Source organism: Nakamurella aerolata, assembly GCF_013002705.1.
GTDB classification, from domain to species: Bacteria; Actinomycetota; Actinomycetes; order Mycobacteriales; family Nakamurellaceae; genus Nakamurella; species Nakamurella aerolata.
Map to the genome: position 1 here is coordinate 173,015 of NZ_JABEND010000005.1, position 57,671 is coordinate 230,685.

The 57,671-nt window shown below is 69.2% G+C and carries 45 protein-coding genes and 3 rRNA genes (2 of these 48 running past the window's edge); 13 read left to right on the forward strand and 35 right to left on the reverse strand.

Going from position 1 to position 57,671, the window contains the following annotated elements; all coding sequences use genetic code 11:
- The 13 genes from recN to HKD39_RS10785 form a co-directional block, all read right to left on the reverse strand.
- A protein-coding gene (recN, locus tag HKD39_RS10725; protein WP_171199861.1) for a DNA repair protein RecN crosses the window boundary here: on the reverse strand, positions 1 to 444 show its 5' end (the start). It extends 1,386 nt beyond the left edge of the window; only the first 444 of its 1,830 coding nucleotides appear in the window; its start codon is at positions 442 to 444; its stop codon lies off the left edge, out of view.
- 30 nt (positions 445 to 474) lie between these two features.
- Positions 475 to 1,326: an NAD kinase gene (locus HKD39_RS10730; protein WP_171199983.1), complete on the reverse strand. Its 852-nt coding sequence runs from the start codon at positions 1,324 to 1,326 to the stop codon at positions 475 to 477.
- A 189-nt stretch (positions 1,327 to 1,515) separates the two neighbouring features.
- On the reverse strand, positions 1,516 to 2,376 hold the full coding sequence (locus HKD39_RS10735) for a TlyA family RNA methyltransferase (RefSeq protein ID WP_171199862.1): 861 nt from the start codon (positions 2,374 to 2,376) through the stop codon (positions 1,516 to 1,518).
- Between the two features lie 41 nt (positions 2,377 to 2,417).
- Positions 2,418 to 2,720 (reverse strand): hypothetical protein, encoded by a 303-nt coding sequence (locus HKD39_RS10740; RefSeq protein ID WP_171199747.1) that lies wholly within the window; start codon positions 2,718 to 2,720, stop codon positions 2,418 to 2,420.
- Positions 2,721 to 2,881: 161 nt separating this feature from the next.
- Positions 2,882 to 4,033, reverse strand: coding sequence for an HAD-IIA family hydrolase (locus HKD39_RS10745; RefSeq protein WP_171199863.1), 1,152 nt, complete (start codon positions 4,031 to 4,033; stop codon positions 2,882 to 2,884).
- Positions 4,030 to 4,785, reverse strand: a complete 756-nt coding sequence (locus tag HKD39_RS10750) for a tetratricopeptide repeat protein (protein ID WP_212754423.1) — start codon at positions 4,783 to 4,785, stop codon at positions 4,030 to 4,032. Before HKD39_RS10750 ends, HKD39_RS10745 begins: the two co-directional genes overlap by 4 nt.
- Positions 4,786 to 6,027: 1,242 nt before the next feature.
- A 5S ribosomal RNA gene (rrf, locus tag HKD39_RS10755) occupies positions 6,028 to 6,144 on the reverse strand.
- 95 nt (positions 6,145 to 6,239) lie between these two features.
- Positions 6,240 to 9,346 (reverse strand): 23S ribosomal RNA (locus tag HKD39_RS10760).
- A 336-nt stretch (positions 9,347 to 9,682) separates the two neighbouring features.
- Positions 9,683 to 11,199, reverse strand: a 16S ribosomal RNA gene (locus HKD39_RS10765).
- The 16S, 23S and 5S rRNA genes sit together here, the layout of an rRNA operon.
- Before the next feature lie 856 nt (positions 11,200 to 12,055).
- The gene (tyrS, locus tag HKD39_RS10770; protein ID WP_171199864.1) at positions 12,056 to 13,492 is read right to left on the reverse strand and encodes a tyrosine--tRNA ligase; all 1,437 of its coding nucleotides are present in this window, start codon (positions 13,490 to 13,492) and stop codon (positions 12,056 to 12,058) included.
- A gap of 86 nt (positions 13,493 to 13,578) precedes the next feature.
- A complete protein-coding gene (locus HKD39_RS10775) occupies positions 13,579 to 14,337 on the reverse strand; it encodes a DNA-3-methyladenine glycosylase (RefSeq protein WP_343074675.1) in 759 nt (252 codons plus the stop codon).
- A 293-nt stretch (positions 14,338 to 14,630) separates the two neighbouring features.
- On the reverse strand, positions 14,631 to 15,029 hold the full coding sequence (locus tag HKD39_RS10780; RefSeq protein ID WP_212754424.1) for a type II toxin-antitoxin system VapC family toxin: 399 nt from the start codon (positions 15,027 to 15,029) through the stop codon (positions 14,631 to 14,633).
- The gene (locus HKD39_RS10785; protein WP_171199867.1) at positions 15,026 to 15,271 is read right to left on the reverse strand and encodes an antitoxin; all 246 of its coding nucleotides are present in this window, start codon (positions 15,269 to 15,271) and stop codon (positions 15,026 to 15,028) included. The genes HKD39_RS10780 and HKD39_RS10785 overlap by 4 nt, the downstream gene beginning before the upstream one ends.
- A gap of 95 nt (positions 15,272 to 15,366) precedes the next feature.
- On the opposite strand from HKD39_RS10785, the gene HKD39_RS10790 reads away from it, so the two are divergent.
- The 3 genes from HKD39_RS10790 to HKD39_RS20510 all read left to right on the forward strand — a co-directional run bounded on the left by HKD39_RS10790 (position 15,367) and on the right by HKD39_RS20510 (position 17,637).
- The gene (locus tag HKD39_RS10790) at positions 15,367 to 15,834 is read left to right on the forward strand and encodes a VOC family protein (RefSeq protein WP_171199868.1); all 468 of its coding nucleotides are present in this window, start codon (positions 15,367 to 15,369) and stop codon (positions 15,832 to 15,834) included.
- 273 nt (positions 15,835 to 16,107) lie between these two features.
- A complete protein-coding gene (locus HKD39_RS10795; protein ID WP_171199869.1) occupies positions 16,108 to 16,872 on the forward strand; it encodes a RibD family protein in 765 nt (254 codons plus the stop codon).
- A 201-nt stretch (positions 16,873 to 17,073) separates the two neighbouring features.
- Entirely contained in the window at positions 17,074 to 17,637 is a 564-nt protein-coding gene (locus HKD39_RS20510) for a DUF402 domain-containing protein (protein ID WP_171199870.1), read from the forward strand.
- On the opposite strand, the gene argH is transcribed toward HKD39_RS20510, so the two are convergent.
- From argH to pheS, 12 genes are all read right to left on the reverse strand, one after another.
- Positions 17,598 to 19,076 carry an argininosuccinate lyase gene (argH, locus tag HKD39_RS10805; protein ID WP_171199871.1) on the reverse strand — a complete coding sequence of 493 codons (1,479 nt, stop codon included), beginning with the start codon at positions 19,074 to 19,076 and terminating at the stop codon, positions 17,598 to 17,600. The two genes, HKD39_RS20510 and argH, sit on opposite strands and share 40 nt — an antisense overlap.
- Positions 19,073 to 20,284: an argininosuccinate synthase gene (locus tag HKD39_RS10810; protein WP_171199872.1), complete on the reverse strand. Its 1,212-nt coding sequence runs from the start codon at positions 20,282 to 20,284 to the stop codon at positions 19,073 to 19,075. The genes argH and HKD39_RS10810 overlap by 4 nt, the downstream gene beginning before the upstream one ends.
- A gap of 95 nt (positions 20,285 to 20,379) precedes the next feature.
- Positions 20,380 to 20,901 carry an arginine repressor gene (locus HKD39_RS10815; protein WP_171199873.1) on the reverse strand — a complete coding sequence of 174 codons (522 nt, stop codon included), beginning with the start codon at positions 20,899 to 20,901 and terminating at the stop codon, positions 20,380 to 20,382.
- An 8-nt stretch (positions 20,902 to 20,909) separates the two neighbouring features.
- On the reverse strand, positions 20,910 to 21,830 hold the full coding sequence (argF, locus tag HKD39_RS10820) for an ornithine carbamoyltransferase (protein WP_171199874.1): 921 nt from the start codon (positions 21,828 to 21,830) through the stop codon (positions 20,910 to 20,912).
- Positions 21,827 to 23,212, reverse strand: a complete 1,386-nt coding sequence (locus tag HKD39_RS10825; RefSeq protein ID WP_171199875.1) for an acetylornithine transaminase — start codon at positions 23,210 to 23,212, stop codon at positions 21,827 to 21,829. Before HKD39_RS10825 ends, argF begins: the two co-directional genes overlap by 4 nt.
- Positions 23,212 to 24,264, reverse strand: a complete 1,053-nt coding sequence (gene argB, locus HKD39_RS10830; RefSeq protein WP_171199876.1) for an acetylglutamate kinase — start codon at positions 24,262 to 24,264, stop codon at positions 23,212 to 23,214. Before argB ends, HKD39_RS10825 begins: the two co-directional genes overlap by 1 nt.
- Complete coding sequence (gene argJ, locus HKD39_RS10835; protein ID WP_171199985.1) at positions 24,261 to 25,424, reverse strand: bifunctional glutamate N-acetyltransferase/amino-acid acetyltransferase ArgJ; 1,164 nt, start codon at positions 25,422 to 25,424, stop codon at positions 24,261 to 24,263. Before argJ ends, argB begins: the two co-directional genes overlap by 4 nt.
- Before the next feature lie 14 nt (positions 25,425 to 25,438).
- Positions 25,439 to 26,599 carry an N-acetyl-gamma-glutamyl-phosphate reductase gene (argC, locus tag HKD39_RS10840; protein WP_171199877.1) on the reverse strand — a complete coding sequence of 387 codons (1,161 nt, stop codon included), beginning with the start codon at positions 26,597 to 26,599 and terminating at the stop codon, positions 25,439 to 25,441.
- A gap of 112 nt (positions 26,600 to 26,711) precedes the next feature.
- Positions 26,712 to 27,917: an alkaline phosphatase family protein gene (locus HKD39_RS10845; RefSeq protein ID WP_212754426.1), complete on the reverse strand. Its 1,206-nt coding sequence runs from the start codon at positions 27,915 to 27,917 to the stop codon at positions 26,712 to 26,714.
- Between the two features lie 5 nt (positions 27,918 to 27,922).
- Complete coding sequence (locus HKD39_RS10850; RefSeq protein WP_171199878.1) at positions 27,923 to 28,507, reverse strand: DUF5998 family protein; 585 nt, start codon at positions 28,505 to 28,507, stop codon at positions 27,923 to 27,925.
- Between the two features lie 70 nt (positions 28,508 to 28,577).
- Positions 28,578 to 31,151 (reverse strand): phenylalanine--tRNA ligase subunit beta, encoded by a 2,574-nt coding sequence (pheT, locus tag HKD39_RS10855; protein WP_171199879.1) that lies wholly within the window; start codon positions 31,149 to 31,151, stop codon positions 28,578 to 28,580.
- Positions 31,151 to 32,275, reverse strand: coding sequence for a phenylalanine--tRNA ligase subunit alpha (gene pheS / locus HKD39_RS10860; RefSeq protein ID WP_246232417.1), 1,125 nt, complete (start codon positions 32,273 to 32,275; stop codon positions 31,151 to 31,153). The genes pheT and pheS overlap by 1 nt, the downstream gene beginning before the upstream one ends.
- 590 nt (positions 32,276 to 32,865) lie before the next feature.
- On the opposite strand from pheS, the gene HKD39_RS10865 reads away from it, so the two are divergent.
- Both HKD39_RS10865 and HKD39_RS10870 read left to right on the forward strand, forming a co-directional pair.
- Positions 32,866 to 33,462 (forward strand): type II toxin-antitoxin system PemK/MazF family toxin, encoded by a 597-nt coding sequence (locus HKD39_RS10865; protein WP_171199881.1) that lies wholly within the window; start codon positions 32,866 to 32,868, stop codon positions 33,460 to 33,462.
- A 293-nt stretch (positions 33,463 to 33,755) separates the two neighbouring features.
- Positions 33,756 to 34,502, forward strand: coding sequence for a hypothetical protein (locus HKD39_RS10870; RefSeq protein WP_171199882.1), 747 nt, complete (start codon positions 33,756 to 33,758; stop codon positions 34,500 to 34,502).
- Positions 34,503 to 35,025: 523 nt separating this feature from the next.
- Here the strand turns inward: HKD39_RS10870 and HKD39_RS20515 are convergent.
- A complete protein-coding gene (locus tag HKD39_RS20515) occupies positions 35,026 to 37,071 on the reverse strand; it encodes a DUF222 domain-containing protein (RefSeq protein ID WP_171199883.1) in 2,046 nt (681 codons plus the stop codon).
- 1,119 nt (positions 37,072 to 38,190) lie between these two features.
- On the opposite strand from HKD39_RS20515, the gene HKD39_RS19600 reads away from it, so the two are divergent.
- The gene (locus tag HKD39_RS19600) at positions 38,191 to 39,915 is read left to right on the forward strand and encodes a CapA family protein (RefSeq protein ID WP_171199884.1); all 1,725 of its coding nucleotides are present in this window, start codon (positions 38,191 to 38,193) and stop codon (positions 39,913 to 39,915) included.
- Positions 39,916 to 39,956: 41 nt separating this feature from the next.
- Here the strand turns inward: HKD39_RS19600 and HKD39_RS10885 are convergent, their stop codons facing one another.
- The 8 genes from HKD39_RS10885 to mobA all read right to left on the reverse strand — a co-directional run bounded on the left by HKD39_RS10885 (position 39,957) and on the right by mobA (position 45,899).
- Positions 39,957 to 40,790, reverse strand: coding sequence for a TrmH family RNA methyltransferase (locus HKD39_RS10885; RefSeq protein ID WP_171199987.1), 834 nt, complete (start codon positions 40,788 to 40,790; stop codon positions 39,957 to 39,959).
- Positions 40,787 to 41,173: a 50S ribosomal protein L20 gene (rplT, locus tag HKD39_RS10890; RefSeq protein ID WP_171199885.1), complete on the reverse strand. Its 387-nt coding sequence runs from the start codon at positions 41,171 to 41,173 to the stop codon at positions 40,787 to 40,789. The genes HKD39_RS10885 and rplT overlap by 4 nt, the downstream gene beginning before the upstream one ends.
- A 103-nt stretch (positions 41,174 to 41,276) precedes the next feature.
- Entirely contained in the window at positions 41,277 to 41,471 is a 195-nt protein-coding gene (gene rpmI, locus HKD39_RS10895; protein ID WP_171199886.1) for a 50S ribosomal protein L35, read from the reverse strand.
- Between the two features lie 48 nt (positions 41,472 to 41,519).
- Positions 41,520 to 42,140: a translation initiation factor IF-3 gene (gene infC / locus HKD39_RS10900; RefSeq protein ID WP_171199887.1), complete on the reverse strand. Its 621-nt coding sequence runs from the start codon at positions 42,138 to 42,140 to the stop codon at positions 41,520 to 41,522.
- A 433-nt stretch (positions 42,141 to 42,573) separates the two neighbouring features.
- Positions 42,574 to 43,248, reverse strand: a complete 675-nt coding sequence (locus tag HKD39_RS10905; protein WP_171199888.1) for a PH domain-containing protein — start codon at positions 43,246 to 43,248, stop codon at positions 42,574 to 42,576.
- A gap of 35 nt (positions 43,249 to 43,283) precedes the next feature.
- Positions 43,284 to 44,069 (reverse strand): SDR family NAD(P)-dependent oxidoreductase, encoded by a 786-nt coding sequence (locus tag HKD39_RS10910; protein ID WP_171199889.1) that lies wholly within the window; start codon positions 44,067 to 44,069, stop codon positions 43,284 to 43,286.
- 113 nt (positions 44,070 to 44,182) lie between these two features.
- The gene (gene rpe, locus HKD39_RS10915; RefSeq protein ID WP_171199988.1) at positions 44,183 to 44,884 is read right to left on the reverse strand and encodes a ribulose-phosphate 3-epimerase; all 702 of its coding nucleotides are present in this window, start codon (positions 44,882 to 44,884) and stop codon (positions 44,183 to 44,185) included.
- A gap of 175 nt (positions 44,885 to 45,059) precedes the next feature.
- Positions 45,060 to 45,899 carry a molybdenum cofactor guanylyltransferase gene (gene mobA / locus HKD39_RS10920; RefSeq protein WP_171199890.1) on the reverse strand — a complete coding sequence of 280 codons (840 nt, stop codon included), beginning with the start codon at positions 45,897 to 45,899 and terminating at the stop codon, positions 45,060 to 45,062.
- A 168-nt stretch (positions 45,900 to 46,067) separates the two neighbouring features.
- Here mobA and fdhD point away from each other — a divergent pair, with 168 nt between their 5' ends.
- The 7 genes from fdhD to nrfD all read left to right on the forward strand — a co-directional run bounded on the left by fdhD (position 46,068) and on the right by nrfD (position 56,623).
- A complete protein-coding gene (fdhD, locus tag HKD39_RS10925) occupies positions 46,068 to 46,931 on the forward strand; it encodes a formate dehydrogenase accessory sulfurtransferase FdhD (RefSeq protein WP_212754427.1) in 864 nt (287 codons plus the stop codon).
- Positions 46,932 to 47,095: 164 nt separating this feature from the next.
- On the forward strand, positions 47,096 to 48,463 hold the full coding sequence (locus tag HKD39_RS10930; protein ID WP_171199892.1) for a PucR family transcriptional regulator: 1,368 nt from the start codon (positions 47,096 to 47,098) through the stop codon (positions 48,461 to 48,463).
- Positions 48,460 to 49,137 (forward strand): CBS domain-containing protein, encoded by a 678-nt coding sequence (locus HKD39_RS10935; RefSeq protein WP_171199893.1) that lies wholly within the window; start codon positions 48,460 to 48,462, stop codon positions 49,135 to 49,137. The genes HKD39_RS10930 and HKD39_RS10935 overlap by 4 nt, the downstream gene beginning before the upstream one ends.
- Before the next feature lie 180 nt (positions 49,138 to 49,317).
- A complete protein-coding gene (locus HKD39_RS10940; protein ID WP_171199894.1) occupies positions 49,318 to 50,859 on the forward strand; it encodes an OFA family MFS transporter in 1,542 nt (513 codons plus the stop codon).
- Positions 50,860 to 51,028: 169 nt separating this feature from the next.
- Positions 51,029 to 54,394 (forward strand): formate dehydrogenase, encoded by a 3,366-nt coding sequence (fdh, locus tag HKD39_RS10950; protein ID WP_281361882.1) that lies wholly within the window; start codon positions 51,029 to 51,031, stop codon positions 54,392 to 54,394.
- 64 nt (positions 54,395 to 54,458) lie between these two features.
- Entirely contained in the window at positions 54,459 to 55,523 is a 1,065-nt protein-coding gene (locus HKD39_RS10955; protein WP_171199897.1) for a 4Fe-4S dicluster domain-containing protein, read from the forward strand.
- Positions 55,520 to 56,623, forward strand: coding sequence for an NrfD/PsrC family molybdoenzyme membrane anchor subunit (nrfD, locus tag HKD39_RS10960; protein WP_171199898.1), 1,104 nt, complete (start codon positions 55,520 to 55,522; stop codon positions 56,621 to 56,623). Before HKD39_RS10955 ends, nrfD begins: the two co-directional genes overlap by 4 nt.
- A gap of 85 nt (positions 56,624 to 56,708) precedes the next feature.
- On the opposite strand, the gene selD is transcribed toward nrfD, so the two are convergent.
- Positions 56,709 to 57,671, reverse strand: partial view of a selenide, water dikinase SelD gene (gene selD / locus HKD39_RS10965; protein ID WP_171199899.1) — the 3' portion only. It continues 69 nt past the right edge of the window; only the last 963 of its 1,032 coding nucleotides appear in the window; the start codon falls outside the window, past its right edge — the gene reads right to left on this strand; the stop codon is at positions 56,709 to 56,711.

Below are 57,671 nucleotides of genomic sequence, written 5' to 3' on the forward strand. Positions count from 1 at the left end.
GCGCTGCACCGACGGGCTGAGTAGTGAGATCGCTTCCTGCTGGCCATGAATCGCCAGCAACTGCTGGCTGATCGAGGCCAGCGCGCCCAGCGGCACCGAGCGACCGCCGAGGTGCGCGCGGGAGCGGCCCTCGGCGGAGACCGTGCGCACGCAGATGGCCGACCCGTCGTCGTCCACGTCGCCGCCGACCGACTCGACGGCCTCGGTGATGGCGCGTTCGGCAGCGGGTGAGGTTGCTTCCCAGCGGGCTTCCACCACGGCGCGGTCGGCGCCGACCCGAACCCTTGCAGCGTCGGCGCGGCCACCGGCGACCAGGCCGAGAGCGGTCACCACCATGGTCTTGCCGGCGCCGGTCTCGCCGGTGACGACGGTGAATCCGGGATGCGGGTTCAGGCCGGCGTCGGCGATCACACCCAACCCGGAGATCCGCAGTTCGCTGAGCACCAACCAACCGTAGCGGGCGCGGCGACGGCGCTAGTGGCGCTGGTCGCGCCAGCCGTGCACCGGCAACGAGAACTTGCGCACCAGCCGATCGGTGAACGGCCCATCGCCGATCCGCACCAGATCCACCGCCTCGGCGCCGCGCCTGGCGTGCACCCGCGATCCCGGTGGCAGCCCGTAGGTCCGGCGGCCGTCGCAGGCCAGCACCCCGTCGTGACCGTCAGGGTCGAGGTGCACCGTCACCACCGAATCCGGACCGACCACCGCGGACCGCGCGAACAGCGCGTGCGCATTCAGCGGCACCACCAGCAGGGCCTGCACGTCCGGCCAGATGATCGGGCCGCCGGCGCTGAATGCATAGGCCGTCGAACCGGTCGGGGTGGACACCAGCACGCCGTCGGCGCCGTAGGCGGACAGCCCGCGGCCGTCCACCTCGACAACCACGTCGAGTACCCGCTCGCGGATGGCCTTCTCCACGGTCATTTCGTTCAGCGCCCAGCAGCGGTACAGCACGGTGCCGGCGACCTCCACCTCGACGTCGACCGTCATCCGCTGCTCGATGCGGTAGTCCCGGTCGACGATGGCGTCGAGCACGCTGTCCATGTGGTCGGCATCGGCCTCGGCGAGGAAGCCGACCCGCCCCAGGTTGACGCCGAGCACCGGCGCCGCGGTGGGACGCGCCTGTTCCGCGGCGCGCAGCAGGGTGCCGTCACCGCCCAGCGCAAGCACCAGCTCCACCGGCGCACCGTCGGTCGGTGGCAGGCCGATTTCCTGGGCCTCGTCGGGCAGGCCGACCAGCTCGACGCCGCCGGCGGCCAGCCGCTTGCGAGTGTCGGCGGCGATCTGGCCGATGTCCGGCCGCCCGGTGTGGGCGACCAGCAGCACGCGCCTCGACCCGTGTTCTCCCTGGTCGCCGTGCCGAGGCGGCGCGGCCGGGTCAGCGCTGCGCTGGGCCCGGTCGGGCGATTCCGGATGGTTGACGTTCACCGTTCTCCTGACGTTTCGGGCTCGCCGCCCACGCGGGACGCGGATGGTTCCGGCGGGCTGGCGCGGTCATGCCTTCCGCCCGCGACGCTACCGGGGCCCGGCCTCGACCGCGGCGTCGATCAGCTTCGTCCAGCTCGCCAGGTCGGTGTCGATGCCGCTCGCCGGATCCGGCTCGGCGGCGTCGGTCCGGGCCGGTCGGCGTTGCAGGCGGACAAAGTATTCGACGTTGCCGCTGGGTCCTGGCAACGGCGACGGCGCGACCGCGCGCAGCGTCCACCCGCTCTCGGCGGCCGCCTTCACCACGTCGACGACGGCGCCGGCGCGCAGCCGGCGGTCGCGCACCACTCCGCCGGCGCCGAGCCGCTGCCTACCGACCTCGAACTGGGGTTTGACCATCAGCAGCATGGTGCCGTCGGCCGTCGTGCAGGCGCTGAGCGCTGGCAGCACCAGCCGCAGCGAGATGAACGACAGGTCGGCAACGGTGAGCTGGGCAGGGCCGCCGATGGCGCCCGGGGTGAGGTCGCGCACGTTCAGGCCCTCGTAGTTGCGCACCCGCGGGTCGGCGGCCAGCCGGGGCAGCAGTTGGTCGTGCCCGACGTCGACGGCGACAACGGTCTCCGCGCCGCGGCGCAGCAGCACATCGGTGAACCCGCCGGTGCAGGCACCGGCGTCCAGGCAGCGACGGCCGCTGATCTCGACGTCAGGGAATGCCTGCAGCGCGCCGAGCAGCTTGTGGGCCGCACGGGACGCCCAGTCGTCCCCGTCGGTGCCGGCGCTCGGGTCCGGCCGGACGACGAGATCTGCTCCCGGCGGCGTCGGGGTGGCGGGCTTGCGCGCGGGTCGGCCGTCGATCAGTACCCGGTCGGCCTTGATGAGCTCGGCGGCGTGTGCCCTCGACCGCGCCAGCCCGCGGCCGACCAGCTCGACGTCCAACCGCGCCCCGGTCATCCGACGCCCGTCATGCTGCATGTCGCCGGCTGCGGATTCGGTCAGCGTCGCTGGTCACCGGCGTCGGCTGTGCCGGCCAGTGCCGCGGACAGCGCCCGGTGCACCCGCTCGAAGACGCCGATCTGCTCGGCCGGGGCGAGCTGGTCAAGCTCGTCAAGGTCGGCGGCAGCGGCCTGCAGCGGATCCCCGCCGGCGCCCGGCGTGCCGGCCGAGCCTGGGGTTGCCCTGGCCTGATGCGCGGCCCGATCGCTGGACCGGCCGGGTTCGCGCGAGTCGTTGGGCTCGCCGGATTCGCTCGGTGCACTGGCATGGCTGGATGCACCGACATCACGGCCTGGCTGCATGGTTTGTCCTCCGCCGCTGAGACTGCTGACCGCTGACTGCTGGTCGCGCTGGCTTCCCATTGAACTCCAGCGCGAGGAATCCAACGGGATCGAGCAGACGGCCCGAGCGGGACGCCAAGCGATTGCCGGCGGCCGCCGCGGAGCCGTGGCTCAACGGTACGTCAGCCGGAAGCCGGAAACCCGAGCCCGGCCAGCGCTCTGCGCGCCGCCTCGTCGCCGGGACGGATGGCGGGGACGGGCTCGCCTTCCGCGCGGCTCCACACCGCTGCGGCCAACGCGGCGAAGGCGGCCAGCTGCTCACTGGTCTGCTCGCCCGCCTGTTGCCCGGCCTGATCGCCGGCTTGCTCGCCTTCCCGCTTGCCGGGCCGCTGGTCGGCCTGATCGCCGGCTTGCTTGCCGGACCGCTGGTCGCCGGTGGCCGGCGCGGACGAACCGTGCAGCTCCAGCTGGTCGCCGCTGCCGGTCACGGTCCAGCCGGTCGCCCCGTCGATTGCCGGGGTGTCCAGCCTGACCACCTGCTGCGGGTCGGTGAGCCCTGCCAGGTTTTTGGCGAGCCACTGCGGCCGGCGGGAGGGCGGCGCGGCCAGCACGTCCGCTGCGGTATTCACACCGGTGAGCACCATCAACGTCGGCAGCCCTGCGGTGACGCCGGCCTCGATGTCGGTGTCCAGTCGGTCGCCCACCACCAGCGGACGTTCGGCACTGGTGCGCTGCACCGCCGCGTCGAGCAACGCCCGGCCCGGCTTCCCGGCGACCCACGGGCGCAGCCCGGTGGCGGCCTGCAGGGCAGCGACCATCGCGCCGTTGCCCGGCAGCAGCCCGCGATCGGTGGGCAGCGTGACGTCGGTGTTGCACGCCACCCAGTCGGCGCCGGCCCGCAGTGCAAGGCAGGCTTCCGCCAGCTGCGGCCAGCCGGTCTCTGGCGAGTGCCCCTGCACCACGGCGACGGGTTGGTCGGTGAACAGGGCGACCGGCGAGAGTCCAACGGCGGCAACGGCTTCGGCCAGATAGTCCGCTCCGACGACCAGCACTTTGGCGCCCGCTGGATGGCTGGCGGCGAGCAGGTCGGCCGCCGCCTGCGGCGAGGTGAACACCTCATCGGCGGCGGCCGGTACACCCATGTCGGTGAGCGCCTCGGCGACCACCTGCGGGGGCCGGGAGGCGTTGTTGGTGACGAACACCGCCCGCATGCCGTCGGCCTTGGCCGCCTCCAACGCGGTGGGCACGCCGGGGATCACGGTGTGCCCGAGGTAGACGGTGCCGTCCAGGTCGAGCAGCGCGACGTCGAACTGTCGGGACAGCGGTGCCGTCACCGAGAATCCTCGCTGCCGCCGGAACTGTCCGTAGGGGTGCTGTCGGCGCCGGCGGTGGTGGCGCTGTCGGCGCCGGCGCTGGCGGCGCGGCCGCTATCGGTGCCGGCGGTGCCGTGCTCGGCCTGGCGGAGGTGCTGCTGATCAGCATCCGCTGCGGCCGCGTCGTCTGCGGCGCTGTCGTGTGCGGCCGTGTCGTCCGCGGCGGCGGTCGGCGCGGCCAGCTCGGCGATCCGGTCCGCGGCGTCGGTGTCCTCCTCGGCGTCGGCGTCGTAGGCGCGGACGAACCAGGTCAGCGCCTCATCCCGACGCCCGGCGGCCTGCAGCAGGTCGCCGTAGGCGTACAGCAGCCGCGGGTCGGCGTCCGGCTGGGTCACGCCGGCCTGTTCCAAGGCGACCAGCGCCGCGTCGATCTGACCGAGATCGGCCCTGGCGCCGGCGAGGACGACGGTGAGCTCGATGCGTCCGTCGTCGTCGAGCTGTTCGGCCTCGGCGGAACGGCCGAGCTCGAGCGCCCGATCTGGTTGCCCGAGCGCGCGCTCGCTGTCGGCCATCACGGCAAGGTGACCGGGTCCGCCGCCCATCCGCCGGGCTGCCCGCAGCTCGGAGATGGCCTCCTGCCATTGCCCGGCCCGGTAGGCGACCAGCCCGACGGTCTCCCTGACCACCGCGATGCGGCCGCCCTTGGAGCGGGCCGCCCTGGCATGGCGCCAGGCCAGCTCCGGTTCTTCTTCGGCCAGCGCGCTCGCCGCCACCAGATGTCCGGCGACAAACTCGGCGCCGTCCTTGCTCAGGCCGCGCAGATCACGGCGGACGTCGTCGGGAAGCTCGCTCGGCTCGGCCCATTCGGGCAGCTCCGGCCAGGTCGCGTCGATGTCTTCTTCCCGAATTCGGGAGCCGCGCTCGGGCCCGCGATGCTCACCGCGTCGCTCCGGACCCCATCCGGCCCGCCGGTCGCTGGCCCAGCCGCTGCGCCGATCCGAGCGGTCATCGGCGCCGCCGGCCCTGCGGTCGAACCTGCCGCCGCTCGGGCGGTCGAACCGTCGCCCGTCCCGGCCACCGTCGCGGCGATCGGGCCCGTCGGTGCGCGGACGGCCACCGCCACCGAACCCTGCGGAGCGGCCCTGGGTAGCAGGACGGCCCTGCCCGAACGGCCGGTCGCGTGCCTCGGAGCGGCCCGGCCTGTCACCGCCCTCGGGGCGGCGGTCGCTCCTGCCGACATTGCCGCCGGCCTCGCGTCGATCTCCCGGGCCGGCACCCCGCCGATCACCCGGGCCACGCCGTTCGCCCGCGCCGCGACGATCGCCGGCGCCGCGAGCATCGCTGGAGCCGCGCCGATCGCTGAATGCGGAGCGATCTCCCGAGCCCCGGGGCTGGTAGCCACCGCCGCCGGCCGACCGTCCGCGACGCTGGTCGGAATCGCCCCAACTGGGGCGACGGCCGCTGGTACCCCGTCCACCGGCCGCACCACCGTTCCTCGGGTCACGGCGATCGGTGCGGTCGCCGTCCCGGCGTGCCCGGTCGCTCTCGGGACGCCCGTAGCCGGCGCCGGACCTCCCGGCACGGCCGCGCCCGGCGTCGGAGCGGCGGAAACCATCGCCTTCCCGCCTGGCCCTGTCGGTTGCGTCGCCGTCACGCCTGGTCCTGTCGGATACGCCGCCATCCCGGCCGGCCCTGTCGGATGCGTCGCCGTCTTGTCGGCCGCGTCGCTCGGGCCGCGGGAGCCGTTCGCCGCCCCCGGACGGGTCGCCAGCCGCCGCATCGCGAGAAGGCTGGCGTCCACGCGCTGGCTGGCCATCTCTGCTGTCGTCTGCCACGACCACTCCTTCGTCCGGCCCGCCGGCCACGGCGGGTGCGCTTGGCGCTGCACTGCATGCCACCTTCGCAGGTGGCCGCGGCATCCGCTGTTCAGCTACGTCACCCAAGACTGTACAACTGTCCGGAAACGCCAAAAGGGGGAGAACTCGAGTCGAGTTCTCCCCCTTTTGGGAATGATTGTCCGGCGGCGACCTACTCTCCCACACCGTGTCCAGTGCAGTACCATCGGCGCTGAAGGGCTTAGCTTCCGGGTTCGGAATGGGACCGGGCGTTTCCCCTTCGCTATGACCGCCGAAACTCTATGGAATTGTCGGACGATCAGCTCCGCCTAAGTTGGCGGGCGATCGCAGCCCGTAACTCCAGAACTGCACAGTGGACGCGTAGCATTTTTGTGGTAAGTCCTCGGCCTATTAGTACCGGTCAGCTGCACACGTTGCCGTGCTTCCACTTCCGGCCTATCAACCCGGTGGTCTTGCCGGGGGCCTTACTCCATTAAGGATGGGAGTCCTCATCTTGAAACGAGCTTCCCGCTTAGATGCTTTCAGCGGTTATCCCTTCCGAACGTAGCTAACCAGCCGTGCTCCTGGTGGAACAACTGGCACACCAGAGGTTCGTCCGTCCCGGTCCTCTCGTACTAGGGACAGCCTTTCTCAAGACTCCTGCGCGCGCGGCGGATAGGGACCGAACTGTCTCACGACGTTCTAAACCCAGCTCGCGTGCCGCTTTAATGGGCGAACAGCCCAACCCTTGGGACCTACTCCGGCCCCAGGATGCGACGAGCCGACATCGAGGTGCCAAACCATGCCGTCGATATGGACTCTTGGGCAAGATCAGCCTGTTATCCCCGGGGTACCTTTTATCCGTTGAGCGACACCCCTTCCACAAGGTGGTGCCGGATCACTAGTTCCGACTTTCGTCCCTGCTCGATCCGTCGATCTCGCAGTCAAGCTCCCTTTTGCACTTACACTCGAAACCTGATTGCCAACCAGGCTGAGGGAACCTTTGAGCGCCTCCGTTACTCTTTAGGAGGCAACCGCCCCAGTTAAACTACCCACCAGGCACTGTCCCTGATCCGGATTACGGACCTAGGTTAGATATCCAGTACGACCAGAGTGGTATTTCAACGTTGACTCCACACTCACTGGCGTGAATGCTTCAAAGTCTCCCACCTATCCTACACAAGTCGAACCGAACACCAATACCAAGCTATAGTAAAGGTCCCGGGGTCTTTCCGTCCTGCCGCGCGTAACGAGCATCTTTACTCGTAGTGCAATTTCGCCGAGCCTATGGTTGAGACAGTCGAGAAGTCGTTACGCCATTCGTGCAGGTCGGAACTTACCCGACAAGGAATTTCGCTACCTTAGGATGGTTATAGTTACCACCGCCGTTTACTGGGGCTTAAATTCTCAGCTTCGCTCCCGAAGGAACTAACCGGTCCTCTTAACCTTCCAGCACCGGGCAGGCGTCAGTCCATATACGTCGTCTTGCGACTTAGCATGGACCTGTGTTTTTAGTAAACAGTCGCTTCTCGCTGGTCTCTGCGGCCGAAACGTGCTAGCCCGCGAGGGGCTTCACACACCTCGGCCCCCCTTCTCCCGAAGTTACGGGGGTATTTTGCCGAGTTCCTTAACCATAGTTCGCTCGATCACCTTGGTATTCTCTACCTGACCACCTGTGTCGGTTTAGGGTACGGGCCGCTAGGAGCTCGCTAGAGGCTTTTCTCGACAGCATAGGATCACTCTGCTTCGCCTCAATCGGCTATGCGTCAGGTCTCAGATCAACATTGGAGCGGATTTGCCTACTCCAACTACCTACACCCTTACACCAGTATTACCACTGACTGGCGGAGCTACCTTCCTGCGTCACCCCATCGCTTGACTACTACCGGCTCGGGTCGCGCGCTCCCCAGCGCTTCTCCCGAAGGAGAATGCTGGTTCGGGCGCTTAGCATTACCGGGCTCGTCATGGGCGCTCTTTCGCGGGTACGGGAATATCAACCCGTTGTCCATCGACTACGCCTGTCGGCCTCGCCTTAGGTCCCGACTCACCCTGGGCGGATTAACCTGGCCCAGGAACCCTTGGTCATTCGGTGGAGGAGGTTCTCACTCCTCATTCGCTACTCATGCCTGCATTCTCACTCGTGTGGCGTCCACGGCTGGGTTACCCCGCCGCTTCGCTCGCCACACGACGCTCCCCTACCCATCCGTGCGACTGGACCGCATAAGCGGCCGATCACATGCACGAATGTCACGGTTTCGGCGGTGTGCTTGAGCCCCGCTACATTGTCGGCGCGGAACCACTTGACCAGTGAGCTATTACGCACTCTTTAAAGGGTGGCTGCTTCTAAGCCAACCTCCTGGCTGTCTGTGCGACTCCACATCCTTTTCCACTTAGCACACGCTTAGGGGCCTTAACCGGTGATCTGGGCTGTTTCCCTTTCGACTATGAAGCTTAGCCCCCACAGTCTCACTGCCGCGCTCTCACTTACTGGCATTCGGAGTTTGGTTGATTTCGGTAAGCTTGTGGGCCCCCTAGACCATCCAGTGCTCTACCTCCGGTAAGAAACACGCGACGCTGCACCTAAATGCATTTCGGGGAGAACCAGCTATCACGAAGTTTGATTGGCCTTTCACCCCTACCCACAGCTCATCCCCTCCATTTTCAACTGAAGTGGGTTCGGACCTCCACGACGTCTTACCGTCGCTTCATCCTGGCCATGGGTAGATCACTTCGCTTCGGGTCTAGAGCATGCGACTGAATCGCCCTATTCGGACTCGCTTTCGCTACGGCTTCCCCACACGGGTTAACCTTGCCACATACCACTAACTCGCAGGCTCATTCTTCAAAAGGCACGCCGTCACAATCACAAGGATCGCTCCGACGGCTTGTAAGCACATGGTTTCAGGTACTATTTCACTCCCCTCCCGGGGTACTTTTCACCTTTCCCTCACGGTACTTGTCCGCTATCGGTCACCAAGTAGTATTTAGGCTTAGCGGGTGGTCCCGCCGGATTCACAGCGAATTTCACGGGCTCGCTGCTACTTGGGATATCAATCGGGAGGATTCGTGTTTTCGTCTACGGGGGTGTCACCCTCTGTGCCGGATTTTTCCAATGTCCTTCGACTAACACGAGTCTTTCTTACTCCCTGACTGTTCGGCAGAACAGTCAGATTGATCCCACGACCCCGAACGCGCAACGCCTGCCGGCTATCACGCGCGCTCGGTTTAGCCTCTTCCGCTTTCGCTCGCCACTACTAACGGAATCGCGTTTGCTTTCTCTTCCTGTGGGTACTGAGATGTTTCACTTCCCCACGTTCCCTCCGCACACCCTATGTGTTCAGGTGTGGGTGACAGGACATGACTCCTGCCGGGTTTCCCCATTCGGTAATCCTCGGATCTCAGCTCGGTTGGCAGCTCCCCGAGGCTTTTCGCAGCCTCCTACGACCTTCTTCGGCTCTTGGTGCCTAGGCATCCACCATGTGCTCTTAATAACTTGACCACAAAGATGCTCGCGTCCACTGTGCAGTTCTCAAGGTACGGGCGTATCCGAAACCACTCGCCACCGCGGCACCGGCGTCTCGCCGGCCGTTCGGTGGGGTTTCGGCCCGATGAAGAAGCGTCTCGCTCCCTCAGGACCCAACAGCGTACCTACGGCTCTTGCACGCACCTCGTCCGTTCCAGACGGCGAACCGGCTGTACTGAACACGAAGCTTGTGACAAGAACCGAACTAGTCAGTGTTCCACCCATGAGCTCCCGCCGCGAGACGATCGCTCGCGAAACGGGTATGGACCGCTCGGTGCACCAAGTGCTACCGGTCGGCCAAGTGCTCCTTAGAAAGGAGGTGATCCAGCCGCACCTTCCGGTACGGCTACCTTGTTACGACTTAGTCCCAATCGCCAATCCCACCTTCGACGGCTCCCTCCACAAGGGTTGGGCCACCGGCTTCGGGTGTTACCGACTTTCGTGACTTGACGGGCGGTGTGTACAAGGCCCGGGAACGTATTCACCGCAGCGTTGCTGATCTGCGATTACTAGCGACTCCGACTTCATGGGGTCGGGTTGCAGACCCCAATCCGAACTGAGACCGGCTTTTTGGGATTCGCTCCACCTTACGGTATTGCAGCCCTTTGTACCGGCCATTGTAGCATGCTTGAAGCCCAAGACATAAGGGGCATGATGATTTGACGTCATCCCCACCTTCCTCCGAGTTGACCCCGGCAGTCTCTTATGAGTCCCCACCATTACGTGCTGGCAACATAAGACGAGGGTTGCGCTCGTTGCGGGACTTAACCCAACATCTCACGACACGAGCTGACGACAACCATGCACCACCTGTGTACAGACCTTGCGGGGGAACCATCTCTGGAACTTTCCTGTACATGTCAAGCCTTGGTAAGGTTCTTCGCGTTGCATCGAATTAATCAGCATGCTCCGCCGCTTGTGCGGGCCCCCGTCAATTCCTTTGAGTTTTAGCCTTGCGGCCGTACTCCCCAGGCGGGGCGCTTAATGCGTTAGCTGCGGCACGGAGACCGTGGAAGGGTCCCCACACCTAGCGCCCAACGTTTACGGCGTGGACTACCAGGGTATCTAATCCTGTTCGCTCCCCACGCTTTCGCTCCTCAGCGTCAGTATCGGCCCAGAGTCCCGCCTTCGCCACCGGTGTTCCTCCTGATATCTGCGCATTTCACCGCTACACCAGGAATTCCAGACTCCCCTACCGAACTCTAGTCTGCCCGTATCGAATGCAGGCCCGAGGTTAAGCCTCGGGTTTTCACATTCGACGCGACAGACCGCCTACGAGCTCTTTACGCCCAATAATTCCGGACAACGCTTGCACCCTACGTATTACCGCGGCTGCTGGCACGTAGTTGGCCGGTGCTTCTTCTGCTCCTACCGTCACTTGCGCTTCGTCAGAGCTGAAAGAGGTTTACAACCCGAAGGCCGTCATCCCTCACGCGGCGTCGCTGCATCAGGCTTTCGCCCATTGTGCAATATTCCCCACTGCTGCCTCCCGTAGGAGTCTGGGCCGTGTCTCAGTCCCAGTGTGGCCGGTCGCCCTCTCAGGCCGGCTACCCGTCGTTGCCTTGGTAGGCCATTACCCCACCAACAAGCTGATAGGCCGCGGGCCCATCCCTAGCCGAAAAACTTTCGACCTTCAAAGATGCCTTCGAAGGTGATATCCGGTATTAGACCCGGTTTCCCGGGCTTATCCCAGAGCTAGGGGCAGGTTGCCCACGTGTTACTCACCCGTTCGCCACTCGAGTACCCCCGAAGGGGCCTTTCCGTTCGACTTGCATGTGTTAAGCACGCCGCCAGCGTTCGTCCTGAGCCAGGATCAAACTCTCCATTGAATGTCATATAACCGTGCCCGGTCTCCCGAGCCGATCAACACAATGAAGATCGGTGCTGCTGCACCTGATCACTGGTCCACTTGCGAGCTGGACTGCTCGTTTTTGTGTACCAAAGGAATCCCGCCTGGCTGTCCGGACTACGGCGTGTCGCCGAGCCGTCTGCCAGGCCGGGGGTAAATAATTGGCACTGACTTTCGGTACGCTGTTGAGTTCTCAAGGAGCGGACGCGCACCCATACTTGGCCTCTCGGCCGTTTTGGGGGCAACCCGATCAACGTTACCCGGTGCGGGGCGCGGTGTCAAACCGCCCGTCCCGGGGCCCTGTGACCGGAGGATCTCCGGTGGCGCCTTCGTTGGACACCCAGGAACCCCGCTCTCCTGCCACTGGACGCGGCTGTTGAGCGTGGTACCTGCTCAGGGGGTTTGCTCGCGGGCGGTTTGGGTGCCGGTTGCTCTGCTGCTGTCGCAGCTGGCCTCCTGGCTCTCCCTGCCGGTCTCCCCGCGGGCATCGACTAAGTTACGGGCAGATGAAGCGCTACGCAAATCCGCAGGTCATCGGCCATGCCCTCGTCGTTTGTGCTGGTCAGACTGCTGGGTATAACGGGGTGTCGGCGCGAGTCATTCCCGGATCTCGCTGTGACCCCGCTCACACCTCGGGAGATTCTTGCGTCTGCGACGCACCCGGAATGCGGTTTCTCCATCGATCCCGCTGGTCAGCCTGATGATCGACGGCCAAGCCGGCTAACAACCGGCTTTCCGCCGGGAACAGCCGTTCGTCCAACGAGACCCGTCCAACAACGGCCCGCCAGCGAGCCGCCAGCGAAACCGCCCGTCACCAGGCGCTGGCCGCCCGCGGATCAGGCGTCATGTTCGATCTCAACGCCGGCCACCGCGCGCTTCCCGCGGCGCAGCACCGCATAGCGACCGTGCAGCAGCTCCCTCGCATCGGGGACGGCGTCGGCATCGGCAAGGCGGTGGTTGTTCAGGTAGGCGCCACCCTCGGCAACGGTGCGTCGCGCCTCGGACAGCGACTTGACCAGGCCGGCACCCTGCAGCAGGTGCGCAACGGAGGCGTCCGGCGCCGCCGTCGTCAGCCCGACCTCGGTGAGCGCCGCTCGCAGCGTTGCTTCGTCGAGGTCGGCGAACTCGGCGCGACCGAACAGGGCCGCTGCTGCCTTGTTGGCGGCGTCGACAGCATCGGCGCCGTGCACCAGCGTGGTGACGTCATCGGCCAGCACGTGTTGTGCCCTGCGGGCCTGCGGCTGGTCCAGGGTCGCCTGCTCCAGCTCGGCGATCTCGTCCGGCGTGCGATCGGTGAACACCCGCAGCAACTGCCCGACCTGGCTGTCGTCAACGGTCAGCCAGTACTGATGGAAGGCGTAGGGACTGGTCAGCTCCGCGGACAGCCAGATGGCGTTGCCCTCGGTCTTGCCGATCTTCCGGCCGGCCGCATCGGTGATCAGCGGCGTGGCCAGCAAGTGCACGCTGACGCCCTCGGCGCGGTGAATGAGGTCGGCTCCGGCGGTGAGGTTGCCCCACTGATCCTGCCCGCCGGTCTGCAGCGTGCAGCCGTACTCGCGGTACAGATGCAGAAAGTCCAGCGCCTGCAGCAACTGGTAGCTGAACTCGGTGTAGTTGATCCCGCTGTCGCTGGACATCCGCGCCGCCACCGCTTCCTTGCGGAGCATGGTGTTGACCCTGAAGTACTTGCCGATGTCCCGCAGGAAGTCGATGGCGGACAGCGGGGCCGTCCAGTCGAGGTTGTTGACCATCCGTGCCGGGTTCTCACCCGCGAAGTCGAGGAACGGGCGCACCTGCTGCTGGATGCCCGTCACCCACTCCGCGGTCTGCTCCTTGGTCTTCAAGGTCCGCTCGGCGTCGGGTTTCGGATCGCCGATCAACCCCGTCGAGCCGCCGACGAGGCAGATCACGTGATGGCCGGCGCGCTGCAGCTTGCGCAGCAGGATCAACTGCACCAGGTGCCCGAAGTGCAGGCTCGGCGCGGTCGGGTCGAATCCGGCGTACACGGTGACCGGGCCGGCGGCGAGGTGTTCGGCAAGGGCCTGCTCGTCGGTGCTCAGTGCGATCAGTCCGCGCCAGCGCAGCTCGTCCAGCACCCCGGATCCGTTGGGAGCGTTGCCTTTTGGAGCGTTGCCTTCTGGAGCGTTGCTTTCTGGAGCTCCGGCCGGCTGCGCACCGGCGGGCTCGGCCGAGGTCGCGGTCGCGGTCGGTTCGCCAGTGGGCGCGTCAGCGGGAGCGGCTGCGGTGGCGGTGTCGGTCAACTCCGTGCTCATGACGACGATTCTCCCATCGCACGCTGCTCGGGTTTGTTGGGCGCGCTCGGTCTTGGATGTTGCGCAGGAGTTGGGTGCCTGCGACGTCACGCCCGCGGGTGTTGCGGCCCGGCGGCCGGCGCCCGGGGCGACCTTCGGTACGGCGTCACGCTCGGCTCGTCCGGAATCCAGAACCGCAGCGGCAGGTCGGCGGCCTTGCTGATGCCCACCCGCGGACCGACCGCGATCTCCGCAGCAGGCTCGCCGGAGAGCAGCCGCACCGGGCTGGCCGGGGCGAACAGGTCGGCTCCGCTGTCGGCGCCGGTCACCCCGAGCACGGCGGCCAGGTTGGCCGGGCCGCGGGCCAGCGCCCACGGCTTGGTGCCGACCGGACGACGCTGTGCCGCCAGCTCAGCGCCGGCCACCACCGCACCGGCGCGCAGCAGCACCGCAGAGGCAGACTCGTCCGGGCCGGTGACGAGGTTGGCGCACCAGTGCATGCCGTAGGAGAAGTACACATACAGATGCCCGGGCGGTCCGTACATCACGGCACTGCGCGGCGTGCGCCGAAACGCGTGCGAGGCGGGGTCGTCCGGCCCGAGATAGGCCTCCACCTCGGTGAGCCGGATCGCAATCCGCCGCTCCCCCGATCCGGCGGTTATCAGCGCACCGAGTAGCCGCGGCGCCGCCACATCGGCGCGCTCGGCCAGCAGGTCGCGCTGCAGCGGCTCCGACGCTCGGACCACTGGCTGATCCTTGCGCTGATCCTTGGGCTGATCCGTCGTGTGGTCGCGGGTCTGATCCGGGTGCTGCTCCAGGTTCTGATGAGGGACGGCGCCCTGGCTCGGCTCTGCTCGACGGGGCACGGCCGCAGGATAGCTGCGGCGGGGCGGCACAACCCATGACCACCCCCCAACCGGCACTGCTCGGCATCGGCCAGGCGCCGCGGCAGGCTGTTCGGGATTCACCCGCTCGGTACGACGCCGCGCTGTCGCGCCGGCTCGTCGAAGCCCCGACGACGTCGAGGGTGGCGCCGCGCTGGGCGTCGAGGAAGTGGCGAGAGCGGCGGCCTCCGTGGTCGGCGCATTCCTTACTTGACGGTCCTTGACGGTCATGACCGGGTGAGCCTCATCGCTCGGCAGCCGCCAACTCCGGCATCTCAGGCGATGCGATCCAGGTCGAGAAATCGGTCGAAGCCGCGGTCGAAGGTGAAGATCCTGTGAACGTCGTTGGTTCGCATGGAAGCCACGTGCAGGGCAGCGCGGGCTCCCACCCGCCGGCCTTCCACCATCATGTTCTTGGCAGCACGGACCTCCGTCATTCCGATCGGGAACACCTCATCGACCAAGCCTTCAAGGGTGGCAAACGCGGGCTGGACCGCGTCCGGTCGATCGATGGCGCCGTAACGGTGCAGAATCTCCTGAAACACCTCGGCATCGGTGGCCAGGGGCGTATCGGCAAGCACGAGTTCGTCAAGAACGATCTGGCTGCGTTGCCGGTTGGGATGCGCTCCGCCGATGAGGTACACCACGATGTTGGCGTCGAGAAAGACTGTCACGCCTGGTATCCGCGTTCAGTTTCGGCCAGCAGCTGATCGATGTCCCCGGTGGGGAAGTCGTGTACCAACACTGACCGCAGGACCGCAAGTTTGCGGGCGCTGCTGGCCTTCGGTTGTTGGCGGCGTGCCTCTCGGAGCGCCCGGCGAACCCAATGCGACACAGTTTCGCCGTCCCGCCTGGCAGCGGACTCCAGATCGGCGTATTCAGCATCGTCCATCACTACCTGCAGCCGCTTACTCATCCACTGAGTATGCCATCAGCGTGCCTTGATCAGCTCCTCCCAGCTGACGGGACGGGCTGAGCAGGCTGTCGGTGGTGCTGCTCATGATGATGGGCATGACGATTCGTGAGGTGCAGGTGACCATCGACGCACTCGATCCACGCGCGCTCTCCAGCTTCTGGCAGCAGGCGCTGGGGTACGCGTTCCCGCCGCCGCCCGGCGTCGAGCTGGCGGCGGGAGCCGACCCGCTCGCCGCCTGGGACGTGTTCCTCGAGCAGGCGGGTGTTCCGCCGGAACAGCGCAACAGCTCGAGCGCAATCGTCGATCCCACCGGCAAGGGTCCGCGGGTGTTCTTCCAGCAAGTGCCGGAGAGCAAGCAGGTCAAGAACCGCCTGCATCTGGATGTGCGGGCCGCGCCGGGCCTGGCCGGCGACGAGCGGATGGCCGCCCTGGAGGTTGAGGCGGATCGGCTGGTCGCGCTGGGTGCCAGCCGGATCCAGCGGTTCGAACCGGACCCGGCGCGGCTGAGCACCGGCTGGATCGTGATGGCAGATCCAGAAGGCAACGAGTTCTGCCTTGACTGAGCCTGGAGTAGGCCTTGGTCCGCGCCGCAGCTGCCGCCGGCTGCCGGGAATCCGAAAGCCCGTGTCGGGCTCGCCAGCGTCGGGGCACCAACGTGGTGCACCAGCGTGAGTGCACCAGCGTGAGTGCACGAGCATCGGGGCACCGGTGTCGGACCGGCCTGCTATCCCTGCGGGATGACCAACTCTGACGCGGCCAGTCCCGGCTCGACTTCCGGCTCGACTCACCACTCGGCGCCAGATACCGCACCGACAGGCGGCCGTCCAACCGTCATCATGTCGCTCGGAGCCAGCGCCGACGGCAAGATCACGCTGCATCGAGACCGGATCCTGCTCAGGCCCGAGCACCGCCGAGTCTGGGCGTCACTGTCGCAGGACGATGCCGGGCCGCCGGTGGAGCAGCGGCTCGATGTGCAGGCAACGCTGGAGGGCTCGGGCTCGCTGGTGGATCACGACGCCGGGCCGCTCACCGGGCTGCCGGCGCCGACCGCCGATCCCGCCGAACTCCACACCCACCACCTGCCCCCGTCCGTGGTGGACGACCCGGCGCGCCGGTACTGGTTCGCCGCCGTCAACGGCCGCGGCCGGGTTCGCTGGCAGCAGGAGAACCCGCCCGGCTGGGCCGTCCTCGTGTTGGTCTGCCGGAGCACACCGCTCGACTACCTGCAGTGGCTGCGGCAACGTTCGATCTGTTATCTGGTTGCCGGCGCGGAACAGGTGGACCTCCCGTCGGCCCTGGACGCGCTCGGTGACGAACTGGGGATCACCCGGCTGGCGTCGACCGCGGGCGGATCGCTGAACGCCGCGCTGTTGCGAGCCGGGCTGATCGACGAGGTGGAGTTGACGCTGTTCCCTGCGCTCGTCGGCGGCGCCGACACGCCAACCATTCTCGACGGAACGCCGCTGGGCCCGGAGCAGCTGCCGACCCGGCTTGAGCTGTTGGCGTCCGAGGTGATGCCGCGCGGCACCGTGCGGCTGAGATATCGCGTCTCGGCATCGGCATCAGCATCGGCATCGGCATCGGCATCGGCCGGTGACTGAGGCGGTCGGTGGCCGAGCCGGCCGATCCTCAGCGTGTCCGGTCCTCAGCGTGGCCGGTGCCGGGAGCGGACAGTGCGGCAGCGCCCAGCGTGGCGGTCCTGACGGTCGCTGATGTCTGAGCCGACGCGACGCTCACCGCCGCCCGGCCCGGAGCAGCCCGGGCCGGCTGGCGGCACCCAAAGCGCGCCGACACCGGTGCGGGTGCGGTCGCGCAAGTGGGACGGCACGCCGCACCGCGACAACTGGACGTGGCAGCTTGGTTCCGACGAATACGGGCGGTGGCTGTGGATGCCGGACAACACCCCGGTGCTGACCAGCCGCGAAACTTATCCTGAAACCTTTTCTGCGGTAGCGGGTTTGCGCTTCTTCCCGCACGACGCCGCCGGCGCGCCCCGCACCGACTGGTCGGCGTTCATGGTGCCGGCGCATGCCGCCCGCCAGCGGCCGCAGCAGCTGTACTGCGACGTCACCTGTGCGCTGTCCGCCGGTCAGGGCCTGATCGAGTTCATCGACCTCGATCTTGACGTCGAGCAGCTCGGGACGGGGCCGGTCCGGGTGCTGGACGACGACGAGTTCGAGACGCGCCGCCGCGCGATGCGATACCCGGAGCCGGTGGCACAGCGCGCCCGCACCACCGCCGCCGAGTTGGTCCGGCTGATGCGGCGTCCGGCGGAACCGTTCGCCGGGCGGTGGCGGAGCTGGTTACGGCTGGCAGCCGCCGGCGACTATCCGGAGCTGCCGGCGCCCGCGACGGTTCCGGCCTGATCCCGCTCGGCCCACTGCCGGTCGGCCGCGACCCGGTCCCGCAGCTGGGCCAGCTGCTCGGCAACCCTGACCGGGGCGGTGCCACCGAGCCCGTCCCTGGCCGCCAGCGACCCGGCGACCGTCAGTACCGACCGCACCTGCGGCGTCAGCGCAGGGTGTATGCCGGCGAACTCCGTATCGGTCAGCTGATCCAGCTCTCGGTCGGTGGACTCGGCCAGCGCTACGCACTCCCCGGCCGCCTCGTGCGCGACCCGGAACGGCACCTCCGCCTTCACCAGGAACTCGGCGATGTCTGTGGCCAGCGAGAAGCCTTGCGAGGCAGTGGCTTCCAGCCGCGGCAGGTTCCAGGTCAGGGTGGCGGTCAGTCCGGTGATGGCCGGCAGCATCAGCTCCAGCTGGGTGACGGAGTCGATCAGCGGCTCCTTGTCCTCCTGCAGATCCCGGTTGTAGGCCAGCGGCATCCCCTTCAACGTTGCCAGCAGCCCGGTGAGGTTGCCGATCAACCGGCCGGCCTTGCCGCGCACCAACTCTGCGATGTCCGGGTTCTTCTTCTGCGGCATGATCGACGAGCCGGTCGAGTAGCCGTCGTGCAGCCTCAGATAGCCGAACTCGGCGGTGGCGAACACGATGATCTCCTCGGCCCAGCGGGACAGATCGACCGCCAGCATGGAGAACGCAAAAGCCAGCTCGGCCGCGAAGTCTCGGGAAGCCGTTGCGTCGATGGAGTTTTCGGCGGGCCGGGACAGCCCGAGCTGCGTGGCCACCAGCGCCGGGTCGAGCCCGAGCGTTGAACCGGCCAGTGCGCCCGACCCGTACGGCGAGACGTCGTGCCTTGCGTCCCAGTCCCTGATCCGGTCGACATCGCGCCCCAGCGCCTGGACGTGGGCGGCGAGCAGATGCGCCAGCAGCACCGGTTGGGCATGCTGGAAGTGCGTGCGGCCGGCCATCGGTGCGGCTCCGGCAGTCGTCGCCTGCTCGAGCAGTGCCGCCTGCAGATCCGTGACGGCGAAGGCGATCCGGCGGGCCGCGTCCCGCAGATAGAGCCGGTACAGCGTGGCCACCTGGTCGTTGCGGGAGCGTCCGGCACGGAGCTTGCCGCCCAGCTCCGGCCCCGCGAGGTCCAACAGGCCACGTTCCAGCGCGGTGTGCACATCCTCGTCCGAAGGCAGCGGAACGAAACTGCCGTCGGCAACAGCCGCGGCGAGCCGGTCTAGCGCCGACGTCATCCCGGCCAGTTCGTCATCATTGAGCAGTCCGGCGGCGTGCAGCGCGACGGCGTGCGCGCGGGAGCCGGCAATGTCGTAGGGCGCCAACACCCAATCGAACTGCGTGCTCCGGCTGATCGCTTCCAGCGCCGGCGCCGGCCCCGAGGCAAATCGCCCGCCCCACAACTGGACCGGCGGTTGCCCGGGCTGATCCTGGGCGCCAGGGGTTGTCACGACTTGTCGCCGGACAGCCGCTGGTCCCTGGCCGCCGCTGTCTTGATGTTCAGACCCCACAGCCGGACGAAACCCTTGGCCAGCGACTGGTCGAAGGTGCTCTCGGCGTCGTAGGTGGCCAGGTGGTAGTCGTAGAGCGAGGCGTCGCTGCGCCGCCCGGTCGGCACCGCACGGCCACCGTGCAGCACCATCCGGATCTCGCCGGAGACGTAGCGCTGGGTGTCGGCGATGAACGCGTCGAGGCTCTGCTTGAGCGGCGAGTACCAGAGCCCGTCGTACACCAACTCCGACCAGCGGGCCCCGACCTGACGCTTGAACCTGGCCTGTTCCCGCTCCAGGGTGACGTTCTCCAGCTCGCGATGTGCGGTGATCAATGCCATCGCCCCAGGCGCCTCGTAGACCTCACGGGACTTGATGCCGACCACCCGGTCCTCCACCATGTCGATCCGGCCGATGCCCTGCGCGCCGGCCCGCCGGTTCAACTCCTCGATGGCCTGCAACACACTCACCTGCTTGCCGTCGATGGCGACCGGCACCCCGGCCTCGAAGCGAATGGTCACCTCGTCCGGATCCCTTGGCGTGTCGGGGTTCTGGGTGTAGCTGTAGAGGTCTTCGATCGGCGCGTTCCAGATGTCCTCGAGGAAGCCGGTCTCCACCGCGCGGCCCCAGACGTTCTGGTCGATCGAGTAGGGGTTGCTCCGGGTGGTCTCGATCGGCAGCTCCTTCTCTTCGGCGAAGATGATCGCCTTGTCCCGGCTCATCCCGGAATCCCTCACGGGCGCAAGGATTTTCAGATCGGGGGCCAGCGCACCGATGGACACCTCGAAGCGGACCTGGTCGTTGCCCAGACCGGTACAGCCGTGGGCGACCGTGTCGGCACCGAACTCCCTGGCCGCCTGCACCAGGTGCTTGGCGATCACCGGCCGGGACAGCGAACTGACCAGCGGGTAGGTGTCCATGTACAGCGCGTTCGCCTGCAGGGCAGGCAGGCAGTACTCGTCGGCGAACTCGTCGCGCATGTCGGCGACGACGGCCTCGACCGCGCCGCAGGCCAGCGCCCGCTGCCTGATGATCTCCATGTCTTCGCCGCCCTGTCCGACATCGCCTGCCACACAGATGATCTCGGCTCCGGTGGCGTGGGCGAGCCAGCCGATGGCCACCGAGGTGTCCAGTCCGCCGGAATAGGCCAGCACAATCCGCTGGGTCATGGTGATCGCTTCTCCTGAAGTCTGTTCGGGTTTCGGGTTCTGCTGCTGATCGGTCGGGTGCTGATCGGTTGGGTGCGGCGGTTTGGGGGGCGGTGTCAGCCGTCGGACAGCTGTTGCAGGAAGGCTCCCACGTCCTGGCCGGACAGCCCCTCGCGGGCCACCACCAGCACGGTGTCGTCGCCGGCGATGGTGCCGGCCACATCGGGCAGCGCCGCCCGATCGAGCGCTGATGCCAAGAACTGCGCGGCGCCGGGCGGGGTACGCAGCACCGCGAGGTTGCCAGACGCCACCCACGAGATCAGCAGCTCTTCAAGGAGTCTGCTGACTTTCGCGGTGCCGCCGGCCGGCCGGACCTCACCGTCTTGGGGTATCCGGTACACCGGGGCTCCGCCGTCGACACCACGGAGCTTGACCGCACCAAGTTCCTCCAGGTCACGGGAAAGGGTGCCCTGGGTGACGACGATGCCGGCGTCCTGCAGCAGCTGCAGCAACTGGCTCTGGGACTGCACCGGGTGGCTGTTGATCAACGCCTCGATGCGCGCCTGTCGCGCCGTCTTGGTCGGGATGGTGTTGCCCCCCGCCGAGCCGGCTGAGCCGCCGATCGTTGCTCTGTTCATGCTCGCCGTCACCGGTGCGCCAGCAGATGGGTGAGCAGCGCCTTCTGCGCGTGCAGTCGGTTCTCGGCCTCGTCCCAGACGGCCGAGGCGGGTCCGTCGATCACTTCGTCGGTGATCTCCCAGCCACGGTGCGCCGGAAGACAGTGCAGGACAATGGCTTCCGGGTCGGCTCGGCCGAGCAGCTCGGTGTTGATCTGATAGGGCCGGAACGGCCCGACTCGATCCAGCCCGTCATTCTCCTGGCCCATCGACGTCCACGCGTCGGTCACCAGGACGTCGGCACCGTCGACGGCGGCCTGCGGATCGCTGATCTGCTCGACCGACCCGCCGGTCTCGGCCGCCCTGGTCTTGGCGTCGACCAACACCTGCGGGTCCGGCTCGAAGCTCGTCGGTGCGCTGACCCTGACGTGCATCCCGGCGTTGGCGCCGCCGAGCAACAACGAGTGGGCCATGTTGTTGGCCCCGTCGCCGAGGTAGGTGACGGTGAGGCCGGCCAGCTTGCCGCGGCGCTGCCGGACGGTCTGCAGATCGGCCAGCACCTGGCACGGGTGGAACTCGTCGGTGAGGGCGTTGACCACCGGCACGGCGGAAACGCTGGCCAGCGCATCGATCCGGCGCTGCGCGAACGTTCGGATGGCGACGGCGTCGACATACCGGGACAACACCCTCGAGGTGTCTTCGATGGTCTCCTCCCTGCCGAGCTGGCTGGTGCGCCCGTCGATGATCACCGGTTGACCGCCGAGCTGCGCAATTCCCACCTCGAACGACAGCCGGGTCCTGGTGGAGTTCTTCTCGAAGACAACGGCGATCGCCTTGCCCTGCAGCGATTTCTCGGCATGCCGGTCGGCCGCGTAGCGGTCGGCGAGGTCCAACACCGCCAGCAGCTCGTCCGGCTGCAGATCGTCGTCGCGCAGAAAGTGTTTGCTCATGCTGGGTTGTCCTCGGAGGTGGTGGCGTGGGTCTGCCGGGCCGGCGGCCGGCCCGGTTCGGCCGCGGTGAGCAGGCCGGGTAGCGCCGCCAGGAAGTCGTCGGCCTGCGCGCTGGTCAGGATCAGCGGGGGCGCCAGCCTGATCACGTTCGGGGCGGGTGCGTTGAGCAGGAAGCCGGCGCGTTGGGCGGCCGAGACCACGGCGGCCGCAACGGGTTCGGTCAGCATGATGCCGAGCAGCAAACCGCTGCCGCGGACGCCGGCGAGCAGCGGATGGTTCAGCTCTTCGATGCCCTGGGCCAGCCGCTTGCCGACCGACTGCACCCCGTCGAGCAGTCGCTGGTCTGCGATGGTGGTCAGCACGGCGAGCGCCGCGGCCGCACAGACCGGGTTGCCGGCGAAGGTGGACCCGTGCAGACCCGGCGTCAGCAGAGCGGCGGCGGCACCGAATCCGATCACGGCACCGATCGGCATCCCGCCACCGAGTCCTTTGGCCAGGGTCACCAGGTCCGGAACGATTCCGTGCTGTTGAAAGGCGAACCAGTGGCCGGTGCGCCCGACACCGGTCTGGATCTCGTCAAGAATCAGCAGCGCGCCGGCGTCGGCGGTGATCGCCCTTGCCCTGGCCAGATAGTCGTCCGGCGGAACGTTGACGCCGGCTTCGCCCTGGATCGGTTCGACGACGAACGCGGCGACCTGGTCGGGATCGGCGGCGACCGCTGCCTGCAGAGCGTCGGCGTCGCCGTAGTCGACGAACTCGACGCCCGGCACCATGGGCGCGAACGGTTGTTGCTTGCTCGGCTGCCCGGTGAGCGCCAGCGCGCCCATGGTGCGGCCATGGAAACCGTTGTGGGTACTGATGATCCGGCTGCGTCCGGTCAGCCGGGCGATCTTGAACGCCGCCTCGTTGGCCTCGGTACCCGAGTTGACGAACAGCACCCGCCCGTCGTGTTCGGCAGCGCCGGAGATGTCGAGCAGGCGCTCCGCCAGGTCCAGCAGCACCGGGTGTGCATACAGGTTCGAGGTATGCCCGATGGTGGCGATCTGCCGGCTGACCGCCTGCACCACCGCGGGATGGGCGTGGCCCAGCGCGTTCACCGCAATGCCGCCGAGCAAGTCGAGATACTCCCGCCCGTCCGCGTCGGTGACGACGGCGCCTTCCCCTGACACCAGCTCCAGCTGCGGCGTCGCATAGTTGCTCATCAGGCTCGCCTGCCAGCGCTGCGCGCCGGCGGCACTGGCCGCGCCGGCGGCACTGGCCGCGCCGGCGGCACTGGCCGCGCCGGCGGCACTGGCCGCGCCGGCGGCACTGGCCGCGCCGGCGGCATTGGCCGCGCCGGCGGTGGCGGGAACGACGGACTCTGCCGTCGGCTGCTGGCTCATCAGGTTGCCTCCTGTTCTGCTGCCAGATGGTTTTCGGAAGCGGGGTGCTGCTCGGGTGCGAACGGCGCGGACCTCGGTGCGCCGGACGGCTGGGCGGAAAGCGGCGGCGCGCCGGGCGGCGGGTCGGGCAGCACCATGGTCCCGACGCCGGTGCTGGTGACGATCTCCAGCAGCACCGAGTGCGCCACCCTGCCGTCGATGACGTGCGCGGCGGCAACGCCATCGTCCACCGCCCGCAGCGCGCCCTCCATCTTCGGCACCATGCCCGATTCCAAGCGCGGCAACAACTCTCGCAGCCGAGCTGCCGAGATGGTGGAGAGCAGCGAGGAACGGTCCGGCCAGTCGGCGTACAGGCCCTCGACGTCGGTGAGCATCACCAGCTTCGCGGCGTCCAACGCCACTGCCAGCGCCGCGGCCGCGGTGTCGGCATTGACGTTGTGCACCACACCGTCTGCGTCGGGCGCAACGGTCGCGATCACCGGGATGCGGCCGGCGTCAAGCAGATCGGTGACGGCCGCGGTGTTGACGTCGACCACATCGCCGACCAGGCCGATATCGTGCTGCGCCCCGTTCACGGCCACGGTACGGCGGGCCGCGGTGAACAAGCCGGCGTCCTCACCGGACATCCCGACGGCGTACGGGCCGTGAGCGTTGATCAGCCCGACCAGCTCGCGGCCCACCTGTCCGAGCAGCACCATCCGCACCACATCAAGGGTTTCGGCTGTGGTCACCCGGAAGCCGCCCTTGAACTCCCCGGCGATGCCGAGCCGCGACAGCATCGCCGATATCTGCGGGCCGCCGCCGTGCACCACCACCGGCCGCACCCCGATGGCGCGCAGGTACACCATGTCGGCGGCGAACGCGGCTTTGAGCGCATCGTCGGTCATGGCGTTGCCGCCGTACTTGATCACCATCGTCCTACCGGCGAACCGCTGCAGCCACGGCAGGCTGTCAATCAACACCTCGGCCCGTTTGGCAACGGCCGCAAGGTCTTCCGGCTGCCGGCCGGTGGTGCCGAAGGACGGAGCAGAGGCAGTGCGGGTGTCGGTCATGTCGAGTACGCCGAGTTCTCGTGCACGTAGGCGTGGGACAGGTCGTTGGTGTGGATGGTGACGGTGTCGACGCCGGCATGCAGGTCGATCACCACATGTACCTGCCGGCCGGTGAGGTCGACGCCGGCGCGGTCGGCCGCGGCCTGTCCGCCCCGGCATACCCAGACACCGTTGATCGCGACGTCGAGAAGGTCGGGACCGAAGGCCGCGTCGGTGGTGCCGACGGCGGCGAGAATCCTTCCCCAGTTCGGGTCCTCGCCGAAGAAGGCGGTCTTCACCAGGTTGTTGCGAGCCACCGCCCTGCCCACCTGGGTTGCATCGTTCTCGTCGGCGGCGCCGATCACCTCGATGGCGATCTCCTTGGTGGCGCCTTCGGCGTCGGCCAGCAGTTGGGCGGCCAGGTCGGCACAGGCCCGGCGCAGCGCCGCGGCCAGCACCGCCGGCGCCGGCCGGGTTCCGCTGGCCCCCGAGGCCAGCAGCAGCACGGTGTCGTTGGTGCTCATGGCACCGTCGGAGTCAAGCCGGTCGAAGGTGACGGCGGTGGCAGCGCGCAGCGCCGTGTCGAGTTCGCTCGGTTCGGCCACCGCGTCGGTGGTGAGCACCACCAACATGGTGGCCAGCCCCGGGGCCAGCATCCCCGCACCCTTGGCCATCCCACCAACGACGAAGCCGTCGGCCTGCACCACAACGGTTTTCGCCCTGGTATCCGTCGTCATGATGGCAGCGGCGGCCTGCCGGCCGGCGGCAGCACCGGCGGCCAGAGCCGCGGCGGCACTGTCGATGCCGGGCAGCAGCTTGTCCATCGGCAGGCGCTCGCCGATCAGGCCGGTGGAGCACACCGCCACCTGCTGCGGAGCGCACCCGAGATCGGCAGCCAGCCGCTCGGCCGAGGCCACGGTGTCGGCGTAGCCCTCGGGTCCGGTGCAGGCGTTGGCAGCGCCGGAGTTCAGCAGCACCGCCAACAGCCGGCCGCTCGGAGCGCCGAGTACCTGCCTGGTCCAGCGCACCGGGGCGGCCTGCACCCGGTTGCCGGTGAAGACGGCCGCCGCGGCGTCGGACGGCCCGTCGTTGACCACGACGGCAACATCGGCGGCGCCGCTCGATTTCAGCCCGGCGCTCACCCCGGCCGCGCGGAAGCCTTGCGGCGCAGTGACTCCCACCAGTTCCGATACGGTCACGGCGCCACCCCAACGGTCGGCAACCCGGTGGTCTCCGGCAGGCCGAGCGCGAGGTTCATGCATTGCACGGCCCCGCCGGCGGTGCCCTTGGTGAGGTTGTCGATCGCGGCGATCACGATGAGCCGGCCGGTCGGGCCGGCAGCCGGATCGACCGCCACCTGCAGCAGGCAGGTGTTGGCGCCAAGGGTGGCTGCCGTGGTCGGCCATTGGCCCTCCGGCAGCACAGCGACGAAAGGCTCCGCGGCATAAGCTTTCTGGTAGATCTCCCTGGCCCGCTCCGTCGCATCGGCGGGAGCCGCAGCCGGGTCAAAGGTGGGCGCACCAGCAGCGGCGGAATCTCCAGTGGCCGGGACGGTGAGCGGCGCCGACACAGTGGCCAGAATCCCGCGCGGCATCGGCGCGAGCATCGGCGTGAACGACACGGTTACCTGATCGGCGGCGCCATCCGGTGTCCTTGGGCTCTCGCCACTACCCGGGTGTGCGCCGGCGTTCCGCGCCAGCGTCAAGTTCTGCACCATCTCGGGCGTGTGCCGGTGCCCGCCGCCGACGCCGTAGACCGACAACGAACCCATCACCTCGGAACCGAGCAGGTGCGGCTTGCTGCTCTTGCCGGCGCCGGAGGTACCCGACGCGGCGACCACAACGATGTCGGGTTGCACCAGTCCGGCGGCCAGCGCCGGCGCCATGGCCAGCGTTGCGGCGGTGGGATAGCAGCCGGGGACGGCCACCCTGCTGGTGCCCGCGAGCTGTTCCCTGGCTCCCGGCAGTTCCGGCAGCCCGTAGGGCCAGCTGCCCGGATGCTCACCTCCGTAGAAGCGTTGCCAGGCAGCAGCATCGGTGAGCCGGTGGTCGGCGCCGCAGTCGACGATCACGGCGTCCGGCGAGAGCTCGGTGATCTCGGCGGCCAGCGGCCCGGACGCACCGTGCGGCAGCGCCAGGAAGACCACATCATGTCCGGCCAGGGTGGCCGCGTCGGTGCGGCCGAGCTCACGGTCGGCCAGCGGCAGCAGCTGCGGCTGATGGTCACCGAGCAGCTCCCCCGCACGGGAGTGCGCGGTGACCGCACCGATCGTCACCTCAGGGTGCCCGAGCAACAGCCGCAGCAGCTCGCCGCCGGCGTACCCGGTGGCACCAGCCACCGCTACCGAGAAGGTCATGGGACCAGGTTAGCGAATTATTCGCGGTGTTGCATAATCATTAGTCCGAGCTTGTCGCCGGCGCGGCGCGCGCGTCAAACCTGGTCGTTGGCGCTCAACCCGGCCGAGCCCGTCAGGTCGGGAGCACCACCAGCGGGACGTACTGCTCGCCCTCGGTCAGCGAACCGTGATAGCCGACCAGCCCGAGTTCGTCCGGCGTCATGGTGTCGGAATCGACCAGCGTGAACTCGCCGCGGCCGGCGACCAGCACGTCACCGATGCGCGGTTGCACGCTTGCGCTGACCTGTCCGAACCAGCCCTCGGCGATGGCCTGCTCGCGGGTGCGCACCCAAGCTCGCTCGTGTGCCAGGTCGGCCAAGCGGTCGGCGACGGCGCCGGCCGCGCCGGGTTCGGTGTACACCTGCAGCAGCCTGGGTTCGCCGCCGACGTGCCGCACCCCTGATCGCAGCTCGGGGCGGTCGGCAAGGTCGACCCGGTCGTGCGCGGCGGCGTCCACCATCCCGTGATCGGCGGTGACCAGCAGCAGGCAGCCGGCCGGCAGCGATCTGGCCAGCCGGTGCAGTTCGGCATCGGTGCGCTGCAGAGCGCGTCGCCAGTCGCTGCTGCGCCAGCCGTGCCGGTGCCCGGCGGCGTCGACCGCGCCCCAGTACAGATACACCAGGCGCGGGCCGTCCGGGTCTTTCAGCAGCGACACCGCCAGATCGACGCGCGGGGCAAGTCGCTTGTGGCCGAAGAACTCCGTCCCCCGGTGGGCCGCCTCGGTGAGGCCGGAGCCGGCGAACTCCGGGTTGCCGATGGCGGCCGACCGCAGCGCGGTCCGGTCCAGACCGGCGAGCGCAGGGTCGGCGAGCAGCTCGAAAACCGTTGGCAGCGCCTGCCACTGTCGCGGAGGTTCGTCGAAGTCCCAGCGCAGCTGATTCACCACGGTGTCGGTGGCCGGGTTGAGCACCGAGTAGCCGGCGATGCCGTGCCGGCCGGGCGACTGGCCGGTGCCGAAGCTGGCCATCGAGGTGGCCGTGGTGGTAGGGCAACCGGCGGTCAACTCAAGAGTCGGCGCGGCGGCGAGAAACGGTGCGGCGCGGGAGGATTCGGCCAACTGTCTGCTGCCCAGACCGTCGACGAGGACGACGCAGACCCGTCGGGCCGCCGGCAGCGGCACCGCCGGTAGATCCGGCAGCCGATGCCCGAGCGCAGCTGCCGCTCCCGGCAACACCGCGCCCAGCCACTGGTTGTCGTACCCGCTCAGCACCGGGTCGGCGGTCCCCGAACCAGGGCAACCTTGTCCCCCGCGAGCGGATGGTGCGGCGACGGGATCCACCTGGCTCAGCGCGCGGCAACCGCCGCGGACAGTTCCCTGGCGAACGCGATGGCGTCGGAGACCGCGTCGGCACCTTCGGCATCGGCCGAGATGCGCAGCGGCAGATCGTCTCCCATCAGCGCGCCGGTGTAGCCGTGGTCGGCGTCGCAGTTCGGATCGCCACAACTGGCTTGCTCTAGGTCGAGCCGCTGCACCCCGCCCCAATTGATCAGCAGGTTGATCTCCCGACCGAACTTCCCGGCCCGGTAGCGCTGTGGGTTGGCGACCACGTGCGTCACCCCGACGGCCCTGATCGCCTCCAGCGCAACGGATTCGGTGGTGGCGACGGCATGTGGAACCTCACCGTGCTCGTCGTCGCCGCCGTGATCGTCGGCGTGCACAAACACCAGCCGGGAGCTGGTCAGCACCAGTGCAGTCAGGTGCCGGCGCACGGTATCGAGGTCGAACGTGGTTTCGGCGTGGACGAAGAAGCTGCGCACCGGTTCGCCGCCGACCGCGAGGTCGAGAGTGTCGGCCACCAGCTCCGGGTAGTAACCGGCGTCGGTGATCCTGCGCAGCAACGCATTCGGTAGTTCGGTTCGTGCGGCCATCAGCACCCTCCGCTGGTTCGGTTGACAAGGCAGGACGGCACGCCGGGTGCCGACGTGCGGTGTGCGCCGCTCACGCGCGCACGCTCGTTGCGTGACGTCGCGCCGCCTCGGCAGCGGCGGCGTCGCGGACCTCGTTGGCCTCCGCGGCGGTCAGGGTGCGGTCGGTGGCGCGGACCACCAGCGCGAACGCCAGCGAATGATGCCCGGCCTGCACCTGGTCACCGGTGAAGAGGTCGAACAGGCGGACCGACTCGAGCAAGGGTCCGGCACCGGCGCGGAGCGCGGCGGCGACCTCGCCGGCCGGCACCCCGTCCGGCACCGTCAACGCCAGGTCAACCCGCACCGGCGGGAACGCCGACACCACCGGCGGGGACGGCGGTTCCGGCTCCGGAATGGTGTCGAGGGTTAGCTCAAGCGCTACCGAACGGGCCGGCAGGCCAAGGCTTTCCAGCACCCGGGGGTGCAGTTCGCCGGCGATGCCCACCGGCCAGTTCCCGATCCGCAGCTCCGCGGCCCGGCCGGGGTGGAACGGCGCGCGCTGCACCGGAACCGGCGTCAGCTGGGTGCCGCTGACCCGCCCGATGCGCTTGCCGAGCTCGATGACATCGGCCCAGTCGGCCGGTCGGCCACGGCCCCACCAGCCGGAGCGATCCCACTCGCCGGTGAGCACGGCCGCGACCCGGCGTGGCTGGTCCGGCAGCGCGGCATCCAGCACCGCGAGCTGACCGTCCGTCGGACGTCGGTCGGCGGGCAGCTCCGGCATGGTCGGGGCGCCGAACTTCGGCAGGAAAACCTGGCCGATCTCGAACAGCGAGACGTCGCGGTTACCGCGAGAAAGGTTGCGCCCCATCGCGTCCAGCAGGCCGGGCAGCAACGTGGTGCGCAGGTAGGGGCGCTGCGCGTCGAGCGGGTTGGCCACCGTGACCCGGCGCCGGCGGATGTCGTCGGCGGGGACCTCGAGCCGATCCAGATCGGCGTCACCGAAGAACGGGAAGGTGAGAGTCTCCACCAGACCGGCGGCCGCGAGATCGTCCGACACCGCACGCAGTCGGCGCTGCCGCCCGGTGTAGCCGCGCCCGGCCGGGGCCTGCGGCAGCACCGGCTCGATGGTGTCGTACGACTCCAACCTGGCGATCTCCTCCACCAGGTCGGCCGGGCGGGTCAGATCGGGTCGCCAGCTGGGCGGGAGGACGGTGAGAGTTGTTGTGCCCTGGGGAATCTCGCGGGTCGCTTGGTCGGCGGCGGTGACGACGCAGCCGACCTCGCGCAGCCGCCGGACGACGGTATCGAGTGAGTACGGCCGGCCCGCCAGCCGTTCAGCCTCAGCAACCGCAAACGCGATCGGTTGCGGCCCAACGGTTTCCGTGCTGGAGCGCACGTCGGTGCGTCCGGTGACGGTGCCACCGCCGTACGCGATGATCAGTTCGGCGGCACGATCGGCTGCGGCACCGGCGACCTCAGGGTCGACGGAGCGCTCGAACCGCTTGGAGGCCTCGCTGGTCAGCCGCAGTCGGCGCGAGGTCCGGGAGATCGACGGCGCGTCGAAGCTGGCGGCCTCGATCAGCACCTCGGTGGTTGAGCCGGAAATCTCGGTGGCCTCTCCGCCCATCACACCGGCCAGCCCGATCGGCCCGGAGTCGTCGGTGATCAGCAGATCGTCCGGCTGCAGGGCACGCTCAGCGCCGTCCAGGGTTCGAACGGTGCGGTCGGATCCCGCTGGGCGCACCACGATCGGACCGCTCAGGGTGGCGGCGTCATAGGCGTGCAGCGGGTTGCCGAGCTCCAACATCACCAGGTTGGTGACGTCCACCGCCAACGAGATGGAGCGGATGCCGGCGCTGGTGAGCCGCCGCCGGATCCACCACGGCGACGCGGCGTTCGGGTCGGTACCCGATACCGACAGCGCGACGAAACGCGCGCACCCGTCGGGGGCATCGATGCGCACCGGGTAGCCGCCGGCGGGGCTGCTTACCCCGGTGTCCCGGCCCGCCGGATCTCGGTAAGGCCGCTCGAAACCGGCAGCCAGTTCGCGGCCGAGCCCCCGCAGCGACATCGCGTATCCGCGGTCGGTCTCGATCGACACGTCGATCACCGGATCACCGACGCCTATCAGCGGCGCGGCATCAGCACCAGGTGAGGGCAGCGGCGATCCGTCCGCGGGCGGCTCGGACACGTTGCCCAACACCAGGATTCCGCTGTGGTCGGTGCCGATGCCAACCTCGTCGGCGGCGCAGATCATGCCGTCGGAGATGCGGCCGTAGGTTTTGCGGGAGGCGATCTCGAAGCCTCCTGGCAACACCGTGCCGGGCGGAGTGACCACCACCAGATCGTCAACGACGAAGTTGGTTGCGCCACAAATGATTCCGCGCGGACCGTCGGATCCGTCCGGCCCGTTACCCGGGCCGATATCGACGGTGACGAATCGGATCGGCTTCTTGAACTCGGTGAGCTCTTCGATCTGCAGCACGCGTCCGACCAGTAGCGGCCCGGCGATGGGATCCGGTTCGCCACCTGGGATATCGATGCCGTCAACCTCGAAGCCGAGCGAAACCAGTTTGTCGGCAACCAGTTCGGCCTGGGCCGCGGGGGTGGGGGCGGCCGGCAGGTCGACGTACTCGGCGAGCCAGGACAGTGCGACGCGCATCAGCCGGCCCGCCTTGCCGGGTCGTCGAAACCGACCGTGAAGCGGACGTCACCGTCGACCAGATCGCGCATGTCGCCGACGCCGCGGGAGAACATCAGCGTGCGTTCGATGCCCATGCCGAAGGCGAATCCTGACCACTCGGTGGGGTCGATGCCGCCGGCGATCAGCACATTGGGGTCGACCATGCCGCAGCCGCCCCACTCCACCCAGCCTGGCCCGCCCTTCTTGCCGGGGAACCACACGTCCACCTCGGCGGACGGCTCGGTGAACGGGAAGAAGTGTGGCCGGAACCTGGTGCGCGCCTCGGCTCCGAACATCGCCCTGGCGAAGTGGTCGAGGGTGCCGCGCAGATGCGCCATCGACAGGTGCCGGTCGATGGCCAGGCCCTCGAACTGATGGAACACCGGGGTGTGGGTGGAGTCCATCTCGTCGGTGCGGAAGGCGCGGCCGGGACACAGCACGTAGATCGGCGGGGTGCGGGTGAGCATGGAGCGCAGCTGCACCGGGGAGGTGTGGGTGCGCAGCACCATGCCGGTGCCGCCCGGGCGGTCCTCCGGTTTACGGCCGTCGCCGACATCGCCGATGTAGAAGGTGTCGGCCTCGGCGCGGGCTGGGTGGTCTGGCGGGAAGTTCAGGCCGTCGAAGTTGAGCCATTCGGCCTCCAGCTCGGGGCCCTCGGCGATCTCCCAACCCATCGCGACGAACACGTCACAGACCCGGTCGGTGAGCGCGGTGATCGGGCTCCTGGCGCCACGCGGATGGCGATCCCCCGGCAGCGTGACGTCGACCGTTTCGGCGGCCAGCACCTGCTGCTCGTGTTGCTGTTCCAGCTCGGCACGCCGCGCGGCGAGCGCCTTCGTGACCCGACCGCGGGCCGCGCCGACCAGCTTGCCCGCCGTGGCCTTCTGCGACTTGTCGAGAGCACCGATGGCGCGGTTGGCCAGCGCCAGCGGTGACTTGTCGCCGACGAAACGCTGCTGGGTGGTCTTGAGCTCGTCGAGGTCGGTGGCGGCGGCGAGCGCGGCGAGGGCGGCGTCCGTAGCGGCCGTCACCGCCTGCTCGTCGGTCGGATCGACCGGTGTGCCGGCCACGTCGGCTTCGGTGGCGCTGTTGGGAGCTGGCAACGGGGTTCTCTCTGGATCGGGCCGGACGGGGACGCGCACGTGGCGAACCAGGCAACATCGTCGTCCCGGCTCACCCCCGCGGACGCGGGGAAAGTCGGGCGACGGTGCCGCCGGGCACATCCCCGCGGACGCGGGGCGCTCGTCGGCGACAGTCTAGTTGTCCGGACACCGACACCAACCTGGATATCCACCGTGCCGATATCGCACTCGCCCACCTTCTATGGGCGATCCGGATAAGCATGCCGCCGGGCTCACCCCGCGGACGCGGGGCCACCGCCGCGGACGCGGGGTGAGTCGGACGACGGTGCCGCCGGGCTCACCCCCGCGGACGCGGGGCCACCGCCGCGGACGCGGGGCGAGTCGGACGACGGTGCCGCCGGGCTCACCCCCGCGGGCCCGGGGCGGCCGATGGAGGAGCCTGAGGCGGGGAACCCGCGCGCGCCGGCGGCAGTCCGGTGGATTACCAGCGGCCATTCGGAAGCACCGTTTCATCAGGTGCTGCAGCAGTGCCGGGAACACCGTCGTCACCCCGCAGAATCGAGCCACTGGTGCATCAGGTGATGAATCCACCTGCGACTACCCTCTTGCCGGTGAGCAGAGCGAACAACTGGCTGTCGATGGCCGGCAAGGTCTTCTCCCTGATCAAGGACACCGTCAACAAACGCGGGCGGGCCGGCGGCGACCCCGGCGACCGGCGGCCTCCGCAGCGACCCGGACCGCGCAGGTCCCCCGCGCCGAGCGGCGGCAACGTCGACGAGCGACTCTCGCCCGGACGCGAGGGCAACGAGCGCACGGTCGAAGTGGATGCGAGCCAGATCAGCGCGGTGCGGATGACATACCAGCCCAACCCTGATGGCAATCCGGACCCGGGCGAGGTGGTCTGGACCTGGGTGCCGTTCGAGGAGAACGACGGTCGGGGCAAAGACCGTCCGGTGCTGATCGTCGCCGCCGAGGCAGCCGGGACCGTGCTGGGTGTGCAGCTGACCAGCAAGCGGCACGAGGAGTATCTGCCGGTCGGCACCGGCGGCTGGGACGACGAGCGTCGCCAGTCGTACGCCGACCCGACCAGGGTGATCCGCATCTATGCGTCGGGAATGCGCCGCGAGGGTACGGCGCTGGCGCAGGACCGATTCGTGGTGGTCGCCGCCGAGCTGCAGCGGCGCTACGGCTGGTCGAACGCCGGGTAGACCCGAGGGTGATGACGCGGGCGGTGCGCCGGGTGGCGCGCGGCTCGCCATGGTAACTCATGGGCTTGGCATGGGGACTGGTGCCGATGGCAGCGGCCGGGCCGGATAGGCACCATCGGGGAACCGGGTAGGTCGCCGCGGCGTCGGTTTCGGTGAGTGTTGGCAGCGGCCGACACTGATACGCGCGTCAACGGTTTCTTGATGGGAGGACGAGAGTGTCGCAGCCTCATCCTCCCCAGCCAGCGTCACCGCCACCTGGCGCGCAGGCGGCACGGCAGCGTGACCGGCTTCGGGTGCTGGCGATTGCGGTCGGCGTGCTGACGGCGGCGGTGGTAGCGATCTGCGCTGCCACCGGCGTGATGTCGTCGGGGACGGCTCCGGCGAACGATCCCAACAGTCTCGGTCTGATCGCCGGCCAGGACGAGCAGACTTCGTCCGGCAAAGTCAGCGGTAACTCAGGTTCGGGTGGCGCGGCCGCGGGCGGCGCCGCTTCGGGCGGACCGGCCGACGGGTCCCCGGGTGGGGAGCGGCCCGAGCAGCCTGAGGCGGGCACGTCCAGCGGTAGCGGGGCCGGATCGGGCGCGACCGGAGCTGGGGGGACGGGATCGGGCGCGACCGGGCCTGGGGGGACGGGATCGCGTGGGGCTGGATCGGATAGCGGCGCGGCTGGGGCTGCTGGCCAGGAGAGCGCCGAGCAGACCACACCTGAGTCGGGTGGCTCCGACGGTGCACCGTCACAGCCTTCGTCGCCAACGACCAAGGAGCAACAGGCTCCGCCGACTCCGGTAGCCAGCCTCAAGCCGCATCCGTTCCCGGCGCTGGCGAATCTGATCGGACGAGCTGCGCCGGGTCTGCAGGCCGAGCAGCTGAACACACTGGCGTACGCCAAGGGCGACATGGTGCCGGTGGTGTGCCAGCAGAAGGGGCCGCCCGCGTACGGCACCGACATCTGGGATCGCACGGCCGACGGCCTCTGGGTGTCGGACGCCTACGTGCAAACCGGTGCGCCAGGGTTCGCGCCGGGCGTCCCCCGCTGCTGACCGGCTGGGCGGTTCCACTGCACTGCCAGTCGGCCGTGTCCCCCGCTGCAGGCCGGCCCGACGTTCCCATTGCAAGCCGGGCGGTTCCACTGCCGGCCAGCCGGCCGTGTCCCCCGCTGCAGGCCGGCCCGACGTTCCCATTGCAAGCCGGGCGGTTCCACTGCCGGCCAGCCGGCCGTGTCCCCCGCTGCTGACCAGCCCGGCGTTCCCGCTGCAGGCCAGGCGGTTCCACTGCCGGCCAGCCGGCCGTGTCCCCCGCTGCTGACCAGCCCGGCGTTCCCGCTGCAGGCCAGGCGGTTCCACTGCCGGCCAGCCGGCCGTGTCCCCCGCAGCTGACCAGCCCGGCGTTCCCGCTGCGAGCCGGGTGGTTCCACTGCCGGCCAGCCGGTCGTGTCTCCCGCTGCTGACCGGCCCGGCGGTTCCGCTGCGATGGCTGGCCGGTCGAGCGTTCTCCGCTGCTGACCGGCCGACCCTTTCCACCGCCAGCGGGCGCCGTAGGGGTCGGGCAGTCACCGCGGGGTGTTCAGAACGGCGGGAGGTCATCGTTCTGGTCAGGCACGCCTGGCTCGGCTTGATCCGATGGCGGCGCAAGAGATTCAGCGGGGCCAGTGGTGGCGGGATCCTGGTCACTGCTGTCCCGCGTTCCGCCCGGTTGCTCCCCGGCCGGTTGTTCGCCTGTCTCTTGTTCGGACGCGACCGGTTCGTTCGGCGTACCGCGTGTCGCCGACTGGTCCGCGGTCTGACTGAGTGCCGCCGCCGACGGGCCACCCGGATCCGACGCAGGATCTGTTGGTTGCCACCAGGTTTCGGGTTCTCGGGTGTGGGTGCGGCCCAGGGGTGAGGTCCAGTGGTAGGTGCCGTCGGCGGTGCGGGTGAGGGTCCAGCCGCCGCCGTCTTTGGCGCGGTGGTGGTGTTTGCACAGCAGGTTCAGGTTGTCCGCGCTGGTGGTTCCGCCGGCCTGGTACGGGACGCGGTGGTCGATCTCGGTGCGGGCGGCGGGTTGCCGGCAGCCCGGTGCGACGCAGGTGCGGTCCCGGGTGCGGATCTGTTCGGCGAGCCATTCCGGCGGCACGTACCCCGCGATCCGGGTGGCATCCAGCAACGACCCGTCCAACGGATCGCACACCAACCGCTGCACAAGCAGGTCACAGCCGGGATCGGACCTACTGCCCGTCGCGCTGCCCGTCGGCTGGTGTGGACTTCGGTCGCTGCCGCCGGGAGCGGCGGGTGTGCTGTCTGCTCCCCGGGGAGTGTCTGGTCGTCGACTCGTCCCACTCGACACACCCGGACTTCGGCCGGGCTGACCGGAGGCGCCTGGTCTTCGGCCGGCCTGACCGGAAGGGTCGGATCGGCCGGCTCGACCGTCACCGCCGGGCCGTCGAGCGCTTCCATTGTTGTTGCCCTGGTTCACTTCTCGCCCACCAGTGCCTGCGCTGGTCGGTGTGCTGGTGTGGGTGCGGGCGAGGATGGTTCGGGCTTGGGTGGCGGTGATCGGCCCGTACCCGTCCAACTCGCACACCTCGGCACCGCCGGTCAGCACGGTGTACGGCATCGTCACCTGCAACCGCACCCTCGACCGCTGCCTCGCGGTCAGCTGGGCACCGCCGGGCAGGCCCTGCTCGACCACGTGGTGGAACAGGTCGACCAGACAGTCCGCGCGGCGGGCATCGATGCCGCGGGGGTCGTCGGGGGTTTTCGCGGTGTCGGCCATCACGGTCAACACCCGCCACACCACCTCCACCTCTTGCGCAGGGCCGTAGTACACCAGCTGCGCCATCCCATCCTCACCCGGCACACACGACACACCCCGCTGCGCGACGGCCTTCTCATGGGATTCCCGGGCGTGGTCGGGGTTCAACCCGAGCAACACCCGCCGGACCTGACGGCGGAACAACGCCATCGGCCTCCCCACGGCGGAGGGATAGATCCGCTCCTCCAACCGATGCGCGGTGGCCTCGTCGAGGTGTTCGACTTGTTCGGCCAAATACCGGACTTTCGGTAGATCAATCTCCCCGGCGTTCCACGCCGCCCAGGTGACCGGAATTTTCCGCAGCTGCTCGGCGATCGTGATCTGGGTGGCCGCGACACACTCAGAAATCGTCAACGCACCGGCCACCTCGGTGTCCAGGAACTCCCGCACCCCCACATAGCTCCGGGCCAACTCGCCAAGGTCGGCAGCGTTCAGCGCCTGCAAATGCCGAATCACCCGCTCCCGAGCCACCACCGAATCCAGCAACACATTCCCATGCAACACCACCCCTGCAACACCACCAGCATCAGCGGCACCGTTCGCCGAGTCCGTGTCAGCGCTACGCGCGGCAGCATCAGGGCCACCACCGTCGGCGTCCCCCGAATCACCGCCGCTGCTGCGGGTGCCGGTGCCGGCGCTGGCGGATGAAGCGCTCTCGACACTGCGCGTGGCAGCGCGGGAGTTACCGACGCCGGCGTTCCCCGAGTCGATATCGCCCTTGTTGGCATCTTCCTTGTTGACCTCGCCCACGGCGCCGCGGGCACGAGTAGACGGAGCGGCATCAGTGGCGCCAGTGGCGCCGGCGGAGGGCGCGGGCACAGCGGGCGACCCACCCCGAGCGGCCAGCAAAGCCGCTGTCGGCGGGCGGCATTCCAGATGCGCCACCAAACCCGAACCCGGCTGCAGCACCCCTAACGCCGTACGCCACCGCTGGAACTGCGCGTGCGAAACCCCCGCAGCGCCAACCTGGACCGGCTTCCGGTTGAGCATCAACATCACCCCCTCGTGACACACCCAGACTACCTGTTATAGTACGCATGTTCGATACGCCGATCGGATGAATTCCGCTACCGTGGGGTTGTCATCGCGACAACTGACCAACCGCCGCCCGCCGTGCCTCACTGGAGCGCGGCTTGACCAACAGCTGCGCGTCCGGCGAGCACGCCCCGACCTCGCGAGGCGTCTTGGCAGCGACCGCCCGACGCTCCCTTGCTGGTCGCGCCCTCGAGCCACGCAGCGCGCGGGCGTGGGTCGGAGGTCGGGCGCTCCCCCCACCGGCGCGGTGCAACGAGACAGGCAAAGCCCAGCGCGTGCCAAGTCAGGAGACCCAGCGACCCAGCCGGCGACCGCCGTCGCCGCGGCACGCGCCCTCCTCCCGCAGCCCGCACAGTCGCCGGCCGCGTCCTACCGGGCAGCGCGCCCGCCAGCACCAAGGCCGCCCTCCGCCAGGCGGGATCGCGGCCGATCGGACGCCGTGCTTGTCGAGCCGGCCACCCCACCGACCGCGGCGATTGCGCTGATCGGGTGACCCTGCGGCCCGCTGGGCAACCTGCGACCAGGCGGGACGTCCTTCTGATAGAGCCTGAGGGGCAATTCCGCGGCAACAGCCGCGACGCCGGGCTCGGCGCGGGTACCGGGAAGTGGGGAAGGTCACCGTTACGGTTGACCGAGCGTGGGGCAGCAGTCGGGGAGCGTCTGCCACGGCGCGGTAAGCCGTGGCAGACAGGACGGCTCGACGTCGGCGGCCACCGGAACGGCACCGGCAGCGAAGCACGAGCGCGGTACAAGGTCGCAAGCGGCAGCCGCGGCGACGGCGGCCCAACCGCAACCGGGCGTCGGGCACGACAGAGCCAGACGCAACGACACATCAGGCAACACCAAGCCAGTCGCAACACAGCCAGCAGCACACCGGGTACCACCGCGGGGGAAGTGAGAGTCGTGACCGGACGACATCGGCAGCGCAACGCTGGCCGCTGGGTTCCCGACTACGGGGCAGCACCGTCGGCGGCTCCGCGCCGGCCGATCCCCCGTACCTGGCGGGTGGTTCTGCTGGCTGCGCTGACGACGGTGCTCGTCGTCGGCGCCGCTGTCGTCGCGAGCGGGATGTTCCGCAGCAAACAATCCGAATCTCCCAACCTGGCCGCGAACCTGCCGGCAACGCTGTCGACCAGCACGGCGGCCGGCCCGAACGCGACGTCCGGCGTCACGGCCCCGCCACTCGACGAGGGTCCGATGACGACCGCCTCGGCTTCGGCGGCGCCCAAGTCGCCGGCGACGGTCGACTCGGCCCGATACCGCCAGCCGACCCCTGCCGACGTCGAGGCCACACCAGCCACCCCAGCCGCCCCGGCACCAGGGCAAACCGGCAACACCGACGCGAACCCGACTGCAGCCAACAGCGCCCCATCGAAAGCCAAAGCCCCATCGAGAAGCCAATCGAAGGCCCCAGCAGCCAAGGGCCCGGCATCCAAGACCGCCGCAAACAAGGGCGCCAACAACGCCTCAGCAAGCAAGGCCGCTGCCAGCAAGGCCGCAGCGAACAAGGCTGCTGCCAGCAAAGCCGCAGCGAACAAAGCGGCAGACAAGGCAGCGAACAAGGCACCGACCAAGGCGGCCGACCAGGCAGCGAATCCGCCGCTGAAGCGATCCCAAGCCCCGGCACCGTCCATCCAGTTGGCGTTCACCGGCGACATGCTGACGCACGACCGCATCATCAAGCAGGCCGCCAGCGACGCCCGCGCAGCCCGGCGCCCCGGATACGCGTTCGACCGGATGCTGAGCAGCGTTGCACCGGTGGTGTCGTCGGCCGACTTCGCGGTCTGCCACCAGGAGACGGTGATCGCCGGCCCGAGCAACGAGCGGGTTGGCGGCTATCCGTCGTTCCGTGCGCCGTACGAGTTGGCCGCCGCCGAGAAGGCAGCCGGTTGGGATGCCTGCTCCACCGCGTCCAACCACACCACCGACCACGGCCAGTCCGGCGTCAACGAAACCCTCGATGCGTTGGACGCCAACGGTATCCAGCACACCGGCAGCTACCGCAGCGCCGAAGAGGAAGCCACCCAGACGGTCTACGACGTGAACGGTGTACTTGTCGGGCATCTGTCGATGACGTACGGCAACAACAGCGGCGCCTCGCCGAACCCGTGGTCCGTCGACAAGATCAACGTCGAATGGGCGAAAGAGCAAGCGGCACAGATGAAGTCGCGCGGAGTCGACATCGTCGTGGCGTCGGTGCACGACGGCGTCGAGCAGCAGCAGGAGCCCTCGCCCGAGCAGCGCACCACCGACGCAGCGCTGCTCAGCTCGCCGGACATTGACCTGGTGATCGGCGCGCATGCCCATGTGGTGCAACCGATCTCGCAGGTGGCCGACGGCCGGTACATCGTCTACGGGCTCGGCAACTTCCTGGCGATCCAGTCGTCGTCGTCCACCGCCTCCGATGCCGAGGCCGGCATCAACCGGGACGGCATCGTGGTGCTTCCGACCTTCACCAAGGGCAACGACGGACGCTACCGAGTGACGCAGATGGGTTACGTGCCAACGTTTGTGACGCTCGACGGCTATCGGGTCGAACTCGCGCCGGAGCGCAGCCGAGAGCGCGTCAGCCAGATCGTGAACTCCGGCGGTGCCAAGGTGCAGGATCTCACCGACAGCTTCCGCTGATCACCCCGGCGCGGCCAGCCGAGCACCGGAAACAAGCAAGCTCAGCCGCGTCCGCGGTGCTGTGCGGTGGCGCTGGCGTACAGGCAGATCGCCGCTGCCGTCGCCAGATTCAACGACTCGGCGCGGCCGTAGATCGGGATCCGGACGGTGATGTCGGCACTGGCCAACAAGGCCTCGTCCAGCCCGTGTGCTTCCGAACCGAACAACCACGCGGTGGGCAGATCGAGCAGGCCCTGGGCCTCGGCCCGCGGCAGCTCCAGCTCGGCCGTGCCGCTGGTCGCCACGGTGGAAAGCCCTGCCGCGGCAAGCATGTGCGGCAGCAGCATCGGATCGTCGACCACCCCGATCGGCAGGTGAAACAGGCTGCCGGTGGTGGCCCGCACCACTTTGGGGTTGAACACGTCAACAGCATCGCCGGCGAGGAGCACGGCGTCGGCCCCTGCCGCGTCGGCCAGCCGGATCACCGTCCCGGCATTGCCCGGATCGGACGGCTCGACCAATACCGCAACCAGCCGCGGGGATCGGGCCAACGCTGCCGCGGGATCGGTGTCGAGCAAGGCGCATCGGGCGACCAGGCCCTGCGGAGCCTTGGTGTCGGACAGCGCGGCCGCCGCTCGTTCGGTGATCTCGGTGACCGTCACGCCGACGGCAAAAGCCTCGCGTACCAACCCGGTGACGCGGGCACCGGCCGCGGCGCCGGAGGTGACGTACAGCTCGCGGACCAGGCCACCGCGCTCCCGCTCGACCCCGAGCGCCTCGGACACCGCCTGGGCGCCCTCGGCGAGAAACTCACCTGCCTGAAAACGACGAGATCGCCGCAGCAGCCGATGTGCCGCGGCGATCCGCGTCGATTTCTCGGTGAGCGGGCCGGTCAGGCCGCGTCCCCGGAGCTGGTGCTCGCGGCCGGAACGGCAGCGCGAGCGACCTCGACCAGCGCCGCGAACGCGGCCTGGTCGCTGACGGCCAGCTCGGCCAGGTTCTTGCGGTCGACCTCGACACCGGCGGCCTTCAGGCCCTGCATGAACCGGTTGTAGGTCATGCCGTTGGCGCGGGCGGCGGCGTTGATGCGGGTGATCCAGAGCTGGCGGAAATCATTCTTCCGCTTGCGCCGATCGGCGTAGGCGTAGTTGAGCGAGTGCAGCACCTGCTCCTTGGCCTTGCGGTACAGCCGCGACCGCTGGCCGCGGTAACCGCTGGCGTGCTCGAGGATGGTGCGGCGCTTCTTCTGGGCGTTGACTGCCCGCTTCACGCGTGCCATGAGTGTGTTACCTATCTATTCTTCCGGGCCGGTGGTCCGGTTCTGCCTGTGGGTCTCGCTGCAGAGCTGGCTGCAGGTCGGGTGGAGATGCTGGTCGAGCGGCTCAGATGCCGAGCATCCGCTTCACGCGGGGGACATCGGCCTTGGCCAGCACGTGCATGCCGTCGGACCGGCGGGTGCGGCGGGTCGGCTTGTTCTCCAGGTTGTGTCGCTTGGCCGACCCGGCGTGGACGATCTTGCCGGTCCCGGTGACCCGGATCCGCTTCTTGGTGCCGGAGTGGGTCTTCTGCTTGGGCATGGTGTTCCTGTCTATCTCGGTGCTGCTGAGCGTGGTACTCGGGGGTGGTTACTCGGCCCCAGCGGTCTCTTCGGTGGCTGGTGCGTCCGCCGCGTCGGCGGCGTCTGCGGTGGCCTTGGTGTTCTTCTTCTGGGCCTGCTTGGTCTGCTGCCGGTGCGGCGCCAGCACCATCACCATGTTGCGGCCGTCCTGCTTGGGCGAGCTCTCGACGACGCCAAGATCGGCGACGTCGTCGGCGAGCCGCTGCAGCAGCCGGAAGCCGAGCTCCGGCCGGGACTGCTCACGGCCACGGAACATGATGGTGACCTTGACCTTGTCGCCGGCCTTCAAGAAGCGCACGACGTGACCCTTCTTGGTCTCGTAGTCGTGCGCATCGATCTTCGGGCGCAGCTTCATTTCTTTGATGACGGTGAGGACCTGGTTGCGCCTGGCCTCGCGCGCCTTCTGGGCGTTCTCGTACTTGAACTTGCCGTAGTCCATGATCTTGCAGACCGGTGGACGGGCGGTCGGCGCGACCTCGACCAGGTCGAGATCGGAAGCCTGGGCGATACGCAGCGCCTCGGCGGACGAGACGATGCCGATCTGCTCCCCCTGGGCGCCGACGAGACGAACTTCGGGTACCCGGATCCTGTCGTTGATGCGTGGTTCGACGCTGATTGAATCCTCCAAGTTGCATCTGGGACTGCTGACTTCATGGCACTGACTTCGGTGGCCCGGTGACGCGTGGCCTGCGGCTACCCGGCGCACCCGGCGCCGATCTCCGGCGTCCGGGGCGCAAGCGCGAGCGGACACAAGAAAAGGGCCCCGCGGCACACAGCGCGCGAAGCCCGAACGACCGGCCACCAGTACCGACAGCCTGACGCTGCCGTGCACTGTTCCAGCCGTTGCTCACGGCCGGAGACCGGAACCCGGCCGCCCGAGGTGGGGCAATCGCGGGTGGGAGTTCGGAACTCCACTTGCTGTTCCGGCTTGCTCTCGCCTGCGAGCGCAAGCCGGACTGGTCGCACCACCATTCTAACGGCTGCGCGAGGTGCTGCCGACCATGGGCCAAGGCGCCGGCACCGCCGGGTACCGAGCGCCCACCGGAGCGTCGGCCGGCCGGTCAGCGGGAACGCTTGCGGCGCCCGCCGCCGCGCTGCAGATCGATCAGCTCGAGCCGGCCGAGCGGGCGCTGCTGCTCCTGCTGACGCAGCTGCTCGTCCCAGCGCCGCTCCGCCTGCTCGCTGAGCCTTGGGGCATCGGTGGCGTACCGATCGGCCAGGGCCCGCAACTGCCGCAGAGCCGTGACGGCCCGCTCCCGATCCATCGCCTGGATGGCGACGATCGGATAGGTCTCGTCGTCCGGCATCTGCACCACCGGCCACTGCGCGCCCTCGGGGAACGAGATGCGTTGCACCCACTTCCACGGCACCCGCCGGTGCCCGACCATGTTCCGGATGGACAGGCCCTCGCTGTCCACCCGCAGCCGCGGCCGGGCCGCGGCAATCATGATGGTGGCGCCGAGGATCACCCCGACGCCGATCACCCCACCCTGATCGTACCCGCGGAATGCGACGCCGTCGTTGGTGCCGTGCAGCCCGATGCCGACCGCCAGGGCCGTGCCGACGATGATCACGGTTGCGATCAGCGCATAGATGACGATGCGGCGCGGCCGGGCCTGCAGCAGTACCTCGCCCGGCTGCTGCTTGCCGGCTGCGGCGGGCTCCTGCCCGGCAGCGGCGGGGTCCTGGCCGGCAGCGGCGGGCTGCTCGGACGACGACGTGGGCGGCGTAGACATGGTGCTTCCATCATGCCTGCTGGGTTGCCGACCGGTCAGGCCGCACCGGTGATGCCGCCGTCCACCCGCAGCACCGCGCCGTTGAGATACCCGGCCCGTGGGCTGGCGACGAAGGTGACGACGTCGGCCACCTCCTCCGCCCTGCCGAACCGGCCAACCGGGTTGGGCGCGTACTCGCTCGCCAGCACTGCTTCGACGTCCGACCACTGGGTGCCGGGCGGGTACCTGTCCATGAACATCTGCCGCAACGACGGCGTGAGAATGACACCAGGGCTGACGCAGTTCGCGGTGACGCCGCTGCCCGCCAGATGTTGCGCCAGGCTCACCGTCAGGTTGACGACGGCGGCCTTGGCCGCCGAATACTCGACCATGTTCGGCAGCGGCGTGATGCTGGCTCGCGAACCGATGGTGATCACCCGTCCCCAGCCTCGCCGCCGCAGCCCCGGCAGCAGCGCGGAGATCAACGCGGCGGTGGCGATCACGTTGCCGTCAAGGGCTTCTCGCCAGTCGGCGGCAGTGGCGTCTTCCCATCGGTGCTCGGCGAAGGGCCCGGCGTTGGCGACGACGATGTCGACACCAGCGGACTCGGCGGCACTCACGATCTGCGGCAGCCGGCCGGGCTCGGTGACGTCGCCGATGACGACCTCGGCCTGACCGCCGGTCGCTGTGATCTCGGCTGCCACGTCGGCGGCGACCGACTCCCGGCGGCCGTGCACCACCACCCGGCACCCCTCGGCGGCCAGCGCGCCGGCAATTGCCGCCCCGATCCCTGCGCTGCTGCCGGTGATCAGCGCGGTGTGTCCGTGCAGCTGGAGATCCATGCCGCAACGCTATGGGCCGGCACCGACAGCGTCGACGGCCTGCGTCGACCTCCCATGGGTCCCGGTGCCAACGACGCGGTTCCAGGTGCGGTCCAGCGCGGCCGGCCGCGGACTCAGTCGCCGGCGCCCCTGCCGAATCGCTCCGGGTCGCCACGCCGGGCGGCGGCGCGCAGCCGGGCGATGGCCTCGGCGGGGTCGGCGGCGCTGTACACGGCCGACCCGGCAACGAAGCAGTCGGCACCCGCTTCGGCGGCGGCGGTGATGGTGTCGTCGGCGACGCCGCCGTCCACCTCCAGCACCAGGTTGAGGTGCCCGGTGTCGACCATCCGGCGCGCCCTGCGCACCTTCTCCAGCATGTCCGGCATGAAGGTCTGGCCGCCGAAGCCGGGTTCCACCGTCATCACCAACAAGGTGTCGTAGCTCCGCAGCACCTCGACCCAATCGTCGAGTTCGGTGGCCGGTTTCAGGCTCAGCCCCGCCTTGGCGCCCGCCGCCCGCAGGTCCATGGCGACGCTGATCGGATCCCGGACGGCCTCGGCGTGGACGGTGACGTTGTACGCGCCGGCCTCGGCGTAACCGACGGCCCAGCGGTCCGGGTCGTCGATCATCAGGTGGCAGTCCAGCTTGGCGTCGGTGATCTTGCGCATCGACTCGACCACCGGCAGCCCGATGGTCAGGTTCGGCACGAAGTGGTAATCCATCACGTCGACGTGCAGCCAGTCGGCCTGTTGGTCGGTGACGTCGGGGGCGGTGACCCGCTCGATGTCACGCTGCAGGTTCGCAAAGTCGGCGGACAGCAGGCTGGGTGCGATCAGCGGCTCCACGGTGAGTCAGAGTAGCGCTGAGTCAGGGCGGCGACGGACGAGCCAGCCGCCGTTCGCGCACCTTCCGGCACGTCGCACACCCCAGGACGGCAACAGGGTGTGCGATGTGCCGAAAGATGTGCGAACGAGCCCCACCAACCTTGGCGAGCCAGGGGAAGCCGGCGGGTCAGCCGGCCGGCGACGGCAGGTCGATGTTCCAGCGGCGGGCGTCGTCGGGGGTGTCGACGTCGGCGACGGCAGCGGCGGGCAGCGGCACCTCACGAGGCCGCAGCGGTCGCAGCAGCGCCCGCAGGCTCTGCCCGGCCAGCGGATCCGGGCCGTGGGCATCCGGTACGGAAGCGTTGCGGCGCAACAGGTCCACCGCATCGTCCAGCGCCGAACGGCGGTAAAGGCCGCACAGCCATTGGCGTCGTCCCGCTGGGTCAACGGCAACCCAGCCGTCGGTCGCCGCAGCGTCGGCGGCGCCGATGCCGGCGGGGTCGCGCGATCGGCCAGGAGGGGAGCCGCCGCCGCGGGTTGCCGCCAGCAGCGCCGGCACCGCGGTTTCCACACCGGGCAGGTCGGCGGCCAGCAGCAGCACCCAGGACGTGCCCGCGGCGAAATCGCCGCCGTCGCCGTCGCGGTCGCCGCCGTCGCTGGCGCGCAGGTCGGTCAACCCGGCCGCGACCGCGGCGGCCGGCCCGGAGTGCGGCGGGTCCTCCCTGGTCCAGCGCAGGCCGGTGGCCGATGGCGGCGCGTTGCCGGGCTGGCTGTCCGCGTCGGCCTGGTTGTCCGCGCCGGCAGGGTCGGCAGGGTCGGCAGCAGCCGGCCCGACCACCACCACCGGCCGGGCACCGGCGGCCGTCGCCGCGTCCACCGCGCGCCGCAGCAGGGTGCGCCCGCGAAAGTGCAGCGCCGGCTTGTCCGCACCACCGAGCCGCGACCCGCGTCCGCCGGCCAGCACCACGGCCGCCAGGGTGCCGGGACCGCCGGCCAAGGGCGCATCGGCCGCTGAACGTGGGGGCATCTACTGAGTATCGTCGCCAGGCAGATGCCCGGGGCGACGGTGCCTGGGGCTCAGGTACCCGAGCCCCAAGTACCCGAGTCCCTGGTAGCCGAGCCCCAGTACCGAGGCAGTCGTCAGCCCATCCGGAGAGGCGCACGTGGCACACCGACAAGACATCCGAGCGGCCCGGTGAGCGGCCGGGCGTCGACCCGGCAGCCCGTCGTAAAGCTCCGGCGCGGGCCGGACGGCACCAGCGCGAACCGACGGCCCGACACCATCGCCGGCGAAGAACCGCTGGAGATCAGGGTCAACGGCGAGCAGTTCGTCGTCACCATGCGCACCCCTGGCAACGATTTCGAGCTGGCCGCCGGATTTCTGCTGGGTGAGGGCGTTGTCGCCGGGCGGGACGACATCGCCCAGATCGGCTACGGCCCCGGCGTTGACGAGCACGGCCGCGCCACCTACAACATTGTCGACGTGCAGCTGGCCGCCGGCATCGCGCCGCCGGCCGCCGAGGAGGCCCGCAGGGTGTACACCTCGTCGTCGTGCGGGGTGTGCGGCACCAGCTCGATCGAGTTGGTGCACAAGAACAGCCGCTTCTCCCCCGCCGAGCCGGCACCGGACGGCGCCGGCGCCGACCGGATCACTCTGGAGCGGCTGCTGGCGCTGCCCGAAGAGTTGCGGCAGCAGCAGCGGCTGTTCGCCAGCACCGGCGGGGTGCACGCGGCCGGCATCTTCCCGCTCGCAGACGCGGCCGCGCCGTTGGTGGTGCGGGAGGACGTCGGCAGGCACAACGCCGTCGACAAGGCGATCGGCCGGGCGCTGTTGAACAACCAGATCCCGTTGCGGCACACCGTGTTACAGGTGTCCGGCCGGGCCTCGTTCGAGTTGGTCCAGAAGGCGGCGATGGTCGGTATCCCGATGCTGGCAGCGGTCAGCGCGCCGTCGTCACTGGCGATCGACCTCGCCAAGGAATCCGGCATGACGCTCGCCGGCTTCTCCCGGACCGATTCGGTGGTGCTCTACACCGGCGCGGAGCGGGTGCAGTGGTGAGCCGGGGCCAACAGCCGGCCGAACCGGCGGACACCGTCGCGGTGGGCCGGGACATGGTTGGATCGGCTGTGCTGAACCCGTTGGGACTCAGCATCACCACCACAGCCGTACTCCTTCGGAACCTGGACGGACGTATCGAGATTGCATAAGAAGTTGCTGCCACGATGAGCGCTGCCGGCGAATCGACCTCACTGCTGGGTTGGGCGCAGACCCAGGTGTCCAGGCTGGCCGACGAGGCCTGCAGCACCATTGCCGATCGGATTCGCATCTATCGCGACGGCGAGGTGATCAGCGCCGGCGAGCTGCGCGAGGCCATCGAGGACAACCTGCGGTTTCTGATCGCGGCGATGGCGAACCCCGAGCAGCGACCCGATCTGGCCACCCCGCGTGACACCGCGCGGCGCCGCGCCAAGCAGGGTGTTCCGCTGCCAGAGGTGCTGCACGCCTATCGGATCAGCTTCGGAACTCTCTGGCAGGCGCTGCTGGAACACGGCCGGCACGGCAGCCCCGCTGTTGTGCAGGAGCTGCTGGGCCTGAGTGAGTCCAGCTGGCAGATCGCCGACGAGCACGCCACCGTCGTCACCGACACCTACCGGAACACAACGGCCGAATTGCTGCTGTCCCAACAACAACGCCGCTCGGCACTGGTGGAGGCCCTGCTCACCGGACACCCGGGTCCGGACGGCGGCCGCTGGGAAGCCGGTGCGCTGCTCGGGCTTCCCGCCGACGCCGACCTGCTGGTGGTCGCGGCGGACACCCGCGGGCTGGCCGAGGAGAGCTTGCCGCTGGTGGAGCGCAGGTTGGCCGACCACGGCATCGTCTCCGCCTGGCGCCTGACGCCGGCGCAGCAACTCGGGGTGATCTCGGCGCGGCCGGACCAACTCGACGCCGTGCTCAAGGTGCTGCGTGAGATCGCCACCGCCCGCACCGGGGTGAGCCCGGCCTACCGGTCGCTGGGCGACACCCCGCGAGCGTTGCATCTGGCGCAGGCCGCGATCGCCGGGCTGCCGATCGAACCGCCGCGGGTACGGATGTTCAGCGACGATCCGCTTGCCGCGCTGATGGTGTCGGAGCCGGCCGAGGCGAAACGCCTGGTGCAGCAGGTGCTCGGGCCCGTGCTCGGCCTGCCCGCCGACGACCGAGATGTGTTGCTGGACACCCTGACTGCGTACTTCGGGCACGGCAGTTCAGCCGAACGCGCTGCCGAGGTGCTCTACTGCCACCCCAACACGGTCCGGTACCGGCTCCGGCGGATCCAGGAGCTGACCGGACGTTCGCTGTCGGACGCCCGCGGCATCACCGACCTGGTCAGCGCCAGCTACGCGCTGCGGTTGCAGCCGCGGGCTGACCGTCAGGGGCAGCAGCAGGACGACGCCGGTGCAGGCAAGCCCGGTGCAGGCAAGCCCGGTGCAGCCAAGAGCGGGCCGGCCAAGAGCAGGAGCGGCGCCAGGACCAGCGGCCGCGGCGGTGCTTCCGGCCAGGGCCTGCCGGAGCAACGTCAGCAGAGCAGCCAGGCCGGCACCGGACCATGAGCAGCCCGGCCCGTTCCACCGCCGGTGGTGCCGGGAGCACTGCCGCCGGTGGTGCCGGGAGCACTGCAGCCGGTGGTGCCGGGAACGCTGCCACTGGACACCGGACGGTCGCCGACGCAATGATCCGCCGCCCCAAGGTGTTTGGGCCGGAGGTGACGGTCGCCGAGCTCGCGGGATTCTTCGCCGACGATCATGTTCACCTCGCCCTGATCGTCGACGCCGGCAGCGGCCGCCTGCTCAGCACGGTGACCCGGGACGACCTGCCGCAGCAGGCCGGTACCAGCGCCGGTGCTGGCACCGGTGCAGATGCCGACGCCGATGCCGATGCCGGAGCCGGAGCCGGAGGCGGAGCCGGGGCCGGAGCCGGGCTAGATGCCGGAGCCGGAAGCGCTGCCGCGGTAGATGCCGGAGCCGGAAGCGCTGCCGCAAACCACGATCGGCGTCCGGCCGCCCCGTTCGGCAGCCTGACCGGCCGCAGCGTCCACCCCGACGTGCCGCTCGCGGCGGCGGCGCAGCGGCTGTCCACCGCCGGCCGACGGCGGCTGGCCGTGGTGGACGGCGACGGGCTGCTGGTCGGGTTGCTGTGCCTGAAGCGCAGCGGCCGCGGATTCTGCTCGGACGCCGACGTGTTGGCGCGCAGCCTCGACCCGGACAGCGGATGTTCCGGTAGCTAACCGCCGGTGTGCGGACCGACAAAACTTCGTCACCGCTGCCCCGGAACGGACCCGACAGCACTGCTGGCGCTCGGCGTCCATCAGCGACCGGCCGCCGTCACCGCGCGCGGCCCCGGGCGCGGCTAGGTTCTGCGGGATGAGCACTCACCCCGGCAGCGTCGGCCAGCGTCGGTCAACGCGATGACGACGATTCTTGACCGCAAGAACACCATTGCCTCGCACACCTACAACCGGCGGTTGATCCCGCCGGCCGCGTTGGCCGTGCACCTGTGCATCGGACAGGTGTATGCCACCAGCGTCTACAAGCTGCAGCTGGTGGAACGGTTCCAGGCTTCCGACACCGCTATCGGCATCATCTTCTCGCTGGCGATCCTGATGCTCGGCCTTTCCGCGATGGCGCTGGGCACCTGGGTGGAGCGGGTCGGCCCGCGCAAGACCATGTTCACCTCCGCGTGCTTCTGGAGCGCAGGCTTCCTGATCGGCGCGCTCGGCATCGCGACCGGCCAGTTGTGGTTGGTGTACCTGGGATACGGCGTGATCGGCGGTATCGGCCTGGGAATCGGCTACATCTCGCCGGTATCCACCCTGATGAAGTGGTTCCCGGATCGACCTGGCCTTGCCACCGGGCTGGCCATCATGGGTTTCGGCGGCGGCGCACTGATCGCCACCCCGCTGTCCCGGCACCTGCTCAGCGCGTACGGCTACGTGGCGTCCGAGGTACCGACAGCGGCCAACACCCGCGCGCTGACGCTGCTGTTCGTCACGTTCGGCATCGGCTACTTCGTGGTGATGATGCTCGGCGTGATCCTGATCCGGCTGCCGGCTCCGGACTGGACCCCGCCAGGGTGGGATCCGTCGAAAGCCAAGGCAAAACCGTTGATCAGCACCGGAAACGTGTCGGCGGCATCCGCGATCCGCACCCCGCAGTTCTACCTGCTGTGGGTGGTGTTGTTCTGCAACGTGACGGCCGGCATCGGCATCCTGGAGAACGCCGCCCCGATGATCCAGGACTTCTTCCGCGACGAACCCGGCGGCGCCTCTGCGGTCGCGGTGGCCGCGGCCGGCGGCTTCGTCGGGGTGCTGTCGCTGTTCAACATGGCAGGACGGTTCGCCTGGTCGAGCGTCAGCGACTTCATCGGCCGCAAACCCACCTACGTGATCTTCCTCGGCGCCGGCATCGTGCTGTACCTGCTGTTGGCCTTCACCGGCAACACCTCGGAAGCGGTATTCGTGTTGTGCGCCTGCGTGATCGTCAGTTTCTACGGCGGCGGCTTCGCCACGGTTCCCGCGTACCTGCGCGACCTGTTCGGCTTCTATCAGGTGGGCGCGATTCACGGCCGGCTGCTCACCGCGTGGTCGGCGGCCGGGGTGGTCGGACCGCTGATCGTCAACGGGTTCTTGGACAGGGCTGGCACCCCGGGGACGCTGACCGCGTCTGCCTACCGACCCGCCCTCATCACCATGGTGGTGTTGCTGGCCGTCGGACTGGTGGCCAACCTGCTGATCAAGCCGGTGGCAGCCAAGTACCAGGAGGACCCGGAGGTGGTGAAGGCCAAGCGCGAGGCCGATCTGCAGGCCGGCCGGGAAGCCGACGCCGCACTCAGCGCCGGCCGCGGTGGCCGCACCTCGGCGCTCGCCATGCTCGCCTGGGCGGTGGTGGCCGTTGGGCTGATCTACGGCTTGTGGGAGACGGTCAGTGCCGCGATCAAGCTGTTCAGCTGAGCCGGACGGCCGGGAAGCGTTGCACGGCAACCCTTTCGCCGTCTCGATGGGCACTCCCAGCCCGGCCGGCGATGACACCCGGGGAGCAACCGCGCAAGCCGGACGACTCGGCCGGCGCGGGGTACGGCGTGCCGGTCGCGAAGCCAGCGCAGATGGCTAGACTGCGGTAATGGCGCGCAGGAGCTTCCTCCAGTGGCCGGTGCTGCGACAGTTCCGCTCCGGCGACGTGCTGGGCCGCGGTCCGGCGGTCACCAGCCCGCACACCCGCGCGCTCGAACCCCGCACCGCGACGGCCGACCGGGTGGTACAGAGCATCTGCCCGTACTGCGCCGTCGGCTGCGGGCAGAAGGTGTACGTCTCCGGCGAGAAGGTCGTCCAGATCGAGGGCGACGCCGACTCGCCGATCTCGCGTGGACGGTTGTGCCCCAAGGGTTCCGCCAGCGAACAGCTGGTGAATGCACCCGGCCGGCAGTACCAGGTGCGGTACCGGCCGCCACACGGCACGCAGTGGCAGTCGCTGGACAGGGACACCGCCATCGACATGATCGCCGACCGGTTCTTGGAGACCCGCAGGCGCACTTGGCAGGACACGGACGAGAGCGGCAGCCCGCTGCGTCGGACCTGGGGGGTCGCGTCGCTGGGCGGCGCCACCCTCGACAACGAAGAGAACTACCTGATCAAGAAGCTCTTCACCGCTGCCGGTGCGGTACAGATCGAGAACCAGGCGCGTATTTGACACTCCGCGACGGTTCCCGGTCTGGGGGCCTCGTACGGACGCGGCGGCGCTACGCAATCGTTGCAGGACATGGCCAATGCCGACTGCATCGTGCTGCAGGGCGGGAACATGGCAGAATGCCATCCCGTCGGTTTCCAGTGGGTCTCGGAAGCCAAAGCCCGTGGCGCCGTGGTGATTCACGTCGACCCGCGGTTCACCAGGACCTCGGCGGTGGCGGACAAGCACATCCCGATCCGCGCCGGCTCCGACGTGGTGCTGCTCGGCGCCGTGATCAACCATGTGATCAGCAACGACCTGTGGTTCCGCGAATACGTGCTGGCGTACACCAATGCCGCCACGTTGGTGAACCCCGACTTCCGCGACACCGAAGATCTGCACGGGCTGTTCTCCGGATTCGACCCGGAGACCGGCCACTACGACACCAGCACCTGGGCCTACGCCGACCCTGAGGGCGGCGGCATCGACCGTCCTGGCGGCCCCGACGAGCACGGAGCCGAGCAGTCCGATCGGGCGGCCGGGGAGGCGCACGGCAGCGGCGGTCCGTCGTTGGAGCACGCCAAGGTGGAGCGGGACGAAACGCTCACCGACCCGCGGACCGTCTTCCAGATCCTCAAGAAGCACTACGCGCGCTACACCCCGGAAATGGTGGAGCAGCTCTGCGGCATCAGCGCCGAAGACTTCGGCTACCTGGCGGACGCGGTGACCCGTAACTCGGGCCGCGACCGCACCACCTGTTTCGGGTACGCCACCGGCTGGACTCAGCACACCTTCGGTGCGCAGTTCATCCGCACCGCAGCGATTCTGCAGCTGCTGCTGGGCAACGTCGGCCGTCCCGGCGGCGGCATCATGGCGCTGCGCGGGCACGCCAGCATTCAGGGCTCGACGGACATCCCGACGCTGTTCAACCTGCTGCCCGGGTACCTGCCGATGCCGAGCGCCGGCCGGCACGACACCTTCACCGACTATGTGAACTCGGTCGGTTCGAAGAAGCAGAAGGGCTACTGGGCCGACGCCGACGCCTACGCGGTGAGCCTGCTGAAGGCCTGGTGGGGCGACAAGGCAACAGCCGAGAACGACTGGTGCTTCGACTATCTGCCCAGGCTGAACGGGCCGGCCGGCACCTATCAGACCACTGTCAGCATGTTGGCCGACGAGGTGGAGGGTTACTTCGTGCTCGGTCAGAACCCGGCGGTCGGATCGGCCAACGGCCGCCAGGCGCGGATGGCGATGAGCCACCTGAAGTGGCTGGTGGTCAGGGATCTCAACCTGATCGAATCCGCCACCTGGTGGCAGGACGGTCCCGAGATCGAGTCGGGTGAGCTGCGCACCGAAGACATCGGCACCGAGGTGTTCTTCCTGCCGGCGGCCACCCATGTGGAGAAGGCCGGATCGTTCACCCAGACGCAGCGGCTGCTGCAGTGGCGGCACAAGGCCATCGATCCGCCGGGCCAGTGCCAGAGCGATCTCGACTTCTTCTTCGAGCTGGGACAACGGATCAGGGCCAAGCTGGCCGATTCCGACGACCCGCGCGACCGCCCGTTGCTCGACCTGACCTGGGACTATCCGCTCGACGACGACGGCAACCCCGATCCGGAATCGGTGCTGGCCGAGATCAACGGGCGTCACCTGACCGGAGACAAGGCAGGGCAACCACTTTCGGCGTACACCGAGATGCGCGCCGACGGCAGCACCGAGGGCGGTTGCTGGATCTACACCGGGGTCTACGCCGACGGCATCAATCAGGCCGCGCGGCGGGTGCCAGGCGGCGGCCCGTCCCCCAGCCAGTCGGAGTGGGGTTGGGCCTGGCCCGCCGACCGCCGCATTCTGTACAACCGGGCGTCGGCCGACCCGGACGGTAAGCCGTGGAGCAAGCGCAAAAGCTACATCTGGTGGGACGCCGAGGCCGGCAAGTGGGTCGGCGACGACGTCCCCGACTTCCCCGTCGACCGGGCCCCGCACAGCATGCCGGACCCCGATCTCGGCGGCCCGGCGGCGCTCACCGGCGACGACCCGTTCATCATGCAGGCCGACGGAAAGGGTTGGCTGTATGCACCTTCCGGTCTGGTGGACGGTCCGCTCCCGACGCACTACGAGCCACAGGAATCGCCGGTGGCCAACAGCCTTTACCCGCAGCAGCAGAGCCCGGCACGGGTGATGTTCCCGCGGGAGGACAATCTGGACGCACCCAGCGCCGGCGACTTCGGTGTCGACGTGTACCCGTACGTCTTCACCACCTACCGGCTCACCGAGCACCACACCGCCGGCGGCATGAGCCGTTGGCTGCCCTACCTTTCGGAGCTGCAGCCGCAGATGTTCTGCGAGGTGTCGCCGCAGTTGGCCGCCGAACGTGGCCTGGTCAACGACGGCTGGGCGACGATCATCTCGCCGCGCGCCGCCATCGAGGCCAAGGTGCTGGTGAGCGAACGCATGACGCCGCTGTCGATCAACGGCCGCACCGTGCACCAGATCGGCCTGCCCTACCACTGGGGCGTCGGCGGCACCGACGCGATCGTCAGCGGCGACGCTGCCAACGACCTGATGGGCGTCACCCTCGACCCGAACACCCAGATTCAGGAGTCCAAGGCCGGTTCCTGTGACATCCAGCCGGGTCGCCGCCCGCGCGGGGAGGCGCTGCTGGAGCTGGTGCGGGAGTATCAGCAGCGGGCCAGGGTGACCGTCGAGACCGACAACATCCGCATCACCGACCCGGCACGCGAGATCATCGACCCGCCGCCGGCTTCCGATCCGCCGCCCCCGCCCGGTGCCGACGGCGACGAGCCGTGGGGGTCGCGATGGTGAACGGGACAACGCCGGACCCGCGCGTCGGGCCGAGCCAGCAACCTGACCACGGGAAGGTGCACTGATGGGACAGCTGTCTGGACCGACGGACCCGGCGGCCGACGCGCACTGGGACATCAACAAGCCCCGCAAGGGTTTCTTCACCGACACCTCGATCTGCATCGGCTGCAAGGCCTGCGAGGTGGCCTGTAAGGAGTGGAACCGCAACCCGCGGGACGGCGACCTCGAGCTGACCGGCATGTCGTACGACAACACGGTGGCGCTGGGCGCCAGCACCTGGCGGCACGTGGCCTTTGTCGAGCAGGGCCACGACGCCATCGAGCGGGCCCGCGAGTCCGGCGCGGCGCTGGTGTCGCTCGGCATGCCGGCGGTCCGGGGCGGCGGCAGCAGTGAAACCGTCACGGCCGCAACCGATACCGCTCCCCCTGACACCCCCGAGTTCCGCTGGCTGATGGCCTCGGACGTGTGCAAACACTGCACCCACGCCGGTTGCCTCGACGTGTGCCCCACCGGCGCGCTGTTCCGCACCGAGTTCTCGACCGTCGTGGTGCAGGCCGACGTCTGCAACGGCTGCGGCACCTGCGTCGCCGGCTGCCCCTTCGGGGTGATCGAACGCCGCAGTGACGGCACCGTCGAGCCGAAGACCAAGCGCGGCAACCAGAATGAGCAGCAGCCAGCCGCCATCGGAGCCAACCGCGGCGGCACGTCAGCGAAGTCGGCAAAAACGCAGGTGCCCAACGCCGGCATCGCGCAGAAGTGCACCCTGTGCTACGACCGGATGGTCGACGGCCAGACCCCCGCGTGCGCCAAGACCTGCCCAACAACGTCGATCAAGTACGGCGACCGGGCGGACATGGTGGCGCAGGCCAAGGAGCGCGTCGCGCAACTGCACGCCCAGGGCATGACGGAGGCCAGGCTGTACGGCGCCAACGACAACGACGGCGTCGGCGGCACCGGTTCGGTGTTCCTGCTGCTGGACGAACCCGAGGTGTACGGCCTGCCGCCGGACCCGCGGGTGCCCACCGCCGACCTGCCGCAGATGTTCAAGCGGGCCGGGCTGGCGGCCGCCGGAATGGTTGCGGCGGCGGCACTCTCGTTCGTCAAGAGCTCACTGCGGGGGCGCCGGTGAGCGTCTCGGAGTTCGACAGCCTGCGCCCGCCGGAACCGGCCGGCGGCAAGCGCGCCAAGCGGCGCCGTCGCTCCGGCGGCGGTGCCCGCAGCTGGCTAGGCCGCGGCGCCGACGGCGGCCGGGACATGCCGGTGGTGCCCGACGCGCAGTTCACCTCGTACTACGGCAAGCCGGTGGTCAAGCCGGCGCCGTGGGGCGAAGAGGTTGCTGCCTACCTGTTTCTCGGCGGCGTCGCCGGCGGGTCGGGACTGCTGGCGGCCGGCGGGCAGCTGACCGACCGGCCGAAGCTGCGGCGCAACGCCAGGCTGTCGGCGCTGGCCGCCGTCGGGCTCGGCGGCGTCGCGCTGGTGAAAGACCTCGGTCGGCCCGAACGCTTCCTGAACATGCTGCGCACCGTCAAGCTGACCTCGCCGATGAGCCTGGGCTCGTGGATCCTTTCCGCGTTCAGCGCCGGCGCCGGGGTGGCCGCCGCCAACGAGATCGACCGGATGACCGGTGACAGGTTGCCGCTGGGCCCGCTGCGAAAGGTGTTGCGGGCCTTGGAGAAACCCGCGGGGATCGAGGCCGCGGTGTTCGCCACCCCGCTGGCCGCGTACACCGCTGTGCTGTTGGCCGACACCGCCACCCCGACCTGGAACGAGGCGCGCCAAGACCTGCCGTTCGTGTTCGTCAGCTCGGCCAGCCTGGCTTCCGCCGGACTGGCCATGGTGACCACCCCGGTGGCCGAAACCGGCCCGGCACAACGGCTTGCGGTGCTCGGCGTGATCGGCGACGTCACCGCCAGCCGGTTGATGCACCGCCGAATGGACCCGGTCGCCGCGGAACCGCTGCACCACGGCAAGGCCGGGACGATGCTGCGCTGGAGCGAGGGTCTGGCCATCGCCGGCGGTATCGGCACGCTGCTCGGCGGCCGCAAACGCCCGGTCGCTGTTGCCTCGGGGCTGGCACTGCTGGCCTCGTCGGTGCTCACCCGGTTCGGCATTTTCGAGGCCGGCATCGAGTCGGCCAAGAACCCGAAGTACACCATCGAGCCGCAGCGTCGCAGGCTCGCCGCCCGCCGGGCGGCCGGCATCACCGACGACTCCATCACCACGGCCTGACAGCCTCCGGCGCCGGCGACGTTTCCTGGCCGAGGCGCTGGACGCCGAGTTACTGCCGGCTAGCGCACCGCGATGTTACTGCCGGCTAGCGCACCGCGATCGCAGCGTCGCCGGCCGGGGCGGTGTGGCCGATCACCGGGTAACCGGGCACCTCCCCCACCACCAGCAGGCCGCCTGAGGTTTGCGCGTCGGCGAGCAGCAGCAGCTCGTCCTCGGTGATGCCGAGCGCCGCCGTCAGGTGCGGGCGGACCCAGTCGAGGTTGCGGCGGGTGCCGCCGGAGATGTACCCGTCCCGCAGCGCGTCTCTGGCCTCGGCGAGCACCGGAACGGCAGCGCTGTCCAGCACCGCACCGACCCCGGAGGCGCGGCACAGCTTGTACAGGTGCCCGAGCAGACCGAAGCCGGTGACGTCGGTCGCCGCCCGCGCCCCGGCCGCGAGCGCGGCCGCCGCCGCGGTGTCGTTCAGCTCGGTCATGGTCTCGACGGCAGCGGCGAAGTACTCACCGGTCTGCTTGTGCCGGTTGTTCAACAGCCCGACGCCGATCGGTTTGGTGAGGGTGAGCGGCTGGCCCGGTGCGGCGGCATCGTTGCGCAGCAACGCATCCGGGTCGGCGGTTCCGGTCACCGCCAGGCCGTACTTGGGTTCCGGATCGTCGATGGAGTGGCCACCGATCAGCGGGCAGCCGGCCTGCTCGGCCACCGCCAACCCCCCGCGCAGCACCTCGGTGAGCAACTCCATCGGCAGCACCTCGCGCGGCCAGCCCACCAGGTTGATGGCAACGACAGGGCGGCCGCCCATGGCGTAGATGTCCGACAGCGCGTTGGCCGCGGCGATGCGTCCCCAGTCGTAGGCGTCGTCCACCACCGGGGTGAAGAAGTCCGCGGTGGACAGCACCGCAAGCGGCGTCGCTCCCGCCACGGCGACCCGTACCGCCGCGGCGTCGTCCCCGTCGTCCAGCCCGACCAGCACGCCCGGCCCGGCCTGGCCGGTGAGCCCGCGCACCGCGTCCTCCAACTCGCCCGGCGGAATCTTGCACGCGCAGCCGCC

Bases quoted from the DNA above. Each gene is read 5' to 3' on its own strand.
- HKD39_RS10735 (WP_171199862.1), bottom strand. From the start codon at position 2,376: ATGACCGGGGCGCGGTTGGACGTCGAGCTGGTCGGCCGCGGGCTGGCG.
- HKD39_RS10740 (WP_171199747.1), bottom strand. From the start codon at position 2,720: ATGCAGCCAGGCCGTGATGTCGGTGCATCCAGCCATGCCAGTGCACCG.
- tyrS (WP_171199864.1), bottom strand. From the start codon at position 13,492: ATGAGCACGGAGTTGACCGACACCGCCACCGCAGCCGCTCCCGCTGAC.
- HKD39_RS10785 (WP_171199867.1), bottom strand. From the start codon at position 15,271: ATGAGTAAGCGGCTGCAGGTAGTGATGGACGATGCTGAATACGCCGAT.
- HKD39_RS10790 (WP_171199868.1), top strand. From the start codon at position 15,367: ATGACGATTCGTGAGGTGCAGGTGACCATCGACGCACTCGATCCACGC.
- HKD39_RS10795 (WP_171199869.1), top strand. From the start codon at position 16,108: ATGTCGCTCGGAGCCAGCGCCGACGGCAAGATCACGCTGCATCGAGAC.
- HKD39_RS10810 (WP_171199872.1), bottom strand. From the start codon at position 20,284: ATGACCCAGCGGATTGTGCTGGCCTATTCCGGCGGACTGGACACCTCG.
- HKD39_RS10815 (WP_171199873.1), bottom strand. From the start codon at position 20,901: ATGAACAGAGCAACGATCGGCGGCTCAGCCGGCTCGGCGGGGGGCAAC.
- argF (WP_171199874.1), bottom strand. From the start codon at position 21,830: ATGAGCAAACACTTTCTGCGCGACGACGATCTGCAGCCGGACGAGCTG.
- HKD39_RS10825 (WP_171199875.1), bottom strand. From the start codon at position 23,212: ATGAGCCAGCAGCCGACGGCAGAGTCCGTCGTTCCCGCCACCGCCGGC.
- argB (WP_171199876.1), bottom strand. From the start codon at position 24,264: ATGACCGACACCCGCACTGCCTCTGCTCCGTCCTTCGGCACCACCGGC.
- argC (WP_171199877.1), bottom strand. From the start codon at position 26,599: ATGACCTTCTCGGTAGCGGTGGCTGGTGCCACCGGGTACGCCGGCGGC.
- HKD39_RS10850 (WP_171199878.1), bottom strand. From the start codon at position 28,507: ATGGCCGCACGAACCGAACTACCGAATGCGTTGCTGCGCAGGATCACC.
- pheT (WP_171199879.1), bottom strand. From the start codon at position 31,151: ATGCGCGTCGCACTGTCCTGGCTCGCCGAGTACGTCGACCTGCCGGCC.
- rplT (WP_171199885.1), bottom strand. From the start codon at position 41,173: ATGGCACGCGTGAAGCGGGCAGTCAACGCCCAGAAGAAGCGCCGCACC.
- rpmI (WP_171199886.1), bottom strand. From the start codon at position 41,471: ATGCCCAAGCAGAAGACCCACTCCGGCACCAAGAAGCGGATCCGGGTC.
- HKD39_RS10905 (WP_171199888.1), bottom strand. From the start codon at position 43,248: ATGTCTACGCCGCCCACGTCGTCGTCCGAGCAGCCCGCCGCTGCCGGC.
- HKD39_RS10910 (WP_171199889.1), bottom strand. From the start codon at position 44,069: ATGGATCTCCAGCTGCACGGACACACCGCGCTGATCACCGGCAGCAGC.
- mobA (WP_171199890.1), bottom strand. From the start codon at position 45,899: ATGCCCCCACGTTCAGCGGCCGATGCGCCCTTGGCCGGCGGTCCCGGC.
- HKD39_RS10930 (WP_171199892.1), top strand. From the start codon at position 47,096: ATGAGCGCTGCCGGCGAATCGACCTCACTGCTGGGTTGGGCGCAGACC.
- HKD39_RS10935 (WP_171199893.1), top strand. From the start codon at position 48,460: ATGAGCAGCCCGGCCCGTTCCACCGCCGGTGGTGCCGGGAGCACTGCC.
- HKD39_RS10940 (WP_171199894.1), top strand. From the start codon at position 49,318: ATGACGACGATTCTTGACCGCAAGAACACCATTGCCTCGCACACCTAC.
- HKD39_RS10955 (WP_171199897.1), top strand. From the start codon at position 54,459: ATGGGACAGCTGTCTGGACCGACGGACCCGGCGGCCGACGCGCACTGG.